Raw genomic sequence first — 57,671 nt, forward strand, 5'->3', positions numbered from 1 at the left:
GCCATGACACGAACATCGATCAGGGTCGACTACCGACGCGACTCGACAGCTGGGGCGAACACTGGATGCAGCAAGGATTGGATCTCGCAACCGAGGACTCTCTACACGATTCCGAACTGGGTGGTGATCACCGCGTTCGGAATCGTGCAGGCCCTCGTTCGGATTCCGAACCGGGGTTGAACGCCAATGATTCCGGCACCGTTCGGAATCCGAACGCCGCCTGTACTGTATTAAAAGAAAGTATTTGTACTGTACCGCGCGCGACCCCAGCGGTGGATAACCTGCTCTGGCCCGATCCGCTGCACCTGCGTCCAAGCGAGCGTCAGGCCGTCGCCGTGGCGCTGAACAAGCTCAATCCGGTAGATCGGCAGGCCGTGCTCAACGAAGCCGGTGCACGTTGTGCGGCCGGCGGTATCCGCAAGCCCGCGGCCTATCTGATGGGTCTAATCCAGCGCGCACTGAACGGCGACTTTCGACCTTGGGCAGGCCAGACAGAACCTCCACCCGTTGCAGAGCTGCCTCCAACTGCACCCTCACGTCCGTCAAGAAAGCATGGCGAACCCGCCTCCGCCCTCGCCCAAGCCTGCCTGAATGAGCTGCGCCAACTGCGCGGAAAACGCTCTGGACCTCAGTAGATTTGATGCCACTGGCATCAAATCTACTGAGGTCTAATGTGAGATCGCAAAGGGCCGAACCAGCGCAATCCGACCGGTACGGCCATCGCCCCCCATGGAATTGATGCCACCGACGTCACGCGCGAACGCCTCCGAAATTTTCCCTCTCACACCAAACCGAACAGACCGCATTCAGCTTTTGGGCTGCCCTTGACCATCATCTGTCGCAACGTTCCCGTCCAAGCTTATGCGAGGACAACACCGTGGCCGATCACTATCAACTCAACCTGGGTTCATTGCGCAGCAGCATCACCCTGACCCTGCACACTCACCACGCCGCCCGTATCTGGCAAGGCCGAACCGCACGCGAAGGCGTCCACTCGATCATGGGCATGGCCGGTTTCATCAGTGTCACCAACCTGATCAAACAAACCGCAGCCCAGGACGATCCCTACGCCGACTGGGCCATCGTGCAACTCGAAGAAAAACTGATGCTGGCCAAGGCTGGGATGCTGGAACTGACCCAGCAGCTGGATCGGATCAGGCAAGACCTGCCGACACAAATCGACATGGGCGACAACCTCAACATCCACCCCGTCACTTTGCCGTTGTACATCGGCAGCCAGCTGGGTTTTCTGGCGGTCTACCTGCTGACCGACTACGACACCCTGGTGCGCCGGACCCTATTGGCCCATCACACCGCTTTGATCGGCCGCCGGGATATGGAGGCCTGGATCGATGACGGTGCCCATCTGCTGCGCAGCCTGTTCGGCCAGGCCCAGCGCTATCGGCATGCCGGCGTCACCCGCGATGATATGGCGGCGAACAATGCCCGTGCCATTGCGGCCATCGAGAAATTTGGGTTGCCCCCCATGGACATCCTTGAGGGACATCGCCGCTCCCAGTTCGCGCCGCCGATCATTCGTCGGGGCGCTGTGACAGTGGATGACCCTGACGCGTTGGCAGAGGAAACGGGAGAGCCATCTGCGACAGTGGATGAGCCGGAGGACGAAGCATGAATCCCATGATCCCGGCTCAACCAATGTCCTCCGAAGTGTTGACACCGGATGCCTATCGACAGCTCGAACACGCCGCCTCCCTAAAAGGCCTTTTAAAGCCCTTTAAGGGTAAGGGGGAGTTGGAGCACCTGGCGCAGGTGGCGAGGGAAATCGAGGCGCAGTTATGCCATCTGATGGAGGCTGTTGTGCAGCAAGCCGGACAGCCCCCTTACTCACACTTGGATATTCGATTGGTGCTGCACAACACCAGCGCGGGCAGCACCTTTTTGCGTTGGCGCAGCCGTGACTTCGCCCGTATGGGGGTTGCGGTCTGGGAACGCCAAGTCGGCAACCAAGCCCTGCCGCAAGTCGTGCGCGAGGGATTGCACCGTTTCGAATGCGAGCGCATTGCACTGAACCTGCAGATGAGCGTGGTGCATTCGCTCTACCGCCAGGCCACGACCTGCGCGATCAAAATGGCCAGTGCCGAACAGCTGCTGCGCCAGTTCACAACCGCAGTGGAGGTATCAGGATGAGCACTTTTTTCGTCGGCGAAGGCAACATCGGCAGTGCGCCAGAGTTCCAGGAATTTCCATCAGGCAATGACGAACCACGGCGTTTGCTACGGCTGAACGTGTATTTCGACAACCCCGTGCCACGCGAAGGCAGCTATGAAGATCGAGGCGGCTATTGGGCGCCGGTTGAGCTCTGGCACCGCGAGGCTGAACACTGGAGCACGCTGTACCAGAAAGGCATGCGCGTGCTGGTCGAAGGCCGCACCGTGCGCGATGAATGGGAGGACAGTGAAGACAATGCGCGGGTGACCTTCAAGATCGAGGCCCGTCGCGTTGGCATCCTGCCTCACCGGGTGCGCAGCGTGATCATGCGGGAACGCTCCAGTGAGCCGGCGGCTTCTGCGACACCCGTCGAGAAAAGTACACAGCAGGCCGGCTCACCTGCGTCGAAACCCAAAAAACGCAGAGGGCAACCACCGTCGGACTGACAGAGTTCAGGCATAAAAATTGCGCCTCTGCGCGAAGTGGCTGGTCTGTCGTTACTCGCTGCTCGTGAAGACCCACCTGTCGTCCATACTACAAGCCGCCCTGGCCCATTTAAGCCTGCCCTCACCGACTAATATGAGGAACCTCCCATTCAGGTTTCTCATATCTCGCCACTGCTGTTTCCAACCACGCTGCTCCGAACTCAATCCGGAGCAGTTCTATGCGCCTCTTCCTCTGCGAGAAACCGTCCCAGGGTCGGGACATCGCCAAGGTACTCGGGGCCACTCGACGTGGTGACGGTTGCCTGACCGGCACACAGACAACCGTCACCTGGTGTATCGGCCACCTGCTGGAGACAGCACCGCCTGAAGCCTATGGCGTGCAGTACAAGAACTGGTCATTGGATCAGCTACCGATCATTCCCGAGCAATGGCAGGTCGAGGTCAAACCCAAGACCGCGGCACAATTCAAAGTCATCAAGCGCCTGCTCAGCGAAGCCACCACCGTCGTTATCGCCACCGACGCCGATCGCGAAGGTGAAATGATTGCCCGCGAGTTACTGGAGCGCTGCCAGTATCGAGGCCCCGTCCAACGCCTCTGGTTGTCCGCACTCAACGAGGCGTCGATTCGCAAGGCACTGTCTTCGCTGAAGTCTGGGCAGGAGACCTTTCCGCTCTACCACTCAGCCCTCGCCCGCAGCCGCGCCGACTGGCTGATCGGCATGAACCTCAGTCGCTTGTTTACCCTCCTCGGTCGGCGGGCGGGCTATGATGGCGTACTGTCAGTTGGACGCGTCCAGACACCGACTTTACGTCTGGTGGTCGATCGGGATCGTGCGATTGCCAGCTTCGTCTCGGTGCCCTACTGGGACGTGGAGGTGCACCTGTCCTCAATGGGACAACCATTCATCGCGTCGTGGCAACCATCACGCTCAGGACAAGATGAAGCCGGTCGTTGTCTGCAACAGGCGCTAGCACGTCATGCTGTCCAAACAATCGCGGACAGTAAGACCGCCACAGTACTCTCGCTGCAGACGGAGCATTTCCGCGAAGCGCCGCCCCTGCCCTTCGACCTGAGCACGTTGCAAGAAGTCTGCTCGTTCAAGCTGGGGCTCGGTGTTCAGGAAGTCCTGAACATCGCCCAAGCCCTGTATGAAACCCACAAAGCTACCACCTACCCACGCAGCGATTGCCGTTATTTGCCAGCGAATATGCTCGACGAGGTACCCGCGGTATTCGATGCCCTGCTCAAAACGGATCCCGCGCTGCGGTCCGCACTCGGAAGCCTCGATCGATCATTGCGCTCACGAGCATGGAACGACGCCAAGGTCACCGCACACCACGGAATCATTCCCACCACCGAGCCGGCGAACCTTTTGCGAATGTCTGAGCAAGAGCGCAATGTCTACGAACTGATCCGTAGCCACTACCTCGCACAATTTCTTCCGCATCATGAGTTTGATCGAACTCAGGTTGAACTGGAGTGTGGCAAAGAACGATTGACCGCGGTTGGCAAACAGATCCTGGTCCAGGGCTGGAAAGGCTTGCTCTCCGACAACACCGAGGATGATGAGTCCATTCAAAAATCCCAGGTATTGCCCGCCTTACAACAGGGAGCGCAGTGCGCAGTGGACGACGTCGAATTCAAGCCCATGCACACCACAGCGCCCAAACCGCTGACCGAGGGCGATCTGATCAAGGCGATGAAAAACGTGGCCAAACTGGTCAACGACCCGCGTCTGAAACAGAAGCTTCGGGACACCACCGGTATCGGCACCGAAGCCACGCGCGCCGGCATCATCAAGGGATTGATTGATCGCGGTTATTTGCTGAAGAAAAAACGCGCCTTAATAGCCTCCGCCGCGGCCCATACCCTGATCGAGGCGGTACCCGCGGCCATCGCGGATCCGGGTATGACCGCGATCTGGGAACAGGCTTTGGACGAAATCGAAGCGGGACGTCTGACCCTTAATGCGTTCGTCGCCAAGCAGGCGAACTGGATTGCACAATTGGTCGAACACTGTGGCGCACTCACCTTGGCGGTACCTGTCGAAGCCGGCCCGACCTGCCCCATTTGCAACGCCTCAATGCTCAGGAGAAAGGGGAAATCAGGGCCGTTCTGGTCATGCTCCCACTACCCCGACTGTAAGGGTACAGTGCCGATCAGAAAAGATACGCGTCGCCCATGACGCTCCATTGAAGATAGACAGGAGTATTGGGGGTGATGTACTGATCAGTGCATCATCAGTGGCTGCTGATCCCTCTCCAAGTCGATCAAGGGTTGTCCGATTTCACGGGCCAAGGCGATGCCTGTCGCAATCCATATCTGCCCAAGTTCGTTGAACGCTTTCAGGTGAGCAGGATTTTCGTTGAGCCAATGGACAAGGCTGTCAAAGTGCTCGGGGTTATCAGGGCAATCATGAATCCTGATGAACAGCTCCAGTGTTCGATCCCAGATCAGGTCCATGACGTCCTTGCTCTCATCTTCCATGCTCAACTGTTCCTCAGCTTGGCCCTATCAGACCGTTCACTCTCACGGATCACCTCGGACTCTGATTCCTGGAGGAATAGAAACCAAGTCGCGTCACACAGCAATTTCAGTCAATATAGCAACCCTATAGGTCGACACTCAACCGTTAAGGATGTTCATGTCAATGGGTCTTTGCTCAACCATTCGGGTTGAACTGGAGAGCTCATCACTTGGCACATAAACATCCAACCCAAGCCCAAATCGGGCGCATGATCGCGAAGCACCGGACCGAGCGTAATCTGACCCAGGAAGAGGTGGCTGAACGCTTGGGGATCGGCAGCGAAGCCATATCACGCCTGGAGCGGGGTGTGGTGGAGCTTTCGGTGGTCAAGCTGATGCAATTAGCCGATATTTTCGACTGCAGGATGGATGCACTGCTGACGGAGTCGAGCAATCGTCCCAATGACCAGGGCCAGATGATCGCGGGTCTGCTGAGCGGACTGAAAGAAAGCGACCGTGCCTTTATCTTGGCAACCGTAGAACAATTGGCTGCTCATCTCGCCAACAAGTGAGCTCATTCGCTCGCACTCGATATAGGGGCCTCTCAGGGGCGCCCTCTACCTTGACGTCGCCCCACCCTTTCTGCTGTAGTGACTCAGGATCATCGCCAACGGCGGCCAAAGACCGATTCGCTCCGGGTAGCTCGGTCGGACTCATTGAGTTCGGAGCCCTCTCTTCTGCGGAATATCATTCCCGTTTTGTGCTCGACCTGATCCTGGTGGCGGATGACCACTGTTGCCTCTGCCAGGCAATAGCGGTCATCCGCTTCAGCGATCGTATTCAGCCCCGGAGCCCGCCGGGGAAATACTGGGCACCCTTTGTGCGCGGATGCGTGCCAGTAGCTTCCGACCCAGGCCACGACAAGGGTCGGTTGGCGAATCATGGCGCAGTTAAACCAAGTTTTGCGAGGAGCTTGTCGACTGCGTAAGACCGCCAAAGATGGCTTTTCTCTTCCTCGCCTGGCACCCCGCCAGGCCCACTCTTCATTTTTTCATTCCAATGACTGCCACTGTATTCCGGCCTTAAAAAATCGGGTTGCAGCATCTTGGAGCTCCTCATCAAGGCGCTCCGTCGAGCGCCTTTTCTGCAATCCGCACAGGGGAACCATTATGGAATCCTTCTGGCTTTGCGACGACTGCCTGTTCGCTGCTGCTTACTAGGACTACAGCACGTTATCGCTCTACTGCACGACGGATGAAATCGAGAAACGCATCGCCGGTAGCCGAACCGCATATATATTGTTGTCGCATCCCTCCGTGCCCCCGACGTACCCATCGAGACATCTGCGACATCATTAGCGTAAAAATACCAGCATGGCTTTTTGGGCAGCCTGCATAGCTGAGCCCTACTCCCAGAGCGAGTCCACACCGCCGAGTCAGTGTCATATTAGAAAGTGCCTAAATGACGGTAGAAATGGTTATCTGGATATCGAGACTGGCACTCATCCTCTTCTGTCAACGGCGCTTGAGAGGGTCGCACGCCAGAGGTGGGGACTGCGGCGATCCCTGCCGTCGTCATGACAATACACTGGTGCTCGCAGAGAGCCAGAGCTGCGATTGGGCACCCCATGGGGCCTGCCATATACGCTGGCATCGTGTTGGTGAACATGCACACCATGCTCGATCCGGCGGTTCCCTTCGGAGGCAACAAATCATCGGAGGTGGGCTGAGAGTTTGGCAGCGCGTTTATTGATGATTACATCGAGCTGAAGTCGGTAATAATTTGCTACTAAAATCGAGATCATGGACTTGGTCCAACGTGCCCGTCCGTCGCCAACGAACAATCAAACGCCGCCAGTGCACTGCACCCCTACGTATATGTACTGAGACGTTGTAACCGCTCATCAAAGGCTAGATTCAGCTCTAAAAGCAATTGCCAGGGCCACTTATCACAGTGCTCCCAAGAATCGCTGCATGAAACAACGAGGGCTGTGATGCGGTAGTCAGCCTCGCTCGTTGAACTCACTGGCTCGGCGCGAAGCGGGTTTAAAAATCGAAGAACACCGTTTCACCCTCCCCCTGAATACGTATGTCAAAACGATAAGCCGCCTTCCCATCCACCTCGCAACGCTGCGCTATCAACGTTTCCCGACGCTGCGGTTGCTCTATCAGATTAAGCACCGGGCACGTCGCGTTGGCGTGTGGCTCATCAGCAAAGTACAGTCGGGTTTGCAGGTGAATATTGATCCCGCGAGCAAACAGCGACACATTGATGTGCGGCGCCATCGGCACACCGGCCGCATTCGTCACCACGCCGGGTTTGATGGTGTTGAGTGTCCACTCGCCGGCATCGAAGGTGGTGGCGGTTCGGCCGAAGCTGTTGAAGACCTTTTCCGAGTCGAAGACCGGGTCATAAACCCCTTCATGGTTGGCCTGCCAGAACTCCAGGAACGAGTCGCGCACCAAGTGACTATTGCCGTCATAGACATGACCAATCAGCAGGATCTGTTCGCCTGGCGCGCCGGGCTTGGCCATCTGGTTCCAGATTTCCTCTGGGCGGGTCGAGTTGCCGGCAGCTTCCAGAGCCAGGCCGATATGCACGTAAGGGCCGGCCGTTTGCGAAGGGGTTTCGGGTAGCAGTTCGATAGGCATGGACGGACTCCTCAGCAGTTTTCGAAGTGGGTCTTGCGCTGGCCGCGCAGCACGATGTCGAAACGATAGGCCAGGCAATCCATCGGATTGGCATTACCCATGTCGAGCCGGGCGATCAAGCTATGAACCGCATCCGGGTTGGCGATCGACTTGACGATCGGGCACAGCGGGATCAGCGGATCGCCTTCGAAATACAGCTGGGTGATCAGGCGCGTAGCAATCGATGGCCCGCTGATGGAAAAGTGAATATGCGCCGGTCGCCAGTCATTCGGACCATTGCGCCAAGGATATGGGCCAGGTTTCACGGTGCGGAAGCTGTAATAGCCATCGCGGTCGGTCAGGGCCCGGCCGACACCGCCGAAATTCGGGTCCAGTGGTGCCAGGTAGCGATCATTCTTGTGCCGGTAGCGACCGCCGGCATTGGCCTGCCACATCTCCACCAGGGTATGCGGGATTGGCTTGCCATATTGATCACAGACCCGGCCGGAAACAATGATCCGCTCCCCCACCGGCAAACCACCGTTGTTGAAGTTGAGTAGCAAGTCGTTATCGAATCGACCCATTTTCAGGTGGCAGAAATCCGGGCCACTGGTTTCGCTGGCCGACTGGGGAATGCTCACCAAGGCTTGGCCTAGAGAACGGGCGACAGAGGTTTTGTAGTCGGGGGTCAGGCCTTTGGGGTGCCAGTTTCGGTCACGGATAACGAAGCGACTGCTGTCTGCATCAGACATGTCGGTCTCCTGTTGTTTGATTTATGGAGGGGTGCCTCGCAGTTTCAAACAACAGACCCTCGGTGAATATTGAAAAACAGCCACTTAAACATAACCAAACGGTTATGGATAAAATCCTTCGCGATACGCCTGCCCGACTTCCCGCAGCACCTCGACACACCACTGGGCCGCCAGTGACAACGGCAGGCTGGAGTTACTAGAAATTCCCACCGAACCACCCGGTTCGCGCTGCCCCAGATTGATCTCAACCAGTTCGCCGCTGGCCAGATCCAGGCGCACTGCATCCAGCGGCGCGATCCAGATCGCCTTGCTGGACAACACATAACGGCGGCTCAAGGTCACGGACAAGGTTTCCAGACGTTGCCGCGACTGGCTGATGCCACATTGCACGAACAGGCTGTCGGCAAACTTGCGAATCGACGTCCCTACCAGCGGCAGCACCAGCGGAAAATCTTCCAGGGCGTGACGCTCCAGTGGCTCGGCCAGTAAGGGATGACCGGGGCGTACCACCAGGGTCATGGATTCGCTGTACAGATGCTCGAAGGTCAGCCCCTGAATCTCCGGGCTATCGGTCATACGGCCGACCACCAGGTCGACATCACCCACTCGCAACTGCGACAACAAATACGCGCTCGGCCCGGTCACCACACTTACCACCAGCGCCGAATGGCGCTCGTGCAAACGCCGCACAACCTCAGGCACCAGCAAGCTTTCCACCGTCGACAACACCCCAAGTCGCACCCTGGCCGCCGCATATTCGCCACCGCGCAAGGTATTCACCCCCTCACGCAGCGCCTGCACCGAAGGCCCGGCATAACGCAAAAAGGCGACCCCGGCCTCGGTCAGGCTCACGCCACTTTTACCGCGCATAAACAGGCTTGTCGCCAGCAGTTCCTCCAGCTCCTTGAGCGTCTTCGACATCGCAGGCTGACTCACTGCCAACACATCTGCCGCTCTCGCAAGGCTGCCCTGACGAGCCATTTCAAGAAAGCACACGAGGTGACGAAATTTGATGCGGGTGTCGATGTTCACTGCAGAGCCCCGTGAAGTAGTCTCGACAGCGTCGAAACGTTTGCAGGCGATCTTACTCTGCGCTCAATTGCCTGACGACCAGAGTTGACAACGGTTAAATGCGCTCAGTCGTTGGCAACGGAGCTTGCGGGCGGCGGACGAGGCCAGTGAGCAGAGCGAGCGCGGCGCAGACCAGGGCGAAGTCCATAATGCCGCTCCCCAATGAGCCGCTCAATGTCCGCAGAAAAATGGACCTCTAACGAGGTCCATTTTTTAATGCTTGGAGCAGAAAGTGAGACTCTATATAGCTTGCAACCATTTGATTCATAAATAGTTTTCTAATTCCCGAATCGGGACTGGACACAGCTCTGGAATTGCTCGAAAGCACGCCAAGGAGGCAGATAAAAAACTCCTGACTGGATCACAGGTATTTTCACAGCGACCAACAATAGCCCACTCAGAACTGCCCTCCCAACGGATAAAGGTGGCTCTTCTGTTCCTCGCCTGGCGACCCGTCAGGTCCACTCTTCAATTTCTTCAGTCCAGTGACTGCCACTGTATTCCGGCCGTAAAAATCGGGCTGGAGCGTCTTGACGCTCCCCAGTAACAGGCTTATACAAAGGGCGTGGTTTGCTGTCGTTGACAGCCCTGCCCAGGTAGCTTGAACCTTCAAGGCTACGCCACGCTTGTGGTGGTTTACCCAAGTGCGATCAGCGTTCGGAAGCTCGCACGGTTACCGCTTCAGCGGTGATGAATGCCCACTACCCCAGATTTGCGGACCACTACCGCAGACGTTCCTCAACTGCATCGCTATTCCCTCAGACGCAAAGTTCTGCTCGTCATCGGCTTGCCGGTGCTAAGCCCTTCATCGCTCGCCTTCACCTTACCCACCCTGACGGGGGCTCACTTCCCCGTCAGGGCCTGTGCGTCGCCGTTTCCCCTTGAAACAGGAGAAGCACCATGGCCCACGCCAACCAATCCCAAGAAGCGACCACTTACTTCAATCTGCACACCGTCGGTATCGGTTACCTCAATCGTGTTCGTGAAGTCCAAGTCCGCCGCGGCCAGCCATTCATGGCCTGCGATATCGCCGCCCTGCACGGCGCCACCGATGCGGTGGAGTACACCCGCTTCGACTGCAAAGTCGCGGGGGGTGAAGCTGAACGCTTGATTCGTCTCTATATGGACGCCGTCAAGGCCGAGAAAAAGGTCTTGCTGTCGTTCCGTATCGGCGACCTGTGGATCGATCCATTTCTCTACGAGAAAGGCGCTAAACAAGGTCAACCAGGCGCCAGTCTGAAAGGTCGTTTGCTGTTCATCGACTGGATCAAGGTCGACGGCACATTCGAGTACAAAGCGCCCGCCAGGCAGGAAGCAACAGCACCTGCTGAGCAAAGCGCCCACCAGTGAGTCATCCCCATCATTGGCTGATGCCGAAGTTGAGGAGAGTGAAAACCCAACAGAGGCTCGGGCTGAACCTAAATCTCCAGCTGCTCCCCGCACGGCCCGCCGTGATGCCACCTGTACCGTTCAGTCCGCCTGAACAGTCCACGATGTTCTTCACCAAGGCGCTCCGTCGAGCGCCTTTTCTTCAATCTGCACAGGAGAACCGACATGGAATCCTTCTGGATTTGCGATGACTGCCTGTTCGCTGTGGCGTACGAGGACTACAGCACGTTATCGCTCTACTACACGACGGATGAAATCGAGAAACGCATCGCCGGCATCCATCGTGGACTGATTCGGTTAATGCCCATCAGTGCCGACTTCGATCCCGAAACCGACCGGGGAATAAGTGCCTTTTCCTCATCGCCCTGCGACGGCTGTGGTTCACCCCTACACGGCCAGCGCCATCGATTCACTCGGCTGTAAACAGCGCGCCATCGGCTAACCCCCGCGACACTCTATCCACCTCGGGGATACCACTCCCCTCGGGCGTGTACCCCTGATTATTCCCTTCGGAGGTAGCACCATGAGCACCCAACTCACCTTGATCGAGACCTCGGATTTCGAGGCCGATCGTATCGTCCAAGAAAACCAGGTTATCGACGAGGCACTGCACATTCTAGATCGTCGGCTGTTCGCCCGCGGCCCTAACCTGACGTCGCCTGGCGCCGTGGCCTCATACCTAAAACTGCATCTTGTGCAACAAGAGCATGAAGTCTTCGGTATGATTTTTCTCGATGCCCAGCTCCGCGTGCTGGCGTTCGAAGTCCTCTTTCACGGCAGCATTGATGGCGCCAGCGTTTACCCCCGCCAAGTCGTTAAGCGCTCCCTAGCGCATAACGCTGCGGCCGCCATTTTTGTTCACAACCACCCCTCAGGGTGTACGGAACCCAGCCAGGCGGATCGCATCCTGACCGCACGGCTGAAGGAGGCCTTGGCCTTGATCGAAGTGCGCGTACTGGATCACTTCATCGTGGGTGAAGGGCATCCGCTCTCTCTTGCCGAACATGGCTGGCTTTAAGCCTCATAGGCGCCTTCGGGCGCCTTGTTCATTTTCATCCTGGAGCCCCCTCATGCACCCAACACACCAAGCCGCAGCCCTGCTGGCGGCCTCAAACCCATTTGCTCGCGGCTATGACAACCTTCATATCGAACGGCTGCTGCAGATCACCTACGAAGACGACTGCCCTCCCTGCTTTCGACCCGTACACGACTCACAAGCCCATCTGCCCAACGATGAGCTGCAGCTGTTCCCCTGTCTGTTCAATGGCGATTTCGCCTTGATCAGCGAAGGCCAATCCATTCCGGATGAGTTGGATGAACGCTGCCAGTCCACCGGGCTGGTGCGCCAAGTGATCTACGCCGTGATGGGAGAAGTGCTCAACGAGCGGCATCACGTCGGCGACCTGTACTCCCTGGAAGAAGCCCAAGCCGTGGTCCATCGCTTGAACTTCGAAACGGGACACTACAGTCGAGCCTGGGAGATCAGTACCGCCCACCTTCCCGAAGAAGCGATGCTTTATCTGGAAGAATGGGTCAGTCACTTCGTTCCGAGGCAAACTGGCCTCTTGTTCGAACTGTTCGCGTTGCCGGATTGCAACGGTATCGGATGCAAACTGATCGGCACACCATGGACGGACGAAAACGTGCTGAACATTGACGGCAAACCTTATTCAACCCTGAGACAAGAACAACTCGACGCCGGCACGCCGGAAGCCTTAGTCAACGTCCTGTATCTGGCGGCATTGGCAGATGTGCGATTGTTGATCTTCGACCCCGACGCTGCCGTCTTGGATGGGCTCGCCGTTTTTGATGAGTAACAACGCGTTCAGTTTTAACACGACCCGCCTTGAATCGACTTTCTCACTGAATCGCTCCTTCACCTCATGTCAGTTTCTGCACTGAATCTGACATGAGGTTTTTTCCATGGAGCGTTTTTTCACGCCTGTCTGCCTGCTGGGTTTGTTGAGCGCCTGCACCGCGCAAATCCCCAATACATTGCCGACCCATCCAGCGATCGACAGTGGCTCCAATCGAGCCCAGGTTTCGCGGGGCACAGCCGAAGGAAACCATCCGACAGAACTCCACTATGGCCGCTATACGCTGGTCAGCACCGAGCCCACCACGGAGCAACGCGATCTTCTCGCTCAAATCATTGACGTGAGCATCCCGTCCAGCCTGAGCCCCTCGGTGCAGGATGCGTTGCAGTACGTATTGCAGCGCTCGGGCTATTCGCTCTGTCTCGATGCCGCGGCGGTGAAGGTGCTGTTTACCCGGCCTCTGCCCGCAGCCCATTACCGGCTCGGCCCAATCCCGTTGCGCCGCGCGCTACAAGTGCTGGCTGGCCCCGCCTGGCAACTCAAAACCGATGAAGTCGGCCGTTCGGTCTGCTTCGAACAGCGAAAAACGGGGGCTGGCGTCACGCCATTCACACCCGTCTCGCCCCATCAGTCGGAGTCACGCCCATGAAAGCCTCGACGTTTCAAATCCTAATCATTGGGCTGCTGTGCCTGGCGGTCGCCGGCCTGAGCGGTGGTTTGTATAACCAGTATCAGCGCATGGCGGAGCTGCAGAGCACGAACACGCAATACCGACAAACCCTGGACACCCTGCAACGTGATTCAAACGCGCTCAAGGATGCCCAGGAAAAACTGCAGTACGCGCTGAAAGACCTGAAGCAGATGGTCGATACCGGTGAGCAACAGGCCAATACCCTCGATCCCATGCTGGATCAATGGGCGCAAGAAATACAGGAACTGCGCGACGGTCTGACAGCCCGCGCCACCGCAGCGGACATGACAGCGCTACGCGCACGCCTTGAGCAAGTCGAGCAACAACTCCTGGAGCTAACTCCACCATCGACGTCTTCCGTGGCCAAGCCGAAACAGACCGCTCACCCCAAACCCGTCCCGCTCTCGCCACCGTTTTCAGTGTTGAGTGTCGAGTCCCGCGGGGGTGAGCGCTTTCTGGCGGTCGCTCCTCATGACAGTCGCTCGCTCATGGATGTTCGGCTGCTGCATAGCGGCGAGCAGCTCGGAACTTGGTACCTGAAAGCACTGGAACCGAACTCAGCCATCTTCGCAGTGGCGGCTCAGCCAGACCAGACCGTGCACCTCCCTTGAGACGCAATCATGAACAGAGCGCAATTGCCCGCCGTCGTCTGTCTCGTTTCGCTACTGAGCACAGGAGCAGCGATGGGCAATCCCATGACGACACAGTCTCGGATCCAGGACGCGCAGTCCGCTCCCCTGGGGCGCTCTCATTCTGAACAGGCGGCAAGCTGGAGTCTGACCGAGCAGGAGTGGACGCGCTTCGAACAGATCCAAGCCGGCCCGCGCGGTTTCTGGAGCCCGAACCTCGATCCGTTGACCGCACTCGGAGTCGAGGCCGAGACCGACCAAGAGCGCCAGCGCTATGCCGAATTACAAGTTGCGCTGGAAGCCAAACGCGCCGAGCGCGAACTGGCCTACCAAAACGCTTACACCGCGGCCTGGGCCAAGCTGTTTCCCGGGCTGCTGCCGATCCAGGGCATGGCATCCCCATCCCCATCCCCTACCAGCTCAGCGGTCGTGCCGCGCCAAGCCCTGTTTGTGGAGGACCACTGCCCAGCATGCACCGCCGAAGCGCAGCGTCTGCAAAGCAGCGACACGGCATTCGACATCTACTTGGTGGGCAGCCAAGGCCAGGATGAACGCGTCCGTAGCTGGGCTCGGCAAGCGGACATCGATCCGGCCAAAGTGCAACGCCGGCAGATCACCCTGAACCATGACCGTGGTCGCTGGTTCAGCCTGGGTGCCCCAGGGCCATTGCCCGCCACATTTCAACAGGTGAACGGACAATGGCAACGCCTCGACTAAGCGGTATTGCGCTCCTGCTGACGATGCTCGCCGTCCAGGCGGACGAACTTCCGCCTCCTGCCTATCAACTGGCGGCGCATGACGCCGACATCCCTTCGACGGTGCTGTTCGCGATTGCCCTGCAGGAGAGTGGCATTCGCGTCCGAGGTCGGCTGCTGCCCTGGCCGTGGACCCTGAATATTGCCGGTACCCCTTACCGTTTCGCCACTCGCCAGGCCGCCTGTCACGCCTTGCTTCAGGCGCTAGCCCGACAAAACGCCAAGCGGGTCGACGCCGGACTCGGACAAACCAACTTGGGTTATTACGGGCAACGTTTTTCCAGCCCTTGTGAAGCCCTCGACCCCTACCGAAATCTCGCCGTGACCGCCGCGCTGTTGCGGGAGCATCACGCCGCCACCGGTGACTGGGTATTGGCTGCCGGGCGCTATCACCGCCCAGCGGGAGGTATACCTGCCGCGCGTTACCGCGCCGAATTTACCCGACAATTCGAACGGTTGCTGGTTTCCTTCAAACAGGGCACACCACCATGAAGCGAATACCTCTTGCCTATTATTGCATCCTACTCTTGGCACCTTTTACCCAGCCGCAATTGAGCGTAGCCGGGGATCAGCCTAGCGACTTCACCCGCCCCTATTTTCAAGCTGCCAGGCCGCCCATCAACAACAAGGCCCAGCCTGATCGGGCCATGCATGCGGACTTGTCCACGTTTGCCGATGAAGCCTGGATACTGCCCGTCCGCAGCTCCCTCCTAAGCCCAGGCCAGATCACGCTTCGCTCCCTGAGCATGCCTGGCTTGCAGCCATTTTTTCTGGTCGGTGACGATCCCCAATCACTGGCTTGGTTGCGTCACCGTGCGGCTGAACTGCGGGAAATAGGCGCGGCTGGCCTCGCCGTCGAAGTGGCCGATACTGAAGCCCTGGCCCGAATTCGAGCAGCCGCTCCGGGCATCACCATCCTGCCGGTCAACGGCAACGACATCGCCACCCGCCTGCAGATTGAGCACTACCCCGTCTTGATCACCGCCACCTCACTGGAACAGTGAGTCCAGATCATGGCCGAGCATGCGATGGAGTCCAAGCTCCGGCCAGCGGTGGAGCTGTACACCGTAGCGATCTGCATCGCCGCCGCAGTGCTCTGCGTGTACTCGCCCTGGGCTGTGGCCCTGTCACCCGAGATCGGTCTGGTTGCAGCGCTGGCCTATACCCTGTTCGGCCTGATCCGCCTGCGACAAGCCTGGGAGGTGCTGCGCTATCAGCGCAATATCCGTCGGCTGCCGCGTTACGAACTGACCAACCGACAGATTCCGGTCAGCCGAAAGCGTCTGTTCATGGGCCTCGGCTTTCGCTGGACCCGTCTGCACACCCAGCGCTTGGTCGAGGCCCAGGATCCAGCGGTCGCCCACTACATCGACCAACCGACCAGCTACCGCCTGGCCCGTGGGCTCGGACGACGCCTGGAGCATGCGCCGTTTCCACTCTCGATACTGGCCCGTGTCACAGCCTGGGACAGTGCCTTCAATCCGTTGCGCCCTTTGCCCCCGGTAGGTGGCTCTCCGCTGTTGCATGGGGTCGAGCCCGATGAAACGGAAGTCAGTCTGCCGCTGGGCGAACGGGTCGGACACACCCTGGTGCTCGGCACTACCCGTGTCGGCAAGACGCGACTCGCTGAGGTGTACATCACCCAGGACATTCATCGCATCGAACATGAGGTGGTCATCGTCTTCGATCCGAAGGGCGATGCCGACCTGCTCAAACGGATGTACGTCGAAGCCAAACGCGCTGGTCGGGAAAAGGAGTTTTATGTTTTCCATCTAGGCTGGCCGGAGATCTCCGCGCGCTACAACGCCGTGGGACGTTTCGGACGCATTTCGGAAGTGGCATCGCGCATCGCGGGGCAGCTCAGTGGTGAAGGCAACTCTGCGGCCTTCCGTGAGTTCGCCTGGCGTTTCGTCAACATCATCGCCCGGGCACTGATCGAGTTGGGCCGACGCCCGGACTACCTGCAGATCCAGCGACATGTGGTCAACATCGACGCGCTGTTCATCGAATACGCCCAGCAGTTTTTCGCCAAAACCGATCCGAAAGCGTGGGAAGTGATCGTCCAGCTTGAAGGCAAGCTCACCGAGAAGAACATTCCCCGGCATATGATGGGGCGCGAAAAGCGTGTGGTGGCCATCGAGCAGTATCTGGCGGTGAAGCGGGTATTTGATCCGGTAATGGACGGACTGCGTTCGGCGGTACGCTACGACCGTACTTACTTCGACAAAATCGTTGCCTCGCTACTGCCGCTGCTGGAGAAACTCACCACCGGCAAGACAGCCCAGTTACTGGCCCCCAACTACACCGATTTAGATGACCCGCGGCCAATTTTCGACTGGATGCAGATCATCCGAAAACGCGGCATCGTCTACGTCGGTCTGGATGCACTGACCGACGCCGAGGTGGCCGCCGCTGTGGGCAACTCCATGTTCGCCGACCTAGTCTCGGTCGCGGGCCACATCTATAAACATGGTATCGACCACGGCCTGCCCCCATCGGACCGAAGCGCCGACAAGCTTCCCATCAACCTGCACGCTGACGAGTTCAACGAGCTGATGGGCGATGAGTTCATTCCGCTGATCAACAAGGGCGGTGGCGCTGGTATCCAGGTGACAGCCTACACCCAGACCCTCAGCGATATTGAAGCGCGCATCGGCAACAGAGCCAAGGCAGGCCAGGTCATCGGCAACTTCAATACTCTGCAGATGCTCCGCGTGCGCGAAACCGCTACTGCTGAACTGCTAACCCAGCAGTTGCCCAAGGTCAACGTGCTGACCAAAACGCTGGTGTCGAGCGCCACCGACACCTCCGATCCAGAGGCCAGTACGGACTTCACCTCCTCCTCGCAGGACCGGGTCAGCAGCACCAGCGTGCCGTTGATTGAGCCTGCTCATATTGTCAGTTTGCCGAAGGGGCAAATGTTCTCCTTCCAGGCCGGCGGGCAGCTCTGGAAAGTGCGCATGCCTTTACCTAAATCCACCAACGACGATGCCATGCCCAAGGACTTGCTGGAACTCACTCAACGAATGCGGGCGGCCTACAACGAGCAAGCGGGGCAATGGTGGAGCGCAAGCGGTGGCGGCCCAACAATTAACTTCGATTTGGATTAGGTGGTGTAGCCCAACCTCGCCGTTTCGATTCAGCACAAAACCATTCAGAAAGCGTCGTGACGACATCAACTCTGCAGCGCGCAATGGAGCGAACAATGGCGACTTCAGCACAGAACACGTCGCCACAACCTATCCAGCACCCGGGAGTGATCGTCTCGGCGATTGGCTTGGTTTTTCGCATCATTGGTTTGCTGATCGCCTCGTTGCTGTTCTCGATCCTGATCGAGTTCGCCGGTCTACTGCTGCTCTGGGGCGATCAGGGCTGGCGGCACAGCCAGGCCATGCTGACCAGTGAACTGGGCTGGCTCAGCGAGCACTTCAAATCTTCTCTTATCTTCCAACAACCCGGACCGACAATTGTCCATCTGCTGGACTTTCTCAATCAGTGGCTGCTGGTCAAGACTGGCTTTACGGATTTTGCCCAGCAGGCGCGGGTATCGAGCATGGATGACGGCTTCTGGGGGTGGATCACCAAGTTTTACGTGAGCATTGAGGATTTCGTGCTGGCGGCGGTGTACGTCACCTTCACCTTCGCCGTGAGGCTAACCATTCTGGTCTTGGCGACACCCTTGTTTCTGCTGGCGGCGCTCACCGGTTTTGTCGATGGTTTGATGCGCCGCGACCTGCGCAAATTTGGAGCCGGGCGAGAGAGCAGTTTTGTCTATCACCGCGCTAAACGAGCCGTGATACCACTGCTGATCGTGCCCTGGGTTATCTACTTGTCCCTACCCTTTTCGCTCAATCCCATGGCTATATTTTTCCCTTGTGCGGTGATGCTCGGCATCATTACGGCAATCACGGCAACGACATTCAAGAAGTATCTCTGATTCGGAAAAACCAGTTTTTCTTTACATATCCCAATGCCAAGGTAATTATCCAGCGACCGAAAACTGACACACCATATGAGTGCAAATAAAGCTGCTAGCGGTCGTCCTCGACTCCCACTATGGGTTAGAACATCAGGTGAAACGTAGGCTTCCAAGATCTGGGGGAATATCAAGGAACTAACCACCAATTAAACTGGTGCAGGACTGGGTCAAGACTTGCACTCTGGATTTATAATTCTCACCGATAAAAAAGGGCCCTTACAGGCCCCTGATCATCAAACCAATCTTACTGAGTACGCCACGAGTCAACAACGTCTGCGCCAAACTCGACTTTCCATTCTTTCAGTTGTCGATGATTTCCTCCCTTGGTTTCGATCACCTCACCAGAGTTTGGATTCTTGTAAATCTTCACGTCGCGAGCCTTACGGACTGCCTTTACGGGAGCAGCTATTGGTGTCGAGGTACGACGGCCAGCTTCTGGATCCAGGATACCAATGATGTTCTTCAAGCTGAAGCCGTACTCGCCAAGCAACGCACGTAGTTTGCTCTCAAATTCCATTTCTTTTTTCAGGCCGACATCACTTTTCATCGACTCGAGCTCTGCGAGCTGTTCAGCCAGTTGTAGTTCAAGCTTGCGAAATTCAGCCAAACGAGACATGTGAAACTTCCTTCAGGTTAGGGAAATGAGAAGTGAACGCCCCCATGCTAAGCGATGATTGACTCTTCGTCACCCATACGCCCATCAAGCAGAAGTAAATCCACTCATTACCTTATGAGCAACACATTATTAATGGGGAAGATTGCTAGACTGGGTTCTCTTTTTCGCCCAATCGATTGCTGGCGTATGTGGGATAAAATTCTTCCGATCTCCTCCAAAAAAGCGATACATTCCATCTCGCGTTTAATACTGAGTAACACAACCGCTAACTTGATGCTGGCTCCACCTCCACATGGACCAGCATCATGTCGACTACCGTCTTTCGTTGCTTTTTACTCCTTTCACTGGCCATCGCTCATGGCAGCGGCTATGCCGCATCTGCTCATGAACAGGAACAGCTCAGCCTAGTCCAACAGCAACTCGACACTATCGAACGCCTTGCAACGCAAGCTGAGGCAGCCAGCACGGCTGAACCAGTCGAGCGCTATCGCTTCGACTATCTCCGTCTTTCCCAAGACATCCAGCGCATCCGCCACGGTGTGCAGGACTATCTGTCCCCCTCCCGTGCTCAACCTCGCGATCCCAGTGAACTAGTCGGCGAATACCGCCTCGACGCTCCATCCGCGGAGCCTTCGCCATGAGCATGACTGACGCTCAGATCGCAGCGTTCCAAAACGCCTCCGGCTTCGCACCGCAGAGCAGCTCGACGCTCTGGCTATCCCTAGTTCTGGTTCTGGCTTTGCTTTGGTGCGCCTGGGTGATGTGGACGGCTTACCGGGGTTGGGCCACCGGCAGTGTGCGCTTCGGCGCGCTTGGCGGAAGTACCGCACGCGTGCTGCTCACCTTGTTGGTCCTGATGTTCTTAACCCTGTCCTAGCCCAGGAGATCGCCACCATGCTCAAGTGCTTTGCCCCTCTGAAAAACAATCTGCGAGATCGTGCCAGCCAACGCTTGATCGGTCTGCTGCTGGTACTCGGCCCAAGCCTAGCTTTCGCCGAACTCCCCACCATGGAAGCCCCTTCGCGCGGTGAAGGATCCGGATTGATCGAGACGATCAAAAACTACGCCTACGACGGCGGCATCTTGCTCGGTCTGCTAATCGCCCTACTCGCTTTTCTCGGTGTGGCCTGGCATTCCCTGACTGTCTATGCCGACGTGCAGAACCAACGCAAGACCTGGAAAGACTTAGGTGCGGTGGTCGGTATCGGTGCTCTGTTGGTGGTGATTATTATCTGGTTCCTGACCAAGGCCGCCGCGATTTTGTGAGGTTGGCATGAACGATACTATCGAACGTCTTGCCGACGGCACCTTGGTCTTTCTGCCGGAGCGACTCAATCGTGATCCCGCCGTGTTGCGTGGGTTGACCAATGATGAGATGTGGGTGGCGCTCGGTAGCGGCGCCGTCATTGGCCTGCTGCTGGGCGTGCCGCTGGCGATCGCCACCGCTTCCATTGCCGTGGCGCCGACCAGCATGATCGCGGGTATGGCGATGGTGCTATTGGCCGGTGGCACGCTACTGCGTCGGGCCAAACGGGCCCGCCCCGAGACCTGGTTGTACCGCAAGCTTGAATGGATACTGGCTAGCCGTTGGCGCCTAGGGCGCGGCAGTTTGATTCTCCATTCCGGTGCCTGGACGGTTCGCCGTTCGCGTCGACTGCGCCCCGCCCTGTCCCGGTGGCAACCATGAGTCGTTTTCGGAACAAGGTGGATGCCCAACAGGCCCATATCTTCAGCCTGCGTCTGGCGGTAGTGATCCTCGCCCTGCTCTGTATCGGACTCTGGTATGGCTGGCGCTCGGCACCGACCGATCTGACCGTGCATGTCCCCCCGGATCTGCGCTCGGGCAGCACGCGCAAGTGGTGGGATATCCCCTCGGAGAATGTCTATGCCTTTGCCCTGTACATCTTTGGCCAGCTCAACCGCTGGCCCTCGGATGGCGAGCAGGATTATCGTCGCGCCATCTATGGCTTGCAGTCCTACCTGACACCCGGCTGCAATGCCTTCCTCGACGGTGATTATGAGTACCGCAAGGCCGCCGGCGAACTGCGCCAGCGGGTGCGTGGCGTCTACGAAATTCTGGGCCGAGGCTACAGCGAAGATCCAGAGCTCAGGGTCAAGCAACTCGACCGCGACAGCTGGCTGGTCACGCTCGACCTCAACGCCGATGAGTATTACGCCGCCGAACCGGTGAAACGGGTGGTGGTGCGTTATCCATTACGCGTGGTGCGTTTTGATCTGGATCCCGAGCGCAACAAGTGGGGGCTGGCGCTGGATTGTTATCAGGGCACCCCACAAAAAATCTCCCTGCCTGGAGGTGAACCATGAAGCGGAATTCTAGCCTGGGATTGACCGTCATGCTCATATTATGGGGAGCTGCGGCGCAGGCCGTCGAGTTGATGCACTGGGAACGCCTCCCCCTGGCGGTTCCGCTGGTGATCAATCAGGAGCGGGTGATCTTTGTCGATGAGGATGTTCGAGTTGGGGTGCCCTCAACCCTGACGGGCAAGCTGCGCATTCAATCAGCCGGCGGCACGCTGTACCTGCGCGCGTCGGAAACCATTGCCCCGACCCGACTGCAACTGCAATCAGTCGCGACGGGTGAGATCATCCTGCTGGATATCGCGACCACGCCCGGCGATCAACCGCTGGAGCCGGTGCGTATTCTCAAGAATGCTCCGGTGCAGGCTACGGAGGCTGAAACCAGCACCGCCCCTGTTTCAGAACGCACGCCGATCCCGGTCGCGTTGACGCGCTATGCCGCACAGAGCCTGTACGCGCCGCTGCGCACCGTAGAATCCCTGCCCGGTGTACGCCGCGTCCCGCTCAAGCTGCGCACCGAACTGCCAACCCTGCTGCCGACCGAAAACGTGTCCAGCACACCCATCGCCGTCTGGCGACTCGGTGATTACTGGGTGACGGCGGTGAAAGTGCGCAATCGTGGTTCAAAGACGGTGCAACTCGATCCACGTCGACTTCAGGCCAAGCTGTTCGCCGCGGCCTTCCAGCATGCTTTCCTCGGGCTTGTCGGCAGCGCTGAAGACACCACGATCGCCTACCTTGTCACCCGCGGTGCCGGCCTCGAGCAAGCCGTGCTGCTCCGGCCCGTTGCGCGAGGTGCTGACGATGAAAGCTAACGCCTTGCTCAAATGGCTGGTACCGGCTGCGCTGCTGGGCGTGGTGCTGATCATCCTGAAAACCTGGGTCCCGGGTGGCAGCACACCTTCTCCAGAGCACCCAGTTGATCAGGGCAATATTCAATTATCCGCCGAGCAAGCCAAGTCGCTCGGCATTGCGGGCGATACCCCACGCGACACGGTCGCTACCCTGGTCGGCCAGGTGAAGGCCATGCGCAGCGACATGCTCGGTTTGAAGAAACACAACGATTCGCTGCAGACAGAGAACAACCGCCTGCGTGAGCGGGAAAACAGTGTCGATTCGCGTATCCAGACCGCGCTTGGCAGCGTGACCCAGCAGGTCGACGAAGGCCGCCGACAAGCCAACGAGGCCCGGCTCAAAGCGGAACAAGACAGTCGTCAGGCTCGCGGTCTGCTGACGCAATTGCAGGACCAGTTGTCGGGGCTGACCGGCAAAGGCAAGGATATGCCAATCGGATTGGGGCTTGAGCCGGGCGACGGGGCTCAGTTCGAAGGGCAGCATTCTGCCAATGAGGCGATGCAGTGGATTGAGCCCTCGGATGCTCCGTCCACCGACGCCCGAGGCAAAACCAAGACCTCCGCCCTGAGTTTGCCTACTGCCTTTAACTCACTGGAAGGCTTGAACGATAACGCTATTGATCGCAGCCAGAAACAGCTACGTGCAGCCACCCAGGGGGAGCGTGACCTGACGCGATCCGCTGAGCGTACCGAAGGTGCGAAGTCGGTCTACACCATTCCCGAAAACGCCACGCTGATGGGCTCGGTCGCCATGACTGCGCTGATCGGCCGCGTCCCGGTGGACGGCACCGTGAATGACCCTTATCCCTTCAAGGTGCTGGTCGGTCCGGAGAACCTCACGGCCAACGGCATCGACCTGCCGGACGTCGCGGGGGCCGTGATGAGCGGCACGGCGTCCGGTGACTGGACCCTGTCTTGCGTACGCGGACAGGTCGAGTCAATCACCTTTGTGTTTACCGATGGCACCATCCGCACCGTGCCTCAGCCGAAAGCGGTCGCCAGCCGTAATGCCTCCACCACCCAGGGCTCGAACACCGACAAGATCCGTGGCGGACTCGGCTACCTGTCCGATCCGTATGGCATCCCGTGCATTGCCGGCGAGCGCCGCTCGAACGCCCAGCAGTACCTCGGCAGCCAGAGCCTGATCACTGCCGCCGGCGCGGGGGTCGCCGCTCTGCTCGGGGATGAACAGAACAACAGCAGCGTGATCAGTTCGGGTGGCAGTACCCTCGGGGTGACCAACAGCACGGGCAACAGCGCACTGAATTCAATCCTCAGTGGTGGGGTCAGCGACATCCGCGAGTGGGTCAACAAACTGTATGGCGAGGCCTTTGCGGCCGTGTACGTGCCACCCGCCGCACAGGTCGCCCTGCACCTCGACCATGAGATCACCATCGATTATGAGCCCAAGGGCCGGAGCGTTCGCCATGAAAAAGACCAAGCTTCTCTGCCTGACCTGGATTAGTTTGCTCTGCTGGGGTCTGGCGGGGTGCTCCACCGACAAGGACACGCTGCTGCCCCATGGCGAGCAAACCATGCTGGACATCTGGAACGGTGCTGGTTCGCAAGGCACTCAGCAGCAACTGCTGGAGGCTCGGCAGCAGTTACGCCGCCCGCTGGCTCAGGCAGATGCCTCCGCGGCTATCCAGGAACCCTACACGCGCACAGCGGCGAACGAGATCCGCAACCTGTTCCCGCGCCTGCCCAATCCCGATCTGGTGCTGTACGTGTATCCGCATTTAAGTGGCACCGAGCAGGCACCGGTTCCGGGGTACTCGACCGTCTTTCCGTTCTACCAACGGGTGCAGTACGCATTGCCGGGTGAACGTCAGGAAGACTTGTAGTGCGTACCGGCGATTCGGGCAACCGCACTGCCGCATGGAAAGCCTGGCGCCACCCATTACGCCCGCGCGCGACCTTGGCCGATGAAGCCGCACTGTATGCGCACAACCCCAGCTTCACCGATCACCTGCCTTGGGTCGAGTACCTCGACAGCGAGCAGTGTTTTCTGCTGGATGACAATCGCTCAGTGGGCGCGGTGTTCGAGTTGCTGCCCATCGGCACCGAAGGGCGCGAACCCGATTGGCTGATGGCGGCCCGCGATGCCCTTGAGGATGCCCTGCAGGACAGCTTTGATGAGTTGGATCAAGCGCCTTGGGTGGCGCAGTTTTTCTGCCAGGACGACAACGACTTCACCCCCTACCTATCCCGGCTCACCGATTATATTCACGACAGCGCGCGAGGCACGGTCTTCACCGAGGCGTATTTGCAGCTCAGCCGCCGCCATCTGCAGGCCATCGCCAAGCCTGGCGGCCTGTTTGAGGATAAGGTGGTGACGCGCCTGCCTTGGCGCGGCAATAACCGACGGGGGCGCCTGGTGGTCTATCGCTGGCTTGAGTCTGACGCTGAGGAGACGGGACTTACCTCGGTGCAATCCCTGCAACAGGCTTGCGAACGTATCGCTGCTTCGTTGCAAGCGTGTGGGGTGCAATCGACGCGAGTCGATGGCCGAGGTTTGTATGACTGGTTGCTGCCTTGGTTCAATCCAGCCCCCAGGCTCACCGATGAATCGCCCGAGGAGTTCTACCGCCGCGTAACCTCTCCGGAGTCGGGCGACGGTGAGTCGCTGGAACTGCCCTTCGACCATGACTTCGCCGAGCGGCTGTTCTTCAATGAACCGCGTTCGGATGTGCAGCACGGATTCTGGTTTTTCGATGATCAACCCCATCGGGTCATGGTGGTGGACAAGCTGCGCCGGGCGCCCTTGATTGGTCAACTCACCGGCGAAACCCGCAAGGGCGACGCGGTGAATGCACTGTTCGACCAGTTACCCGAAGGTACAGTCATGAGTCTAACCTTGGTGGTCAAACCGCAGGATGTACTTGAGGATCAATTGAACCGCCTGGCGCGCAAAGCCATCGGTGAAAACCTGGCCTCGACCCAGATCCGCCAAGATGTTGAAGAGGCTCGTGCAATCATCGGTCGCCAGCACAAGCTGTACCGCGGCACCCTGGCATTCTACCTGCGCGGTCACGACGAACAGCAATTGCACCAGCGCTCGGTCAGCCTGGCTAACGCACTATTGGGTGCGGGCCTACAACCGGTACGCGAAGGCGATGAAGTCGCCGCCTGCAACAGTTACCTGCGTTGGTTACCGATGGCTTACAACCCGGCCCGCGACACGCGCAACTGGTACACCCGCCTGATGTTTGCCCAGCACCTGGCGAATCTGGTTCCGGTGTGGGGCCGCAGCACCGGCACCGGCCACCCGGGCATCACCCTGTTCAATCGTGGTGGCTCGCCGTTGAGTTTTGATCCGTTGTCACGCCTGGACCGAGCCATGAATGGTCATCTGCTGTTGTTCGGCCCCACCGGCGCCGGCAAGTCGGCCACTCTGGTCACCCTGCTGATGCAGGTCATGGCGGTGTACCGCCCTCGCCTGTTTATCGTCGAGGCCGGCAACTCATTCGGCTTGCAGGGCGATTACTTCGCGACACAGGGCCTGTCGGTCAACAAGGTCCAATTGAAACCTGGCGCCTCGGTCAGTCTCGCCCCGTTCGCCGATGCTTGGCGCCTTGTCGAGCAGCCGGATCAGGTCGCGAGTCTGTCGATCGATGAGCTGGACGATGAGGTGGTAACCAGTCGCGAAGACCAGCGCGATGTGCTTGGCGAACTGGAAATCACCGCCCGCCTGATGATCACCGGCGGCGAGGCCAAGGAAGAGGCGCGCCTGAGTCGAGCCGATCGCAGCTTGATCCGCGAGTGCATTCTGGATGCGGCGCAAACGTGTGTCGCGGCGTGCCGCCAGGTACTGACCCGCAATGTGCGCGACGCCTTGCTGCGCGTCGCCGCGGACACACACTTGCCGGAAAAGCGGCGCGAGCGTGCCCAGGAAATGGGTGAGTCCATCGACCTGTTCTGCCAAGGTTTCGAGGGTGAACTGTTCGATCGCGAGGGCACGCCTTGGCCCGAGAGCGATGTGACCATTGTCGATCTCGCCACTTACGCTCGCGAAGGCTACGAGGCGCAGATGTCCATCAGCTACATCAGCCTGATGAACACCGTGAACAATCTCGCCGAGCGCGATCAGTACCTGGGCCAACCGATCATCATGATCACCGACGAGGGTCATATCATCACCAAGAACCCGTTGCTGGCGCCGTTCGTGGTCAAGGGAACGAAGATGTGGCGCAAGCTTGGCGCCTGGTTCTGGCTGGCGACGCAGAACCTTGCCGACTTTCCCACGGCTGCGCAAACCATGCTCAACATGATCGAGTGGTGGATTTGTTTGAACATGCCGCCCGCGGAAATTGAGGAGATCGCACGGTTCAAGAAGCTCACACCGGCACAGAAAGCCTTGTTGCTCTCCGCCAGCAAGGAGCCGGGCAAATACACCGAGGGGGTCGTGCTGTCGAAAAATCTCGAAACGCTGTTTCGGGCCGTGCCGCCAAGTCTTTATCTCGCCCTGGCCATGACGGAGCCCGAGGAAAAAGCCGAGCGCTGGACACTTATGCAAGAGAATGGCTGCTCAGAATTGGAAGCCGCTTACCGGGTAGCTGAACGGATCGATAGAGCGCGAGGCATAGAACCCGCATAGGGAAATCTATTCAGCTATCGCGCTCTAAAGCGAGCGACCGGTTATTGTGATGCGCCTCGAAGCCGCTGCTGAATCCTCAACAGGAATCCGGCTTCAAAAGCATCTTGGCAGTCACCAATAGGAAACGTCTTGCGTGTTTGCGCCAGCTCCCACCACAGGGGAATTTCACCGGACGTATCAAGCCAAGCCTGGGCGCATTGCACGCCACGTTCGATCATCGGAGCAAATTCGTTGCCCCAAGGTGTCAGAAGACTTGGGCAACCATCCGCCGCAGGAATTGAAATGTAGTTTTCGTCCATACACACCTAGATGTCTGATTTTATTGTTAGACGCTGGACTCAGCCTGGAAATAACGAAACAAAATGAACGTTCGGCACCAAATGCCCTAGATCAATACCAATGTAGACTATATCCCGTGGATTGAGAGTCCCTCAAGGCGCAATTTGCGCGCATGACTCAAGACTACGAACAGCTGCGTCTGCAACTGGCGGAAAACATCCGCTTGATGCGACGTATAAAGAACCTTACCCAAGAGCAGTTGGCGCTCATGGCCGAGGTCGATCGTACCTACGTCAGTCAAATCGAACGATGCACGGGCAATCCGTCGCTGATGGTCCTATGCAAACTCGCCAATATTCTCGAAATCACAACGGCTCAGCTACTCACCGAGCCAGACGCCCTTCGCCGTGCGCTGAGCATCGAATAGCCACCTCGTCGCCCTGCAAATCCTTGTAAATCGACAACGCCAGCTTCAGCTTTATCACTGACGGTGTACGTTTAATCATTGAACGTGTCCAGGCCATTAGCCCAAAGAGCCTGGATCATGCCTGTCGTATGCCCGTCAATTGCGCTTCAAAAGCTACGACCTTTGGCGCTGAGCATTCTGCTGGCATCCGGCCCAAGCATGGCGCTGGATACCGGCAGCATCACGTCCTCGGTGTTGTCGCCAAATTGCCTCGCCTACAGGGTCGTCGGCATTTGTTACTGGCTGCTCTGCACGCCCTTCGGCTGCACAGTCAAAACCTCGACCAAGGTGCGTCATTTCATTCCTGAACTCGTTGTCTCGAGCTACGCCACCACCGGCAATAACCCATGGACCGAGATGGCCTCCCTCTCCTCTCCCATCAGCGGTGCGGAAGGTGGCGGCAACCTGATCACGCCGAACACCCAGCGCAACAACCTGCCCCGTTTCAAGAACGTCGATGGCATCGGCCACCCCGGTGGCTGGGCCGCCACGCAACTGGCCTCGCAATCCGGTTACGCCTGCGCCAGCGGCGCTACTACGTTCATGCCCTACTACCTGAGCACCCTGGACTCGCTGGCCTGGCGCCATGGCATACCCGAAAGCCTTTACCCCGAGTCGCTCATGCCAGGGATCCGTGAAATCGGTCAGCAGGCCTCGGGAAACATGTGGGGCAACGTTTATCCCCGGCAGGGTTTTCTGGTACAGCCCGACGACTTCAAGGCGGCCGCAGTCATGGCGCAACGGGCCGGCGATGTGATTACCCGCAACGGGCAGCCGCATGTGTACGTACCACTCACGCCCGCCAAACGCGACGGCTACTGGCCGCCTGGCCCGATCGTTGAAAACGACGCTTCCACCCACAAATGGCAATTGCTCTACCCTCAGGTTCAGCCCACCTGCGCCATCTTCCCCAGCGATCCGGTACAGAGCACGGATGGCGGCTACGCCTGGTCGTTGTGGCGCCCCTATAGCTGCTGCAAACGTGAAGGACAGACCTTTCTGTTCAGCATCGACTTTGAAGGCGGTGCATCATGAGTCGGCTTCTCGCGCGACCATGGTTAGGCGTGATGAATCTGTTGCTCTACGGACTGCTCACCATTGCCACGCATGCTCACGCCGCCGAAGGCGATTACCGCCTGGGCACTCAAGGCGAAGTGCTCGACGACCGAGTGATGTACACCATCGGTGGCGGCTCGGCAGTCGGCTCACCGAGTTCGCTCTACCGACCCAGTGGTCTCGGTGTCGGCGGGTCCTGGCGAGCGAACATGATGTGCGGAAACATGAGCCTCACCAACACCCTTCAAAACCAGCTGAACGGCGTCACTGAAGGTTTCCAGCAGATCATGGGCAGCATCGTGCAGAACGCGACCCAAGCCGTGATGTCGCTGCCAGCGTTGATCATCCAGCGCGCCAACCCCGGCCTCTATGAGTTGTTGAGCAACGGGGTGATGCAGGGACGTATCGACTTCGACCGCTCCAAGCTGACCTGCCAGGCCATGGCCGAAAAGATGGCGGACAAGGTCGGTCAAGCCGGCTGGGGTGCGCTGGCCAAGAACCAGGAGATGCAGAGTAATCTAGAGCAAACCGGTGGTGACGCAGTGGCCACGGTGAAAAATACCGAGTCCCAAAACGGCAACAATGGGGTGTCCTGGGTCGGAGGTTCGAAGGCTGGTGGGAATGGGCAGACACCCATTCGGGTGACCTCCGACGTAGTGCGCGCGGGCTACAACTTGCTGCATAACCGGACGGTGGCTGACAGTACGTCGATCAGTAGCAGCGACTGTTTGGGTGGAGCCATTTGCCAGACCTGGGCTTCGCCCCAGGAGGAATCCGAATGGGCCGTTCGGGTGTTGGGCGAGAGCGAAGTCGCGACCTGCGACAGCTGCGAAACCCTGCGTACGACCGCTGGCAGCGGATTGACGCCGCTGATCCAGGAGGCCTACAGCGAACGCCTCAAGGCCCTGCAAGGGCTGCTGTCCGGTTCACTGTCGCCTACCCCTGACAATCTGGCTAAAGCCTCAAGCCCAATACTTCCAGTGACCCGTGGCGTGATCGAAGCCTTGCGCGACGATCCCGACCAGGATCTGCTGGCGCGACGCCTGGCCAGCGAGACGGCCCTGTCCAGCGTACTCGATAAGGCGCTCCTGCTACTACGCACCCTGCTGGCAGGCAGTCACGAACCGAACATCGCTTCAGCCGAGCCGGCCCAGACAGCCTTGACGAAAAATATCGACGCCCTGGAGCGCGAAATACGTCTGCTACAAACCGAGCTGCAGGTCCGACAGATGCTCGCAACCAATACCGCCAGCCTGGTGCTCGATCGACATGCGGGTGGTGCCGATGCTTCGCGTACCGTCGAGCAAGGCGACCCTGAGCCGGGCCGACTCAATGATGCTGACGCTAGGCGCAAGTGAGCCATGAAACGCTCACCGCTATTCACTCTGCTTTCAGGTCTGGGGATTGCCGCGGTGATGATCCTGACCGCCGCACTGGTCGCCTGGATCGGCCGCACTGCGCTGGGTAGTTTCGAGGGCTGGCAGCAGGCATTCGAATCGGCACGACCTTATCTGCGGTGGTGGCGCGCCCTGCTCTACGCCGCCCTCTTTGCGCTCTAGTGGGATCTGCTTCGGCGCTACCGACATCGACCACAGCATCGACTGCGTGTGAAACGCATTGGAGCGTTAGGGCTCGTGCTCTTTACCTGCGTCGAACTCACCCGACTGTGAGGTCACCACCATGCTCATGAGCACCAACAGCTACCTGGAGTTTTACCTCTCTCTGCTGGCCTGGATCATCAACAACGGCCTCTGGAGTGTCCTGTCCGACACCGGGCTATTCGCCGCGCCCTTTGGCGCAATAGTCTTGCAGGAATGGCTGGCAGCCCGTCAGCAAGGCGCGGATGAGGGAAACAAGGGATTGCTCTCGGTGCCGCGGATCGAGAACCGGTTGTGGCTGGCCTACATCGTCGTATTGTTCGGTTGCGCGCCGGTCTTTCCGTTGAGCCTCGCCTCAATGGCGTTCGATGATGCCGCGAGTCAGCGCTGCGGTGTGAGTGTGGCTAAGCCAGCAGAAACCGCCTGGGGGACCACTTTCAATACCATCGGCGAACGCTCTGCCAACGTGCCGATCTGGTGGTTTCTGGTGCATGCCTTGAGTAAAGGTGTGACCGCCGCGGCCACCGCCTCCATCCCCTGCGCACCGGATATCCGGCAGATGCGCATGGAGATCGACAGTTCACGCATCGACAGCCAGGTACTGCTGCAAGAAGTCGCCGACTTCACTCGCGACTGTTATGGCTACTCGCGTTCCCGGCTGTTCACCAATCGCCCGCAGTTAGACAAAGCACAAAGTCACGACGCGTCCTGGATCGGCTCAAGCTATTTTCTCGACACACCGGGCTACTACGACACGGATCGCTCACGCACACCGCGAGTCAGCTGGCCGTATGACGAAAGCCGCGATGTCTCCTTGCCTCGACTAGAAAATGGTGCGGGCTACCCCACCTGCAAGCAGTGGTGGAGTGATAGCGGTGTTGGGTTGCGCGAGCGCTTGATCCAGCAGGTCGATCCTTCGCTGCTGAATCAGTTGAAAGGTTGGTTGACTGGCCGTTCGAGCAACGAGATCGAGGATGCCACCCTGCGCGAGCTGGTCAGCCCGCGCCAGCAATCGATGTCCATGTCGCCCGGACAGGTGTACCAGGACTATGGCTCCAGCGCCCGCGGCGGCTCGATCAATCAGGGGCTCAATAACCTGGCGACCAACACCGGATTGGCACTGGGTTCCTTCAGTAATTTTCCGGCAATGAATGCGCTACGCGCCGCCCTGCCGATGGTGCAGGCTTTCCTGATCATGGGCGTCATCATCAGCTTGCCGCTGATTCTGCTGGTCAGTACCTACCAATTGAAAACTGTCATGACGGTGACGTTCGCGCTATTCACGCTGCACATGTTGAGCTTCTGGTGGGAGCTGGCGCGGTGGGTCGACTCCAGCATGCTCGATTCCTTGTACAACCAAGTGTCGGCGTCCGATCAGGTGCTGTTGTCGCTGCCCACATCCGGCTTTATGGATGGGACGGTCACCGCGCAGGTGATCGAGTACGTGATGGGGGCGATGTTCATCGTGCTGCCGATGGTTTTTCTAGCCACCATGGGTTGGGCCGGATATAGCGTAGGTTCAGGCGTAGAAGGAATGCTCAGCAGGGGAACCCACGCAGCACAGACAGCAAGCTCTAACGGAACCTCTCAGTTGATAAGCGGTGCAAGAATTGTTTCAGGTAAATCGAGCTCAAAATAACAAAGAGGCTACTTCAGAGAACCCCATTTATCGTACCGCTCAGGCCAAGACATCCTATGCATCGGATCATCGAGATCGTCAATACCTGGAGTGTCTGAATCTTGAATTGGGATAACTGCTAATACGACGATTGTGCACATCAGCACAAACAACCAGAAGCTAACAAAAAGAAATGCGCCGAGCAGAGCCAACTTGGCAGTCAGAAAACTCCCGCGAACAAGAAATTTACCTGCGGGCATACCTACCGTCTCCGCACGCTCAGCCACGCGGGACTCAAACGCTTTCAACTTGCGATACCCGCGCTTTATCGACATGCCACAGGTATATGCCCAGCGGTGGGCACGTGAACTCTGAACAGGGTTCTGAGTCGGCATGGTCTCGCCCTCTTCTGAGCGTTTTCATGGTTGAGACAGGAGTAACAGCCTACTACTGAAAACGGCCCGTGCCTGACCGTTTATCAGTTTGCCCAGCCGAAAAATCTTCACTGGAAGACAGAAGACAAACCCCTTGAAACAGCGTCTCTACAGTGATTGACCCATATAAATCGTCCGGCTAAATACAAGGTACGGATCGCTGTTATCGACAGCGCCCTGCCCAGGTAGCCAGAACCTTCAAGGCTACATCACTTCGGTGATGGTTCTCCCCAAGTGCGATTAGCGTTCGGTAGTTCGCACGGTGACCGTTTCTACGGTGATGAACGCCTATTGCTCTTCTGAGCGCCTTTCGAGCTCTGCTCGTGAAGTAAGCCCTCTTGATTTTCTTCAATCCACTGCGGGGAAATCTTTCCTCGCACGGGACAGGTTTCTTCGCGTTTTCAACGGAGACATACCATGCCCGACTCACTGACACCGGAAACACTGAACACCCTTCGGTTGCCTATCGTGTTCACCCCTGGCGCGTGGCAACGCGCAGTACTGCTCGAGCGCTCAGGTCATCCTGAGAAGCTGCAGGTCGAACGGCTGAGCCACGTATTGCGCGCAGCCTTCGAGGCTCACCTGGTCTCTCCACACGAGCCCTATGTACTGTTCGAGGTAGTCCACATTCAACCAACAGCTCACTTACACCACGATCCATTGCTGCAATTGAGTCTCAGCCTACTCCAAGAACCGGGTCAGCCTGGCGCCTTGCTGATAGCGCTTGCAGAAGAGGCCAACGCTAAACGCAGATAACCGTACCCGGCTCTCAAATCCACATTTGGACAGCAGGCAAGACCTGCACCAATCCACCAATCACCCAATCGGGGAACCCTCCCCGACGGGCAAGGCGTTCCTCCGTTTTTCTCTCGAGGAAATTGCCATGCGCGATATCTACCAAGACGTGACAGACAAGATCGTTACCGCGTTAGACCAAGGCGTTGCTCCCTGGATCAAACCCTGGTCTTCAAATGGCTCCGCCTACATCCGTCATCAACCCTATCCCATCAACGCAATCACGCGTCGTCCCTACTCGGGCATCAATTTACCGCTGCTCTGGGCCGAGGCCAGGTTGCAGGGGTTCACTCAAGACCGTTGGCTGACGTTCAACCAGGCCAAAAAGGCCGGGGGGCACATCCGTAAGGGTGAGCACAGCACTCTGGCAGTACTCTACAAGCCGATGGAGCGCGAGGAACAGACAGAGTCAGGTCTCCCCGTACTCGACGAAAATGGTCAGCCCAAGGTCGCTTACTTCGGCATTCTCAGGACGCATTTTCTGTTCAACATCGAGCAAACGGAGGGGCTCGAAATGCTAAATGAAACCCTGCTCGAAACGGAACAGACTGATCCCTTCCAGCCCAACAGCGCCGCGGAAAACCTGCTGTTAAGTTCAGGTGCACGCATCGTTCATCGACCTGCCGACGAAGCCTTTTACCATCCGATCAGGGATTTCATCCAACTGCCGACAAAAGCACAATTTCAAGATGAAGGCGGGTACTACGCCACGGCACTGCATGAGCTGACGCACTGGACCGGGCATCAAGCTCGGTTGCAGCGCGAAGGCCTGACGTCAGCCTGTACGTTCGGCTCGCCAGGCTACGCGTTTGAGGAGTTGGTCGCCGAGATGGGCGCTGCTTTTTTATGTGCCTACGCCGGTATCCAGGGCGAGCTGCGCCACGAGGGCTACATCGACTCCTGGCTAGGCCTACTCCAGGCTGACAAACGCGCGATCTTTCGCGCCAGTGGTCAGGCCCGAAGCGCCTCGGAGTATGTATTCAACCTGGAGCAGCAACTGAAGCAGGTGGTAATGGATGACTCACGATGCATGAACGATGGAGTTTGATCGTTAACTCACCATTTCAATCGCATCACAGGGCCCAACGCGATTTGGGCCCTTTTTTCTGCGCCCAGAAAACCCATGTCGCGGGACTCTGAGGCAATGGGTCAGGGATGGGCGCACAACCGCTGCCTGTCATTCCGAATCAAGGTTCTGCGCCAGAAAATCCACCAGTTCGAGCGGACTACGGCTATCGATTACCTTGTAGATCAGATCACGCTTACTGCGCGGCAACTTCTTGACCAGGCTCTTCGCCGAGGCTCTGACGGCTTCGTCTGTCCCATGGATACGTGCCGCGAGCAGCAGCACGAGCGTGGCGTCAGTGAGGTTCATGGCAAGACCCAAAAAATATGCACCGCAGTGTACCGACTCTTGTCTTTGCCGTACTAGCCCCAACAAAACGACGCCTAGCAGTATCGATATTCCGATTGCCGCACAAAGGGACACGCGCCAAAAGGACGGGTAAGGGTTGGAAGGGAATGGGCACTCAAGGGTAAGAGCGCTATCCGAAAAGGCTAAAAGGCCGCTGACCCAGCCACTTCCCGGAGGCCACGATGCTCAGTCTATTTCGCCACAAAAGGCAGAAGCCCCCTCCGCCACCGACCATCAACGTCGCCGAAGGTTACCTGTCCATCGAGTCAGCCCATACCCTCTTAGCAGTGGAGCACCGCCGTCAGTTACTCGATCGCATCTGGCAGTACACCGCCCTCTCCCACGCGCAGTTCACCCAGCTCTATTTAAATCCGATCCATCGCTACGCCGAACAGGTCCAGCAACTCCCGGCCAGCGAGATGCACCACCATGCTTATCTCGGCGGCATGCTCGACCATGGACTGGAGCTGGTCGCTTGCAGTTTGAAACTGCGTCAGTCGTATCTGCTACCCACCGGCGCCGTGCCCGAAGACCAAGCCGCCCAGACCGATGCCTGGTCGGCGGGTATTGCTTATGGCGCTTTGTTGCATGACATCGGCAAGATCGCCGTGGACCTGCTGGTCGAACGCCAGGATGGCCGTGTTTGGCATCCTTGGCAGGGCGCCTTGGATCAGCCCTACCGTTTTCGATACATCAAGGGTCGTGATTACCACTTGCACGGCGCCGCCGCAGGCTTGCTCTACACCCAAATTCTCGACCGCCCAATCCTCGATTGGCTCAGTGGATTTCCGCCACTGTGGGCCAGTCTGCTGTATGTCCTGGCGGGCCAGTACGAACGTGCCGGCGTACTCGGTGAGTTGGTGAGGCAGGCCGACCGTGTTTCCACCGCACAGAACATCGGTGGTAACCCGAGCAAGGCGCTGCAAGCGCCGATTCATTCGCTGCAACATCACTTGATCAGCGGATTGCGTCATCTGGTTCAGCACGAACTGAAACTCAACCAGCCAGGTGCCGCAGCATGGCTGACCCAGGACGCGCTGTGGCTCGTCAGCAAGACGGTCACGGACAAGCTGCGAGCCTATCTGCTGTCGCAGTCGATAGAGGGCATTCCCTCGTCCAACATTGCCGTGTTCGACGAACTGCAATCGCATGGGCTGGTCGAGTCCACACCAGAAGGCAAAGCCATCTGGACTGCGCGAGTGACACAAGAAGACTGGCACCAGAGTTTTACCTTTCTGCGCCTTCAACCGGCGTTGATTTGGGGGAACGAAGATCGGCCTGACGCTTTCAGCGGAACGGTGAACGTTGCAGCCGATGGTCACTCGAATGACGTTTCGGCATCATCACCAGTACCTAAGACTGTCAGTACAGGATCGCGTCACAGCTCTTCGCCGTCAGATCCCATGACGAAAGAAGACGACGACTATCACGGCATGCTGTTGGATACATTCGATTTGGAAGAGTCTGAGGTCAGTGACGGATCATCACCAAACACTCTCGAAATCCCGAGTCCCTCGTCGGAAGACCTAGGTCAGGCATTCCTGAATTGGGTCAAGGAAGGCATCCTGAGTCACAAGCTGATCATCAATGACAGCAAGGCCAAAATCCACACGGTAAGTGGCAGCGTATTTCTGGTCACGCCTGGTCTCTTCCAACGCTACGCGCAGGAGTTTCCTGGTCTCTCTCAGGGGACCGATCAAGAAGTTGAAGAATGGCGTTGGGTGCAGAAGCAATTTGAAAAACTGAAGGTCCACAGGAAGCGAGACAACGGCCTAAATATCTGGGCATGCCATGTCCATGGCCCTAGGAAGAAAACCATCCTGAAGGGGTATCTCATTGAAGAGCCCAAGCTTTTTTTTGAATTGACACCACCCGACAATACTTTTCTCACAATCGAAAAAGATTGAAACTCGTCGTGTTGCTGGGACGCGGAAGGTGAAGTACGAGTGACAAAGCCGCCGTCGCGTGAAGAACTCACACCTAGATCGCAAGGAGTGCAATCACAAAGTCTTGACGTTACAGTACGAACAGAATTACACCGCCATGTTAGGGGGTGTCCTCTGGGCAGCTAGGATCAATAAATACAAGGAGTTAGCACCCAAGCCAACACGGCTTTTCGCGTAAAAACCTATCTATTTGTACAGGTTTTTACATCGCCAAGTCGGAAGGCTGGCAGTTCGAACCGGCCCAAAGAAAGCCCTTATAGACAACACCCTTCTGAGAAATGGTATGAATACAGAGTTGATGGAAGATGAGATGCGCCGGGCGCTATTCGGTGATTCTGAGCCCTCTGCGCCGGCAATTCAATCAGACGTGCAGGACACAGTCCCGGATGTTGTGATCGTGCAACCGGTGAAGGCAGCGAAGAAAAAGACAGTCTCAAAAGGCTTCACACCTAGGTTGAGAGTCACGCTCCGTGTGGGAAATGAATTTGAAGGCGAGATGCACGAGATGGTACATGAGGTCGATACGCTGAGCTCCCTCGTTGCAGAACAAGAAGCTACAAAGACGGCCAGAAAAAAATTCAGGTTTGTGGAAGTGGTATCGGTCAAGTCGATGTAAGTGGGTACTCTCACCTGGCTACCCCGCCTGTCATTAAACCGCATTCGGTTACCGCGGGTCATCCAACAGGTTCGTGTCGATTGAAGCCTCAAACATTAGGGGGCGGTAGCCGTATCCCGGACTGGATTTAACACCATCACTCCATCCAACTCTCAATGTTCAACTGGTCGCTAGCCCAAGCTACATCTGAGGGTGGCGACAGGCAGAAATCGGCCGATTATATTGAAAAAGTCGGATTTTCAAATGGCCTGAACTCAGGCACGACCACCACCGGAGAACCTACTCACCACATTGAGTGGTTTTTCGGCCCTTCGGTGACCTTTGCTGCTCTGTTATTGGGTTAATTTGAGGTTTTTTGCTTGGTGCAGGCGCACCTATCCCGTGACTGGTGGCCCTTGAGATGAAAATTTGGCCAGCCGTCGCAGGTTCTGCACCGCAGCGGCAGCGTGAATTCATCCGTCGCGCCACTCATGCCACGTAGCCGCAGGCGATCCAATTTCAGGATGCGCTTGAGGTGGGCAAACAACATTTCGACCTTTTTACGTTCGTGGCGAGAGCGCTGATATGCCGGCGTTGCTGCAATGCGCCGAGCCACATCGCGAGCGGCTTCATGGACGCTGCGAGCAATCTTGCGGAACGCAGTGTTCGGGCAGCACTTGGCTTTCATCGGACACGTAGCGCAGTCGGTCTGCCGGGATCGGAAGATGATGGTGTTGGCTTTGGTGACGTGTGAACGCTCATTCTTGAAGGCTCGCCATTCGCTGCGCAATGGGTTGCCGGCCGGGCAGCGGTATTCCTCAGACTCTTCATTCCAGTGGAAATCGTTACTCGAAAAGCTGTCGTTCTTGCGCTCGGTTTTGTCCCACACCGGCACATGCGGTTCGATGTCTTTTTCCTCCACCATCCAGGCCAGCATCGGCGCTGTGCCGTAAGCGGTGTCGCCAATGAGGCGCTCTGGCTTGATGTCGAACTGCGCTTCGACCCGATCGATCATCGTCTTGGTGCTCTCGACTTCTGCGGTTCGATGAGCCGGTGTGGGTTCCACATCCATGATCACGCCGTGCTCGGTATCGATCAGATAATTCGTGGAGTAAGCGTAGAAAGCTGGGCCGCCTGGAGCAGCGGTCCAGCGGGCTTGAGGATCCGTCAGCGACAGGCGCTTCGGTAGCGTTTCGGCCAAAGCCTCTTCATCGAGGCCTTCAAGGTACTCACGCACGGCGCGGTTGCTCAGGGCCGGATCGCTCCAGTTGACCTGTTCATCACCCGGTACGCCGCGCTGCCGACTCGCATCTGCTTTGATGATGCTGGCGTCCACGGCAAATCCTTCGCCTTTAACCAGGCCTGCGTCCATGCAGCGACGCAGCACTTCATTGAACAACCAGCGAAACAGATCACTGTCCCGAAAACGGCCGTGTCGATTTTTGGAAAAGGTCGAGTGGTTGGGGACTTCATCTTCAAGGCTCAACCGGCAGAACCAGCGATACGCCAGGTTCAAATGGGTCTCTTCGCACAGCCGCCGCTCGGAGCGAATACCGTAGCAATAGCCCACGATCAGCATTCGGATCATCAGCTCAGGGTCAATCGAAGGACGTCCAATTGGGCTGTAAAAATCGGCGAGGTAATGGCGCAAGTCGCTCAGATCGAGACACCGATCAATGCTGCGCAGAAGGTGATTGGCGGGGATGTGATCTTCAAGGTTGAACGAGTAAAACAGTCGCTCCTGCCCACTCGATAACTGTCCCATCATGCTGTGTGATCCCCCTGCGGCCAATGAAGAGATTTTGCCGGAGGCCAGTCAGGGGTGCTACTTTTCCAACAGAATCGGCCAAAAGCAGACAGTCGGTGCGGCCTTGGTTTCGCCCGACAGCGAACGCACACAGCGTGCGACTTAAGACCAAAAAGCATTCTTGTTTAGGTGATAGTCTGCCTGGCAGCCAATATGGAGACGAGGGATGAGCTGCGTATTTCAAGAAGTTTGGAGGCCTTTGTCAGAGTCTCCCTAATGCCCTCATCAACCTCACCGTATCCGGTTCCAACTCACTGACAGCCTGGGCCTGCGACGACTGCTTGACGATGGCAGTAGAGGTGATGAGGTCGATGTACAGGTACTGCCCATGAATCCCGCTAGCCATGAGGGCTTGGCCATCGTCCTTGAAAACATACCACTGGCTGCGGTAAGACCCGCCGGGAGTCCACCGGGAGTAATCTGTCTGCCTGGCATAGACAGAAGCACTGCCACCTTCGGCAATATTGTCTATGACTTTCTGCGGTAGCAACTGACGGCCCTGGTATTTTCCCTGATCGGCAATCATGGTACCGAAGCGCGCCACGTCTCTGAGCGTAGCGCTGAAGCCGGCACCGGCGACGCCCCGGCCACAGGGATCGGAAATAAAATAGCCATCTCGCTCGCAACGCAGTTTGCGCCACAGTTGTTGCACTAGTTCATGAAAAGGTAGGCCACTCACCCGCTCCATGACCCATGCAAGCACTTCGGAGTTCGCCGTTACGTAGTGGAAGAACCCTCCGTGGTTGCCCTTCTTGCGCAGTGCCATCAGGTAATCGTACAGCGACTCCTGAAAGTGGATACCCTCCGGAGCGAGAAAGATTCCGCTGGCATAACCATAGAAAGCACAGTCGGATAATGGATCTTCGTAGTCCTCGCGGTAGTCCACGGCCACCGCCATATCAAGCAGATCGCGCACCGTTGCATCTGCAAAGGCGCTGCCATCGAGATCGGGGACATAGTCACGGACCTTCGCCAACTCGTTCAACTGGCTGCGGTAAAGCATCTCTTCGGCGAGCGTGCCTACCAAGGCTTGTGACATGGAAAAACACATATGACGGTCGACTGGACGTTGCCCATTGAAGTATCGCTCGTAGATGACTTCGCCCTTGCGCATCACCAAAAAGCCGTCAGTACAGCTGGCGTGCAAATGCTCGGCCAGGGTGACCTGTTCACCACAGGTAGACAGAAATCGAAAATCATCCAGGTCGACCAGACGCTCGGGTAGATAGCTAGGCTCGACTTCGCCAGCGAATACCGTGGCGGTGGGCAGCAACCTGGAAGCATGCCTGAACCCCCATTGACTGAAAGGCGGCACCGTCCAGTTCGCGCGGGTCACGCGCTCGCTTGGTCGAGGAGGAAAACCTTGCATCAGCGAGTGCTCTACCGTGGGGAGTAACAAGGCTTCCCGAGCTTGCTGATAAATGGCCGATAGCATTTGAGGTGCGACCGGTTCGTAGAGCGTCGTCATGAATTCATTCCCCTTGCACCGGAGTGCAGGCTCGTTGAGGTCCATGACATTAGGCCAGATTATCGAGCGCCTTGATGCTTAAAAGCGACTCGCTTGTCGTTGTCTGGAACGTTAAGTCGGTTAACGACGCCAATTTGTCGTTGATAGAGGCCAATTGCGTTGGAGCCCTGTGCAACAGTCGATAAACAGGAAGTTGAAGGCAATTCCGGCGATAGCAGGCTGGTCCCAAATATCACAAAGGTGTAGCGATGAAAAAATTGATAATAATGCTCGCGTGCTGTGCGGCACTAAGTAACGTCCAGGCTGCAGTAAATCCGGTCGATCAACAGAACTTCGCGAACTCGAAACTTAGTGTATTGCTAACTAATGGCACCCGTATTGCCTACGTAGAGTCAGGCAATCCGAATGGGCCGCCGATTCTTCTGATCCATGGGTATACCGACAACGCACGCTCGTGGAGTTTGATGACACCGTATCTGAATCAAAAATATCGAATTATCTCAATGGACTTGCGCGGACATGGCAAATCTTCTACACCAGAGTGCTGCTACACACTTCAAGACTTGAGCTATGACGCCAAATTACTATTAGATAAACTTGGTATAGAGAAAGCGATTGTTGTCGGGCACTCACTAGGGAGCATGGTGACCCAAGTCTTGGCAGAGCGTTTTCCTGAGCGAGTATCAAAAGTGGTGTTGATTTCCTCGACCTCGGAGACGGCCCGTGTTTCCGATGCGAACGGTTGGCTGGCGACAGAGATAGGTAAGTTGCAGCAGCCCATCGATCCGAACTCTCAGTTCATGTTGGATTGGTATACGAACCCTAATGAAGTCAATGCCGAATTTCTAGAAAAGGAGCGTAATGAAAGCGCAGCGGTCCCCGTTAATGTATGGCGTTCTATTCTGGTCGAGACGCAGACAAGTGAATTTGGGCGACAGTTGAAATATCTCTATGCTCCAGCGTTGATAATGCATGGTAGTAAAGACCCTTTGTTCGACGGACAGGATCAGGAAAATCTCAAGTTGGGACTACCGACTGCCAAATTCATTGAGTTCCCGAATCAGGGCCACAACATAATGTGGGAAGAGCCGAAAGCCGTCGCAGAGGCAATAAACGCCTTCATTTCAAACTGAACACGGTGCTCGGGGGGATTATGTTTACATTAAAAAATAATATTGCACTGGCCTCATTGCTTACCAGCTTCGTCCAGTCAGCGTTTGCATTAGAGTCATTTACTATATCCACGATAAAGTTTGAGCCTGGGCTCGAGGTCGGTGTTGGATTCATCGACAACGTGCAACAGGATTTTGGCTCCAAAACCAGTGTCTACGGATTAGATATCGATCAGAGTGGTCAGCGCTGGGAAGGGTACATCAAGCCGTCGCTGGCCTTTGAATTACCTATGGACAGCGCCGGCACTTTATATGGCAAGACCAGTGTAGTGTCATCCCTGAGCCGAGGCGACAGCGACGGCTTGGGCTATACACGCGACGACCCAACAGATACTGATTGGGACGACGGTTACCTGGGCTGGCGAAGCGGTACCACACTGCCCTGGTTGGGGACTGATGCGCTTTCAATCAGTGTGGGGCGTCAACCTTTCATAATCGGCAGCGGCTTTCTGATCGGCGAAGGGCACATCGATCAGGGACATGAGGGCACTTATTGGCTTGCACCCAGAAAGGCGTTTGACTGGACGGCCATCGCAACGCTGAACGTTGGCGAATTTCACGCCGATCTATTCCACTTGAAAACCCGACAAGATATAGATGTCGTGGATTATTCGGAAAACGTCACCGTGGACGGTATCAACAGCGAGTGGCGCAGCCCGACCTGGGGCACTTATGGCGCCACCGCTTTCTGGACCCGCGATAACGAAAGTCCGACACGGAACGGGTTGCAGGTTAAGGATGTGCGCGGTTCTTTAGTCCCTCTGCAAAATTTTCCAGAATTGAACCTCGCGGGTGAGTACGCGTGGCAGGACCACAGTGCGCAAAATCTATCCGCTCACGCGTGGTATCTGGAGACGAGTTATACGTTCAAAGATGCCCCTTGGCAGCCCGTTTTAACCTATCGCTATTCCCGATTCTCCGAAAAGTACGACTCGCTCCTGTATGGATACTCCGGAGACTATGGCTACTGGTTCCAAGGTGAAATAGTGGGCGAGAGCATGTTGTTCAACATGAATGAGCGTGTGAACATGCTCAAACTGACGGCGTACCCCTCAGCCGAACTGCGTGTCGGCGCCATCGGATACCAGTTTTCCTTCGATAAAGCGCCTGAAGGCGTCACTGATCGTGACTTCGCCAAAGAATTGGATCTTTACGCCGACTGGATGCCTAATCCCCACTGGACCGTGGGTGCGCTGTATGGCATCGCTCGGCCAGATGAGGGTGCGAAACAGTTCTTGGGCAACGACAAAACCTCCAACTTATTCGAGACCTACGTGACCTACAAATTTTAGGGGGGGAGAATAGAGAGCATATTCGACCCTCATGAACGCTCGGGAATACACCAGGACGGCAACTGGTGGCCGACGCTGTGTAAAAACGGTGAAGAACAGTTTCGAGTGTCAGAAACAGAACGAAAAAATACCGTTCCTACGCATAATTCAGGTCCTTGATTAACCCATCATCGGCAGATTTTACGTAGGGATGTAGGCGCTGATGAAGAATTGACCATCTGCCGAAAAAACGCGGACCCAAGCAACCTTTAAGGCTATGGCCGTCTGTGCTGGGCATCTACCTATCCATGTTGGGGCAGTCTTGCCCCAGCAGGGAGGGCAATTCTGCATCACCGCCAACAGTCTTCAGACATGGGCGGACTCACCTTCAGAGGCTGCCAAGACCCCATCGGCCCGCACCGCGAACTCGGCGATGCGGCTGAAGACAACGATACGCGGGTTGTCCGTCACTACCGGAAAGCGCGAGACCAGCATGTGCTGCACGGGCTCGACGTCCAGTTTCATCTTCAGAAGGTGCTCGCGATTTCGCTCCTTCATCAAGGCCCTCTCATATGCTCGCACGAGTCCGCGGTTGTAGCGGGCAAAGGCGACTGCATCCGAGTCGACGCGCTTGAGATCGACGAAGTTGTTCTTGCACTGGACATTCCAGATAATGCCATCGCGTAGCGACACTACGTCAAACTCCTGCCGACTGATGCGCACAATATCCTGGACGATGAAGCCTTGGGCTTCCAGCGCTGCCTTGACCACATCCTCAAAGATGAAGCCTGCCCTAATCTGATACCGTTTCTGGCGATCAAGTACTTGCGCCCGCCAGTTGTAGGCAAAGCGGCTCAGCAGCGTCACGGTAGATAAATAGTGGTCGCCAGACAGCACCAGCGGCGCGTAGGTCGACAAGCATTCCATATAAGTGTCGGCACCGCAGGTTAACGCCGCCGCGAGCAGCGGCGAAGCTCCTTCCTGCACGGTGATCAAGGTCAGTTCCTCGGGGGAGATGCGAATCCAGTAGTCGTCCTCTATAAATTCCTTGGATAGGCGACGTATCAATGACGCGGCGACGGCGAACTCGGTACTTGTTAGGTCAAACTCGGCGTAGACCGCTTCACATAGGAGAATGTCGTTTCTCAGCTCTGCGGCCGAAAATAGTCGATCGGCCCGAACCTGCTCCATGGCCTCCAGTATCTGCCAACCCTCTGGCGAGTTGGGCATCTCGAAAATTGGAGCGCGCTCTGGCTCTAGGAATAGTCCATTCAACATGGCCGTCTCGGCGTTGGCATCATCCGGGATGCCCAGTCGCTCCTGTGCAAGCTTTACCATCAGAGCATATTGAGCCCCCATCATCGGGGCTCCGCTGAACTCCACAACAGGCAGGAAAACGTTGAGCGCATCCTCATGCCTGATGAACTTCGTTCCTCTGCACGCCTTAGGAATGAAGTGCAGCAATCCCACCAGATGTCGCCGCCGGGACTGTAGGTAGCCAATCATTGCCGCCAAAGTCTGAAAGCCACTTGCCGCCTCAATAACGCCATGACGCTTAAAAGCCACACCGATGCCCGATCCCTGGACGATCAACAAAGTAAGTCTCTCGACGAGGGGTTGTTCCAATCGCGTAGCCAAACGCTTGCGGATACGCGTGAGTAGGAGCAAGTCCTCAGCGCTCCGCATGACGGGGAACCCAAAAAGTTGCTGCTCGAATTCATCGTCATCCCAATCAACCGTGTGCAGGTTGATCAGTTCCTCCACAGCCCGCAGCGTGTCCAGCAGGCAGCGCGTGGCCGATCTCGCTTCAAAGGAGGCCAGCGCGGCGCCGACGCGCGCCTGCAGTTCAGCGAGTCTGCCTTCGATTTCGCCGCGAGAAAATGACTCGGCCATGACAACTCCCCCCGCTTTCAAAAGCGTAACATTTGCTGCTGTGCCGCCGTGTCTGCACGCTCGGCGTCGGCAACCCAAGATTGGGCAATACGCTGAAGCATTGCGCTGGTACGTACAAACTCCGAGGACACATCTGCCCACTCACGAGATTGACGGGCCAGGGCATGCTCTTGGTCACCGCCCTCCCCGATCTGCTTACTGAATACACCCCGCATATTGATCCTTTCGATGCTGATGCCACGCTCAATCTCCGCGGATGCCAATGACTCAATGACACTACGCACGGCCTCATGAGGCCATGCCTCGTCCTTTGGACTCAACGGAGCATGAGCCAATACCTGACCGATTAATTGATCAGCAATGGCCTGACGATTTTGCTCTTTAGCCAATCGTCGAACGTCTAAGCACCATCCCAGCAGCGCAGGCTCGTCCACCTCTTGATCGGTCTGTCCTGGCAGCGTCTTAAGGCTCTTGAGCAAGCGATAAGCGTTAGTAGCGTATTTTCGATCATGCTCGGAGACTTCCCTTGGCTCCTCATCTTTCGCCCTGAAAACCTTACAGACCATTTCCATAAAGAAACTGGGTTGTTCAAGCAGCAGTCTATGCAAGGCTCGCGGATCGTTACGAAGCGCAGGAAGGTAGATGAACTCCAAGCCCGCCAATTGCTGAAGCGTGACATCCGATCGCTCGGACAAATCGCTGATGACTTTCTCAATGTCAAAGAAGCTAGACGCCATCTGAGCTCCTGGGCTGGCATTTCGCTCTGCAACGCCATCAGCCAGTAGAGACACGACATCATTTGTTGGGATTTCACTGAGCCGACGCGATACAGCACTCAATGCAGCAGTAGAGCGTTCCACAGCGCGGTATTTTTCGACGGCAAACAGAAGCTCTTTTGTACCAGCAGCAATGGGGTACGGTGTTTTTTGCGTCCAATAGGCACGTTCAATCTCCTCGCCAAATGACGCTACGTACAGCCAAGTTTGCATCTGCTCCGGCAAAGACTCAAACACTCGCCCGATACGATCGGTACTTAGTACGCCGCTCTGTAGAGCCGCACGTGCGGCCTTTTCCCATCTCTGCCCATAGCGAGCTATTCCATCCGCCATCGCCGAACCCGCCGCTAGTTCTAGTTCTTGAACAGAGCTGCTGATAAGGCTGCTGAACAGTTCGAAGAGCTGGTCATAGGGCAGCTCAAGACCTCGGGCTGAATAGATAACCAGCCGCGGAACCTTCACGCACTCCATCAACTCCAGGAATCCCTGGACTCCCAGCGACTCGTGGATTTCCCTCAAAGCACTCAGGCGAGCGCAGTCAACAACCTTGATAGGATCAGCATCCTCGTCATCAACCCCTTCAACAGGTGGCATGAAATCATCGAAGAGCCAACTGTAGGTTTCTACCAGCGTTGTGGGCATGTGCTTGTCGATCAGGTGCACCAGCCTTTCCACTCGCTCCTGGGGCATCGCCCAGTCGAAGCTAGAATATTTTTGGTGACGCTTAACCTCTCGATGCAAGGCCTTCCAGATTATCGTTCGGGGTTCCCCCTCCAAAGCGCTCAGCACCTCGCCGAGACGGTCGACAACCGCTTTAAACGGATCATTTTGAAGGTTGGGCAACGCGTCAATTAGCGTGCTCCAACGCTCCGCACTCAGCTCCGCTTCATCGATCGCCAGTGCCACGATTTTAGCTTCACTTTGCCAGACCAAACCGTAAGTCAGGGTTTCACCGTAATCCTGCTCGTACTCCCTAAACTTTGGTTTTGCTGTAGGTGAACTGTTGTCGTTAGATTGTGGAAGCAGCATAGCGAGCAGCGGCCAAGCGATACTCGGAACCGCTTTTAAAGTTGCCTGCAAGACAGCCAACCGGCGCTTTGTTTTAACCGCGGTACCCGGTACCCACGAAAGGAAAATGGCTCGCAAACTATTGATAGGCCGATTGCTGAGCTTGCCACCCGGGTCAATTGCAGCAAGCTTCGCAAGGCAGAGCACTGCTCGATCAAGCAATACGGAATCCCAAGCAAGCACCTCCAACGCCCATAGCAGACCGGAGTGATACGTGACAGGGGTGAGCATCCCAGGATGCTCGTCAAAAATGGGCCGGATCGAAGGCGTCGCGCCCTCAAGCTGACGCTCAAGGGCCTCTAGAAAAAAAGTAGGAGATGCTTCCGCCAGCAACGCCAAATCCTGGCCCAAGCTCGCCATTAGCCGGTGATCGGATGATAAACCCGGGAGCGATCGAATCAGATCATCTACAAAGGCTTGAGGGTTACCACCTGAAATTGTGAAACCAGCTGGCTCGTGCAGTACAGCCATGTGAAGCAGTGTGGTCATCAAACCATTTCTTAGATGTTCACTGTGTGAGGTCTCGCGCTCACGCTTATCATGGAACACGAACGGCTCATCCGCACTGGGGGGCTTGTGCGACTGTGCTGCTTTGTCAAAGACAATGGTCACGGCATCTTTAAAAAGCTGAAGGTGTTTGCGCCCGATCAGGGGGCCAAGGTGTAGGAATGCATCAACTGACGCCTTCGTTGCCCACAAGTTGCCTACGCACTCAATGGGAGAGTCCTGCATGACCAGGTACTTGCGCAGTTCGTCCTCTGCTTCGTCGTAGTCCTTTTGACTCAGCGAGCTGAAAATAGACTCATCAAGTTCGCTACCGGACACCCATGCCCCCGCGAGCATTGCCGGAATTAGCGGTTTTGCATCTTCGAGCCACTTAGGTCTTTCAGCGGTACCACCAGGGCACTGACGTGCCAGCACCGCCAAACTTCGCCCACACTTGCGTGCAGCTTCATACCCCTCATCGTCCGACATGCCCATCTTGACGAACGCTTTGCCAAGTTCACGGCTAGTCGGCCGACGCAGTTCAACGTGATCGTGCTTTTTTTCGTCCGCGCCGGCACTTATAACCGTAGGCCCATAAGACTTGAGCTGCCCTGCACAGCTGCGCGCAGCATTTCGAGGTAAATAGATGAGATTTGATGTGCTAATCAGAAATCTCGCAGCGTCCTCTGTCTCCACAATCACGGTACGTGCTTCGAGTGGTCTGCGTACCGACTCGGGAGCCATGCGTATAGCGGCGACGGTGAAAGCAATAACCTCATCGGGGGTGTCAGCAGCAAATGCGAGCCGCCCGCCCTCTTGGGTCAGATTCTGTAGCAGTTCCTCGGCTTGAGTTTCCCGTCCGGCGAGCAACACATCTTCCACGAGTGGAGGTGCGAAGCGACTGGAGAAGGACTGCCAAAACTCCTCCGTACTGAGAACACCATTTTGAGGCGCGATTCTGAGCTCGCAACTCGCCCACCGAGAAGACACGGCCGGGCATTTGGCAAGCCAATCCTCAAGCAAAGGGCCATCAAGATAAACAACGCTCTTCCAATCCTTCAGACCGTTTTTCTCAGTGAGCCAGTCCTCAACTTTCTCGGTTGGAGTATTCCACGTCCTAGGTGTAACGATAACCAGTGTGCACTTGGCCCTAGTTTCCTCGTCGACCTCTTCAGTACGCTTCTTGTAATCCGATTCAGCCTTGGATTTTCCGGCGCCACTGGTTCCAAACTCCCAGATAGACAACCCATTAGGCACGAAGGGAGAAATGGAGTCGACGTCAAGATAACCGTCAAAACCACGAACTTGGCCTTTATCGCCCTGCAGAAACCTCAGCCTCCTTACCTTCGAAGCGGAAGCCCAAATCAACTCGGACACAAGGCCTGGCATTTTATCCTTAGCTTGGAGCGTATCAGCCCACTGCTCCAGTTCGAGCGCTTTGATCCACTTCAACGTCAATCTCCTTTGAATGTCACAGCGGTGCTAGCTGAGTAGAAAACGCCTCCGGATGGCAGAAAGCCACTTTACTCTACGTCGGAACGGAACTGCCACCACCGAAGAGATTAGTCATGGGGCCGGCCAGCCCATTGCCGCCGTGTGCGCCCCCTGCGCCGACGGACTATCTACCTCGGCGTCTTGTGCGATGCAGGCAGCTGCGGACTGCCTCCGGGCAGTTACCTAACTGAGCATATGACCGACCCTATCGAGCAGACTTACAAGGAATTGATTGGCGAGTGCAATCCGAATCATGTGGTCGCCTCAGCGATGTTTCGCCATTTTCACCAACGTTTCCTTTACCGAACTCCAAGCCACCCGAGTGTTTACGCCGTAGGTACCTGGGACCAGTGGAAAGCAGCGTGAAAAAATTTACCACCAGGTGCGCCAGCGCCGACTACAGACATGGCTGGATCTACCGGCCCACAGAATTGACGAGTCAGACCACGGCCAAGAGCAACGCGGAGATTCAGAGGACAAGCGCGCCAAGGAGAAAATCCTGGTGGAACGGATTGGCGCCGAGAAGCACAAGATGATTGCCTCAAAGGCACTTACTGTGCGCTTTAAATGCTGGGCTAACGCCACGACTTCGAGGAGCGCCAAGAGACGGTACCGACCTTTTTGATCAATCTTGCCGCAGCGCCCGCCAAAGAGTCCGACCGCTTCGCGATGATGTCGCGACATAAAATCGTGGTAAGCAAAAAGTGGTTACGACGCCTTGAAAAATAACAAACGCAGTCAGAATCCCCAATCTCAATCACTCGTGCATCACGTGTAAATGGGGGCAAGATTGGGGGTAAACCAAGAAACTATCGGCCCGAAAACACTGATCTAAAGCCTAGTAAAATGTTTTTCGGCTTGCCTGAGAGTCTTTTATCAGTGCACGAAACCACCTGAGCACGACCTCCATTCGAATCCAGGAAATGCAGGCACGAGCCGACCTCAACTACCTCCGCCTCGCGCCGGAAGCACTGCCGATGGTGTTCTCCAAAACGTAAGAATATCAGTTGGGCTCGATTTAACATTCGGCTGATACCTCCTACAATCGCCGGGTAGCTGTACCATGCATTGATTAAGTGGGTGAGCCATAAGGAGTTAGCTTCTAGCCATGTCCAAAGATGAAATGGGCGACGTACGTTACGGATCAAGTCCGGTGGGGCGGGGAAGCGCGGGCACTTACATTGAGGGGGAAATCGGAGCGTTCTACCTCATGGCTCTCTTGGCCAATGCTGAACCTCGCGGACTACCTGGCTCATGTATTAAGAGTGTTGGTTTCCAAGGTTCTGAGCGAGGTTACGCTCTCGACGACCTATTCGTGCATGGCGCATCGACATTGGGCGAGACTCTTTTGGAAATCCAATCAAAGCGCACGATCACCTTTGCGCCCAAGGATCCCATTTTCAAAGAAGTTTGCAAACAGATAGCAGGTACGACTGGAAACGATATTCCCGAAGAGCGCCACCGCGTCTCGATCGCGACACAAAGGACTAGCAAGGCCATCTCAGGTCCTTACCAAGATGTTCTTGAGTGGGCTCGAGTAGCCGTGAATGGCGCAGAATTCTTTAGCCGCCTGAGTAGCAAGGGCGTAGCCGGTGCTGATATGCGGCAATTTGGGGAGACCTTTCGCGCCAACCTTATCGCAGCGGGCATAGCCGATGACGATGAAGCGATTTGGAGAATATTTAAACGTTTTTTAATCTTAGAGTTCGATTTCGGCTCCGGTGCACCACTCGCGCGCACATACAGTTTGCTAATCGCCAAGCAAATACTTGCGCCCGAGGACGGAACCAGGACTGATGCACTTTGGGATAATTTGATCGCAATCTCTGTGGAGGCAGCGAAAGTAGGCCGAATCATAGACCGCCCAACTCTTCGAGACGAACTTGCCAATCGAGGCTTTCATTTTACAGGGGATAAAAAATTCTATCTATCTAGGGAGAGACTTGCTGAAGTTTCCCGACACGCCCTTGCAGATATAGGCAACACCATTGCAGGGACTCAACTTCCCCGACTCGAAGCATTAGCAGCACTCAATAAAGCTTTGCGCCAGAATCGCTTCGTCGAAATTAGAGGCGGGCCAGGTGTAGGAAAGTCTGCCGTTCTTCGACATGTTGCTGAACGTATATCTACCCATGCGCATGTTCTCGTACTCGATCCCATGAATACCCCTGAGGGAGGCTGGGCGGCGCTATCACAAGTACTGAATGTATCCTCAACGCTGAAGGAGTTTCTCACTGATCTTGCCTTTAGCGGAGGGGGCGTCCTGTTTATTGATAGCCCCGAAATGTTCGAATCGCCAGCACGCCGCCGAACAATCAAAGACCTGCTCCGAGAAGTTGTTGCGATCGAAGGATTTTCAGTCGTCGTCACAGCACGAGAGAAAACTGGCAATCAGCAGGAAACTTGGCTTGCAGACGAGGTTATTGCGGTACTAGGGCCACCACAAGAAATCATTGTGAGAGAGCTACAGGAAGAAGAAATCGAGATACTCAGCAAGCATGCGCCCGAAGTAAGATTGCTTCTCGCTAAATCACACCCTGCTTCCGGCATCGCGCGCAACTTATATCGACTTTCGCGACTACTCAAAGTGCCCTCATCCGCAACCATCCAATCAGAAGTCATATTAGCAAATCACTGGTGGAGTACAGCAGACAATGCGGAAGCGCCCGAGCGACGTGCAGCTCAAAGGTTGATCGCAAGTATCGCGGACGCTGCGTTGTCCGGACGCGACTGGGTCGAAGTACGCGAAGATTCGCTGGCTCGCGCACACCTGCTGCGCTCCCAGAGTTTGCTAGAGTCCAAACGCGACCACTTGCACTTTTATCACGACGTACTGCGGGACTGGGCAGTGGGCTCTCGTATTCATGAAGACCCAGATACAATTACCAAGCTTGATCTGACGGCCCCTGCGTCAGCGAAACTAATCAGGGGAATCGAATTCGCAGGGCGGTTTGCGCTAGCGCTCAGTTCTGAATGTGGTGCGTGGCTCAAATTGCTTTCCAGATTATCTCCCGCCGGGGCTCACAGCTCGTGGCGGCGAGAGGCGCTGATGGCAATTGTGCGTTCAGAACCATCATCGCAAGAGTTGGAGCGCTGCAGTGAGGAGCTTTTCGCGAACAACGGTTCTCTTCTCATTGAGCTATGTATGACCACCGCGACGGTAGAGGCAATATCACCCATCGTATTTGCACACGGCTGCTCTGACGATATAGTCGCTTGGGCCGCTTCAATGCCTAAAGAAATGCGAATTGCCTTCTCACCTGCAGCACATATTTTATGGTTGTGGTGTGTGCGCCACGCAGAACAAATCCCGATCCAAGCGCTCACATCCATCATCGCTCTGCTGGGAACTGTCTTTCCTTTATTGTCAAGGTTGCCTGAAGTTGCAAATGCTAGTGCTCCTATACTGTTCGGCTGGCTACAGCAGCTTGATCAACGAAGGGATGAGATCAGGATGCCTGGCGCAAAAGACGTTATGCACGACAACGAGTACCACCATATGAGGGACAACCTAAGGCATATGTCTTTAGCCCTAGCCCACTATGCGCCGGACGATACTAAGGCCTATTTAAAGTCATTGACAGCGGTTGATCACGCCCTCAAGTTCGGCGATATACGTAGAATGAGTGAAATCCTTGCTCCCGTAGCGCCGAAAGAGCTCGCGGACTTGGTCACAGCCAGTTTGATAGTGCCCAGTAATACTAATACCGCTTTCGACACTCATCGCATTCGTGACTTAGCCAGCTACAGCGACCACTGGTACAGTCCAGCCTCTCCGGCACAACCGCCATTTCTCAGCCTTCTAGATAACTCCAAGACCATCGGGCTTCAACTTATACAAAGGTTGGTTAACGAGTCCATTACGTCCGAATTTGGCAGCGAGCATCCTGCAGCAAAGGGAATCACGCTCACCTTTGAGGACGATTCGAGATTTTTCCCTTGGGTCAAGACGTACCTCTGGTCGCGCGGTCTGGCGCCCAGTTACGCGACAGCATCAGCACTTATGGCACTCGAAGCCTGGGGGCACGACCGTATTCAAAGGGACGAGCCGATAAGTACTGTTATCGCTGACGTTCTTGGCCCTGTGGGGAGTTGCGCAGCATATCTTCTGGTAGCAGTCGACCTCCTCCTCTCATACTGGCCTTATACTCGAGACTTGCTAGTGCCTTTTCTCGCGTCACCAGAACTCCTATCGGCCGATAACAATAGACTATTGTGTGAAACTTCATTGACGCCGGCGGCTGAAAATGAACCTGCAGGGAAGGTGCAACTCTCGGACCTGCAGTTGAAACCGTCCCGAACTAGTTCTCTAGTAGATTATCTGCATAACTACTGCACCGAAGCTGAGACGTGTCAACAGGTCCGCTCACTGCTCAGCAGTGCATTGGCTAGGTTAGGCCCTTACGGAGAGCGCTCCGGCCTTGAAGATCCGGCATTCATGGGCACCCACGCGCTGAACATCCTTGACTCTAATAACTGGGTCCCAGAGGACGGCAAGCTTCGGTACCAACCTCCAACGATAGAAGTGACACACCTTGAGGATCGAAGCAGGCTTCTTCGCTCAGCTGAAATTGAGGCACGGATAAATATTGCAGTACTCGATGCCGCTCAGGGCTCGGTCGAGCTTGCTCGCGAGGCCGCTGAACTTATGAGTGGCGAGCTACCGGAGGCTCCGGTTTCCAATGTTCTAGATGCTAGGTCAACTAGGTTTGCGGCCGTAGTGATGCTTGTATCTCGCGACGGAGATGATGACCTATTGAGGAGACACGAATCGTGGATGCGTGAAGTGATCGCAAAGCTATTGACAGCGGGTGATAAACGTTTCTGCAACTCAGTTAAAACGCTTGAGCATAACAGTCAAGCTCTGGCTACGCTTGCTCAAGTACATTTATGGTGTCGCCTTCAGTATGAGGACGATCGAAATGCGTTGCTAAGGTGTGCGACACGGCAGGACTGCTGCGCGGCGCTTGCATTTTCAGTTACTTTGAACAGCCTCAATGAAAGCGACCCGCGGTTACTCAAGTCAGCCATTCGGTTAGCGTTCACTACCATCTGCGGAACATTGCACTCTGAGCATGAGGCCAACCAAAGTCTTCAGTTGGACCACCAACAAAGGATGTTGCAGGACCGTAGCGCGGTTGAAGCAGAAATTGCGTGGTTGAATGGCTTCGCCGAGCCCGTGTGGCCTTGCTTCTCGAGCGTCGACGCAGGCGAACCAACACTAGATGACGTACTGCAGAACGATAATCGCCTTGAACGTGAACGCAGTTATTTCGATATCTGGGCTGCAGCGTGTTGGCTCGGACTTGTTACCCGTACAACCTCTCCTCCCCCCTGGCGTTCAGAAATTGTCGATACCTATGGCCAATGGTCAGCGATTATAAATGGTCTTGGACGCCCATCTGAAACTACTACTTTTAGGGTGCCTGAGGCATGGAATAATGAATTCTACGCCTTAGCTGCCAACGTGGTCTTGGACGCTGATGACGAACAATTCGAAGCCCAGTTGAAACTAATTGAAAAGCTTCCAGATCGCTCCTTTGGCGATATCACAGCGATGTTCATTCGTGCTGCTGACAAATGGTATTTGAGCGTCGACGATCAAGTCCTCTCTCGGCCTTTGGAACTGCGCAAACGGATTGTGAGCCGAGTGCTGTCCATGCGCGGTTGGACTGATCAACCTGTACCCGGGCAGATAACCATTGATAGAGAATCTAGCCGTTTAATAGCTACGCTTTTCATGAATAGTCTGAATTCGCACGGTAGACCTGATAGCTACCTGTCTGCATCCAGTCTTCGCCGAGGGGAGCCGCTACTCGACGTCCTTCGGCCATTGATAGCAGGGGGGCAGACCCCGTTTCTGGCACAATGTGCCCTCAACACACTCTCGGTAGCGCCCCAAGAGCAATACTTGGATTTTTTGATTTCGGGAGCCGAAGCCTGGCTTGAACGGCTCCCTAACGACACCTCATTATGGGTCGGATATGGATTTGGCCGAAGAATAGTCCATTGGTTGATCGCAGTGTCAGCCGAACAGCCATCCATCCTCAAGCAAACTCATGTATCACGCAACAGAATGGACATGGTCATAGGAAAACTCATTTGTCTCGGCGTTTCCGAGGCATACGAACTCGAAAGTAGCATTGAGGATAATCGATGAACGTTTTGATTAGATCTCCGTATTTCAAACGCTGAGGCATTTCCCATGAAAGCGCATGACCAATGCTTAAACAAACGGACCAGTCCGCTCCTGAGTTCTTCGACAATCAAAACAGGCACTTGCAGTCTCCAGCGGGTGATCTGTCGATGCTGTATGCGCCGTTTGGGATAGTGAGCATTGTCGGCCCAATCTAGGAAACACGGCACCATAAGGATCCTGCAAATGCTCATCGCTGATGGGTAGCGGTCAGCGCAGGAAGCTAAGCCACTGCTGCGCGTCACTGATCCTAAGCTGTTTGTCGAAGTGCACCTGCACGCACGCATCCATTTGCTCTTCTACCTGATGCTTGCGCTTGATGAACGAAGCAACCTGGTCTTCATCGACCGCCCCCTGCAGATACGGATAGTGAATGCTCCCTGACCGCTGCGGCTGCTGATTAACGCAGCCAAACAGGCGATCTAACCTGCCGATTCGCTGCTCATTGTCACCGGGTGAGCCGGCGAGTCCGTAACGATGGATCTGGTGACACTGCAAATGCAGGTTGACCCCTTCCTGGAGTACCGAAGTAGACACCAGCACGTTGTGATAGACCGGCTATTGAAGCCCAGGATGAGGCGCGAGCGCCCTTCGCTGTTGTCGCCACTGGCATACCAGCATGGGCTGGTGAGGCGCTTGAGGCTGCGCCATCCCTCGTCCCACTGCTGGTCGGTGATCTTGCCGCTAGCATGACGATCGTCTCCAACGCAGCGATGAGATAGCGCAGCATCATCGAGTCATAGACAAGTGCGCTTGCCCCTTAGCCAACCCCAGTTTAGGCGTAAACTCAAAGCCACCCAGAGCCATACTGGATTTCGTCAGGAATCGCCATTCGTGATCGCTCATGTAAGGCGTCTGAGTGGGGGCAAAATTGGGGGCATATTAAGATTTTTTCAAACTGAAACTACCGTGCTAGAGCCCAGTCAAAATGTTCTTTGGCGACCCTGAGAGTCTATAGGCGTCGCCGGGCAGGCTGTTTGGCTGATCATTTCTGCCTTTCCACAAACCACGAAGTTCCATTCACTTCCAGTGGATCGCTACATTGGGGGCACATCTGAGGGCATGCTTTGGATGGTTTGAAAAGGATGCCCCCAGCCTGAGGTCCAACAGTTCCCTTCTAGAAATGTGACCCTTTGTTGTTCCCACACACCGCGGTCATTTGCCCTCCGGCTCTACCGCATTCTGTAGAGCCACCTTCCTCAGCAACTGATCTACGTGCTCCCTCTCCGCTCGAAGCGCCGAACGTAACTCCTTGTTCTCTGTCTCATGAATCCGCGCCCAACGCAGGCTCGCACGGCAATTGACGACCACCGTCCACACCTTCTGCAGTTTCAAGTAGTGGGCCAACAGCAGCACAGCAATCGCCACCATCATCACCAGCGCCGCTGTCGAAATCACATCCGTCTTAGTCATGCTCAATCCTTTCGCTAGGTCATTTGTTCCAAAGACAGCCAAAGGATATGTAGTGATTTTTTACACGTATAGATTGTAGACTTGTACAGGTAAACAAATCACGCACATGGACGGCCCATGAAACGCACTCAGCAGATCAATCAGGTTCGCTGGGACCTGGCACTTCGCTATCGCTTGATCGAGACCGTGGCCTGGTGGGAGGGCCGCCTGACCACGGGCCATCTGATGCAGAGCTTCGGCATCAGTCGCCAGCAAGCATCCAAGGATATCAACACCTACATCACCGAGCATGCGCCTAAGAATCTTACATATGACAAACAACTGAAGGGCTATGTGCCGAGCAAGCACTTCAAGCCGCTGTTCATCGACGACAGTGCCAATGCCTATCTGCAACTGTTGAACCAGACCCACTCGCGGGCACCGCATGTGGAGGGGCTGGCACTCGCCTATGCACACACCAAGGTGCTGGAGGTGCCGAACCGCACAATACGCCCAGAGGTACTGAGGCCACTGCTCAAGGCATGCCGCAATGGCGAGGTGATTGCCATTGAATACGTGTCGTTAGCCAACCCAGTACCGGAGACGCGACTGATCTCGCCGCATACCTTGATCTACACAGGCATGCGCTGGCATGTACGGGCCTACTGCGAGAAGAACCGCAAGTATCGGGATTTCGTGTTGAGCAGATTCCGTGGGGAGCCGGAGTTCGAGCGAACGAGCGAGAACCTGATCGGCGATGACGAGGAATGGAACACCCTCATCGATGTGATAATCGAGCCGGATTCGCGGCTGAAACCTGACCAGAAGGCGATCATCGAAGTCGACTTCGGTATGGACGATGGCGAACTGGTCATCCCGACGCGGTGTGCGCTCGTGGGTTACGTACTGCAGCGCTACCAGATCGATCCGAAAAAGCTTGAGCCCAAGGCCCCGGCGCAACAGATCGTGGTGAAGAACCTGGAGGCGTTGACCCCTTGGCTCTATGTATAAGCCCTGTTACAGGAGAGATGGCGTTGAATCGTGGCCAGTGTGCAGACATATGTAAAGTTTGCGACGCACCCAAGGTGCTTGGGATGTGCGTGCACTTCAACGCCCATTGATTCACTTGCAAAAGCTTCACTTGCAGTGGCCCAGGGGCCAAGCGCCCATTCCTCCGAGCCCCGGATTCGAACGTCCTCCTCTCGAACTGCAAGCCCCTTTCCAACTATGCCAAGTGTTCATCCATGACTTCGCCCCCCGAACCTG

General features: G+C 56.4%; 51 protein-coding genes and 4 pseudogenes (1 of these 55 running past the window's edge). 40 read left to right on the top strand and 15 right to left on the bottom strand.

The genetic code is table 11. The features are described 5' to 3' along the window. The 5 genes from AC4PS7_RS08415 to AC4PS7_RS08435 form a co-directional block, all read left to right on the top strand. Positions 1-635, top strand: the 3' portion of a protein-coding gene (locus AC4PS7_RS08415) for an STY4528 family pathogenicity island replication protein (protein ID WP_492179281.1). It extends 556 nt beyond the left edge of the window; only the last 635 of its 1,191 coding nucleotides appear in the window; its start codon lies beyond the left edge, outside the window; it ends in the stop codon at positions 633-635. Between the two features lie 242 nt (positions 636-877). Continuing rightward, positions 878-1,633: a PFL_4669 family integrating conjugative element protein gene (locus AC4PS7_RS08420; protein ID WP_492179282.1), complete on the top strand. Its 756-nt coding sequence runs from the start codon at positions 878-880 to the stop codon at positions 1,631-1,633. After that, positions 1,630-2,148 carry a DUF3158 family protein gene (locus AC4PS7_RS08425; protein ID WP_492179283.1) on the top strand — a complete coding sequence of 173 codons (519 nt, stop codon included), beginning with the start codon at positions 1,630-1,632 and terminating at the stop codon, positions 2,146-2,148. The genes AC4PS7_RS08420 and AC4PS7_RS08425 overlap by 4 nt, the downstream gene beginning before the upstream one ends. Continuing rightward, complete coding sequence (locus AC4PS7_RS08430) at positions 2,145-2,615, top strand: single-stranded DNA-binding protein (RefSeq protein WP_492179284.1); 471 nt, start codon at positions 2,145-2,147, stop codon at positions 2,613-2,615. Before AC4PS7_RS08425 ends, AC4PS7_RS08430 begins: the two co-directional genes overlap by 4 nt. A 218-nt stretch (positions 2,616-2,833) precedes the next feature. Then, positions 2,834-4,801 (top strand): DNA topoisomerase III, encoded by a 1,968-nt coding sequence (locus AC4PS7_RS08435; protein ID WP_492179285.1) that lies wholly within the window; start codon positions 2,834-2,836, stop codon positions 4,799-4,801. 44 nt (positions 4,802-4,845) lie between these two features. Here the strand turns inward: AC4PS7_RS08435 and AC4PS7_RS08440 are convergent, their stop codons facing one another. Next, positions 4,846-5,103, bottom strand: coding sequence for a hypothetical protein (locus tag AC4PS7_RS08440; RefSeq protein WP_492179286.1), 258 nt, complete (start codon positions 5,101-5,103; stop codon positions 4,846-4,848). 209 nt (positions 5,104-5,312) lie between these two features. Between AC4PS7_RS08440 and AC4PS7_RS08445 the strand changes: the two genes are divergently transcribed. Further along, complete coding sequence (locus tag AC4PS7_RS08445; protein ID WP_492179287.1) at positions 5,313-5,654, top strand: helix-turn-helix domain-containing protein; 342 nt, start codon at positions 5,313-5,315, stop codon at positions 5,652-5,654. A gap of 367 nt (positions 5,655-6,021) precedes the next feature. Here the strand turns inward: AC4PS7_RS08445 and AC4PS7_RS08450 are convergent, their stop codons facing one another. Next, positions 6,022-6,186, bottom strand: coding sequence for a hypothetical protein (locus AC4PS7_RS08450; RefSeq protein ID WP_492179288.1), 165 nt, complete (start codon positions 6,184-6,186; stop codon positions 6,022-6,024). A gap of 523 nt (positions 6,187-6,709) precedes the next feature. Here AC4PS7_RS08450 and AC4PS7_RS08455 point away from each other — a divergent pair. Next, a pseudogene (locus AC4PS7_RS08455) lies at positions 6,710-6,874 on the top strand (aldehyde dehydrogenase family protein); the annotation flags it as partial. Positions 6,875-7,127: 253 nt separating this feature from the next. Here the strand turns inward: AC4PS7_RS08455 and pcaG are convergent. From pcaG to pcaQ, 3 genes are all read right to left on the bottom strand, one after another. Beyond that, positions 7,128-7,733, bottom strand: coding sequence for a protocatechuate 3,4-dioxygenase subunit alpha (gene pcaG / locus AC4PS7_RS08460; RefSeq protein WP_492179289.1), 606 nt, complete (start codon positions 7,731-7,733; stop codon positions 7,128-7,130). Positions 7,734-7,744: 11 nt separating this feature from the next. After that, entirely contained in the window at positions 7,745-8,464 is a 720-nt protein-coding gene (gene pcaH, locus AC4PS7_RS08465; RefSeq protein ID WP_492179290.1) for a protocatechuate 3,4-dioxygenase subunit beta, read from the bottom strand. Positions 8,465-8,566: 102 nt separating this feature from the next. After that, positions 8,567-9,496, bottom strand: a complete 930-nt coding sequence (pcaQ, locus tag AC4PS7_RS08470) for a pca operon transcription factor PcaQ (RefSeq protein WP_492179291.1) — start codon at positions 9,494-9,496, stop codon at positions 8,567-8,569. A gap of 939 nt (positions 9,497-10,435) precedes the next feature. Between pcaQ and AC4PS7_RS08475 the strand changes: the two are divergent. The 11 genes and pseudogenes from AC4PS7_RS08475 (at position 10,436) to AC4PS7_RS08525 (ending at position 18,753) form a co-directional block, all read left to right on the top strand. Continuing rightward, a pseudogene (locus AC4PS7_RS08475) lies at positions 10,436-11,018 on the top strand (STY4534 family ICE replication protein). A 71-nt stretch (positions 11,019-11,089) separates the two neighbouring features. After that, positions 11,090-11,347, top strand: a complete 258-nt coding sequence (locus AC4PS7_RS08480; protein ID WP_492179292.1) for a hypothetical protein — start codon at positions 11,090-11,092, stop codon at positions 11,345-11,347. Positions 11,348-11,447: 100 nt separating this feature from the next. After that, the gene (locus AC4PS7_RS08485) at positions 11,448-11,942 is read left to right on the top strand and encodes a JAB domain-containing protein (protein WP_492179293.1); all 495 of its coding nucleotides are present in this window, start codon (positions 11,448-11,450) and stop codon (positions 11,940-11,942) included. A gap of 52 nt (positions 11,943-11,994) precedes the next feature. Continuing rightward, positions 11,995-12,741, top strand: a complete 747-nt coding sequence (locus AC4PS7_RS08490) for a DUF5983 family protein (RefSeq protein ID WP_492179294.1) — start codon at positions 11,995-11,997, stop codon at positions 12,739-12,741. Positions 12,742-12,847: 106 nt separating this feature from the next. Continuing rightward, a complete protein-coding gene (gene pilL2, locus AC4PS7_RS08495; RefSeq protein ID WP_492179295.1) occupies positions 12,848-13,390 on the top strand; it encodes a PFGI-1 class ICE element type IV pilus protein PilL2 in 543 nt (180 codons plus the stop codon). Continuing rightward, a complete protein-coding gene (locus AC4PS7_RS08500; RefSeq protein ID WP_492179296.1) occupies positions 13,387-14,043 on the top strand; it encodes a chemotaxis protein in 657 nt (218 codons plus the stop codon). The genes pilL2 and AC4PS7_RS08500 overlap by 4 nt, the downstream gene beginning before the upstream one ends. Positions 14,044-14,052: 9 nt before the next feature. Then, a complete protein-coding gene (locus AC4PS7_RS08505) occupies positions 14,053-14,778 on the top strand; it encodes a TIGR03759 family integrating conjugative element protein (protein ID WP_492179297.1) in 726 nt (241 codons plus the stop codon). Continuing rightward, a complete protein-coding gene (locus AC4PS7_RS08510) occupies positions 14,760-15,308 on the top strand; it encodes a lysozyme family protein (RefSeq protein ID WP_492179298.1) in 549 nt (182 codons plus the stop codon). The genes AC4PS7_RS08505 and AC4PS7_RS08510 overlap by 19 nt, the downstream gene beginning before the upstream one ends. Continuing rightward, positions 15,305-15,820 carry an integrating conjugative element protein gene (locus AC4PS7_RS08515; protein ID WP_492179299.1) on the top strand — a complete coding sequence of 172 codons (516 nt, stop codon included), beginning with the start codon at positions 15,305-15,307 and terminating at the stop codon, positions 15,818-15,820. Before AC4PS7_RS08510 ends, AC4PS7_RS08515 begins: the two co-directional genes overlap by 4 nt. A 9-nt stretch (positions 15,821-15,829) precedes the next feature. Then, positions 15,830-17,926, top strand: coding sequence for a type IV conjugative transfer system coupling protein TraD (gene traD / locus AC4PS7_RS08520; protein ID WP_492179300.1), 2,097 nt, complete (start codon positions 15,830-15,832; stop codon positions 17,924-17,926). A gap of 95 nt (positions 17,927-18,021) precedes the next feature. After that, positions 18,022-18,753: a TIGR03747 family integrating conjugative element membrane protein gene (locus AC4PS7_RS08525; RefSeq protein WP_492179301.1), complete on the top strand. Its 732-nt coding sequence runs from the start codon at positions 18,022-18,024 to the stop codon at positions 18,751-18,753. 286 nt (positions 18,754-19,039) lie between these two features. Here the strand turns inward: AC4PS7_RS08525 and AC4PS7_RS08530 are convergent, their stop codons facing one another. Then, positions 19,040-19,411: a histone-like nucleoid-structuring protein, MvaT/MvaU family gene (locus AC4PS7_RS08530; RefSeq protein ID WP_492179302.1), complete on the bottom strand. Its 372-nt coding sequence runs from the start codon at positions 19,409-19,411 to the stop codon at positions 19,040-19,042. A 305-nt stretch (positions 19,412-19,716) separates the two neighbouring features. On the opposite strand from AC4PS7_RS08530, the gene AC4PS7_RS08535 reads away from it, so the two are divergent. From AC4PS7_RS08535 to AC4PS7_RS08575, 9 genes are read left to right on the top strand one after another with little or no spacing between them, the layout of a single operon-like run. Then, a complete protein-coding gene (locus AC4PS7_RS08535; protein WP_492179303.1) occupies positions 19,717-20,052 on the top strand; it encodes an integrative conjugative element protein, RAQPRD family in 336 nt (111 codons plus the stop codon). Next, a complete protein-coding gene (locus AC4PS7_RS08540; RefSeq protein WP_492179304.1) occupies positions 20,049-20,288 on the top strand; it encodes a TIGR03758 family integrating conjugative element protein in 240 nt (79 codons plus the stop codon). The genes AC4PS7_RS08535 and AC4PS7_RS08540 overlap by 4 nt, the downstream gene beginning before the upstream one ends. A 17-nt stretch (positions 20,289-20,305) precedes the next feature. Further along, complete coding sequence (locus AC4PS7_RS08545; RefSeq protein ID WP_046509162.1) at positions 20,306-20,677, top strand: TIGR03745 family integrating conjugative element membrane protein; 372 nt, start codon at positions 20,306-20,308, stop codon at positions 20,675-20,677. A gap of 7 nt (positions 20,678-20,684) precedes the next feature. Continuing rightward, positions 20,685-21,098, top strand: coding sequence for a TIGR03750 family conjugal transfer protein (locus tag AC4PS7_RS08550; RefSeq protein ID WP_492179305.1), 414 nt, complete (start codon positions 20,685-20,687; stop codon positions 21,096-21,098). Continuing rightward, a complete protein-coding gene (locus AC4PS7_RS08555; RefSeq protein ID WP_492179306.1) occupies positions 21,095-21,736 on the top strand; it encodes a PFL_4703 family integrating conjugative element protein in 642 nt (213 codons plus the stop codon). Before AC4PS7_RS08550 ends, AC4PS7_RS08555 begins: the two co-directional genes overlap by 4 nt. Then, complete coding sequence (locus AC4PS7_RS08560; RefSeq protein ID WP_492179307.1) at positions 21,733-22,545, top strand: TIGR03749 family integrating conjugative element protein; 813 nt, start codon at positions 21,733-21,735, stop codon at positions 22,543-22,545. The genes AC4PS7_RS08555 and AC4PS7_RS08560 overlap by 4 nt, the downstream gene beginning before the upstream one ends. After that, positions 22,535-24,049 (top strand): TIGR03752 family integrating conjugative element protein, encoded by a 1,515-nt coding sequence (locus AC4PS7_RS08565; protein WP_492179308.1) that lies wholly within the window; start codon positions 22,535-22,537, stop codon positions 24,047-24,049. The genes AC4PS7_RS08560 and AC4PS7_RS08565 overlap by 11 nt, the downstream gene beginning before the upstream one ends. Then, a complete protein-coding gene (locus AC4PS7_RS08570) occupies positions 24,012-24,428 on the top strand; it encodes a TIGR03751 family conjugal transfer lipoprotein (protein WP_256453139.1) in 417 nt (138 codons plus the stop codon). The genes AC4PS7_RS08565 and AC4PS7_RS08570 overlap by 38 nt, the downstream gene beginning before the upstream one ends. Beyond that, positions 24,428-27,181 (top strand): conjugative transfer ATPase, encoded by a 2,754-nt coding sequence (locus AC4PS7_RS08575; RefSeq protein WP_492179309.1) that lies wholly within the window; start codon positions 24,428-24,430, stop codon positions 27,179-27,181. Before AC4PS7_RS08570 ends, AC4PS7_RS08575 begins: the two co-directional genes overlap by 1 nt. Before the next feature lie 41 nt (positions 27,182-27,222). On the opposite strand, the gene AC4PS7_RS08580 is transcribed toward AC4PS7_RS08575, so the two are convergent. Further along, positions 27,223-27,480 (bottom strand): LasR-specific antiactivator QslA, encoded by a 258-nt coding sequence (locus AC4PS7_RS08580; RefSeq protein ID WP_492179310.1) that lies wholly within the window; start codon positions 27,478-27,480, stop codon positions 27,223-27,225. 152 nt (positions 27,481-27,632) lie between these two features. On the opposite strand from AC4PS7_RS08580, the gene AC4PS7_RS08585 reads away from it, so the two are divergent. From AC4PS7_RS08585 to AC4PS7_RS08605, 5 genes and pseudogenes are all read left to right on the top strand, one after another. After that, positions 27,633-27,887: a helix-turn-helix domain-containing protein gene (locus AC4PS7_RS08585; protein ID WP_103408630.1), complete on the top strand. Its 255-nt coding sequence runs from the start codon at positions 27,633-27,635 to the stop codon at positions 27,885-27,887. 117 nt (positions 27,888-28,004) lie between these two features. Continuing rightward, positions 28,005-28,961: a TIGR03756 family integrating conjugative element protein gene (locus AC4PS7_RS08590; protein ID WP_492179311.1), complete on the top strand. Its 957-nt coding sequence runs from the start codon at positions 28,005-28,007 to the stop codon at positions 28,959-28,961. Then, a complete protein-coding gene (locus AC4PS7_RS08595; protein WP_492179312.1) occupies positions 28,958-30,340 on the top strand; it encodes an integrating conjugative element protein in 1,383 nt (460 codons plus the stop codon). The genes AC4PS7_RS08590 and AC4PS7_RS08595 overlap by 4 nt, the downstream gene beginning before the upstream one ends. Before the next feature lie 3 nt (positions 30,341-30,343). After that, positions 30,344-30,652 (top strand): annotated as a pseudogene (locus tag AC4PS7_RS08600) (hypothetical protein). Positions 30,653-30,662: 10 nt separating this feature from the next. Next, positions 30,663-32,219: a conjugal transfer protein TraG N-terminal domain-containing protein gene (locus AC4PS7_RS08605; protein ID WP_492179313.1), complete on the top strand. Its 1,557-nt coding sequence runs from the start codon at positions 30,663-30,665 to the stop codon at positions 32,217-32,219. Between the two features lie 8 nt (positions 32,220-32,227). On the opposite strand, the gene AC4PS7_RS08610 is transcribed toward AC4PS7_RS08605, so the two are convergent. Then, positions 32,228-32,593, bottom strand: a complete 366-nt coding sequence (locus AC4PS7_RS08610; RefSeq protein WP_492179314.1) for a DUF3742 family protein — start codon at positions 32,591-32,593, stop codon at positions 32,228-32,230. A gap of 456 nt (positions 32,594-33,049) precedes the next feature. On the opposite strand from AC4PS7_RS08610, the gene AC4PS7_RS08615 reads away from it, so the two are divergent. Together AC4PS7_RS08615 and AC4PS7_RS08620 are read left to right on the top strand one after the other, a co-directional pair. Beyond that, on the top strand, positions 33,050-33,388 hold the full coding sequence (locus AC4PS7_RS08615; RefSeq protein ID WP_492179315.1) for a hypothetical protein: 339 nt from the start codon (positions 33,050-33,052) through the stop codon (positions 33,386-33,388). A 127-nt stretch (positions 33,389-33,515) separates the two neighbouring features. Further along, positions 33,516-34,475 (top strand): ArdC family protein, encoded by a 960-nt coding sequence (locus tag AC4PS7_RS08620; protein ID WP_492179316.1) that lies wholly within the window; start codon positions 33,516-33,518, stop codon positions 34,473-34,475. Between the two features lie 129 nt (positions 34,476-34,604). On the opposite strand, the gene AC4PS7_RS08625 is transcribed toward AC4PS7_RS08620, so the two are convergent. Beyond that, positions 34,605-34,802, bottom strand: a complete 198-nt coding sequence (locus AC4PS7_RS08625) for a DUF7740 domain-containing protein (RefSeq protein ID WP_061449399.1) — start codon at positions 34,800-34,802, stop codon at positions 34,605-34,607. 221 nt (positions 34,803-35,023) lie between these two features. On the opposite strand from AC4PS7_RS08625, the gene mobH reads away from it, so the two are divergent. Both mobH and AC4PS7_RS08635 read left to right on the top strand, forming a co-directional pair. Continuing rightward, a complete protein-coding gene (gene mobH / locus AC4PS7_RS08630) occupies positions 35,024-36,748 on the top strand; it encodes a MobH family relaxase (RefSeq protein WP_492179317.1) in 1,725 nt (574 codons plus the stop codon). A 322-nt stretch (positions 36,749-37,070) separates the two neighbouring features. Next, complete coding sequence (locus tag AC4PS7_RS08635) at positions 37,071-37,403, top strand: hypothetical protein (RefSeq protein ID WP_492179318.1); 333 nt, start codon at positions 37,071-37,073, stop codon at positions 37,401-37,403. 374 nt (positions 37,404-37,777) lie between these two features. On the opposite strand, the pseudogene AC4PS7_RS08640 reads toward AC4PS7_RS08635, so the two are convergent. Next, positions 37,778-39,150 (bottom strand): annotated as a pseudogene (locus tag AC4PS7_RS08640) (transposase). A gap of 241 nt (positions 39,151-39,391) precedes the next feature. Beyond that, complete coding sequence (locus tag AC4PS7_RS08645) at positions 39,392-40,657, bottom strand: serine hydrolase domain-containing protein (protein WP_492179319.1); 1,266 nt, start codon at positions 40,655-40,657, stop codon at positions 39,392-39,394. A 248-nt stretch (positions 40,658-40,905) separates the two neighbouring features. Between AC4PS7_RS08645 and AC4PS7_RS08650 the strand changes: the two genes are divergently transcribed. After that, complete coding sequence (locus AC4PS7_RS08650; RefSeq protein ID WP_492179320.1) at positions 40,906-41,790, top strand: alpha/beta fold hydrolase; 885 nt, start codon at positions 40,906-40,908, stop codon at positions 41,788-41,790. Between the two features lie 20 nt (positions 41,791-41,810). Beyond that, positions 41,811-43,121, top strand: a complete 1,311-nt coding sequence (locus AC4PS7_RS08655; protein ID WP_492179321.1) for an alginate export family protein — start codon at positions 41,811-41,813, stop codon at positions 43,119-43,121. 345 nt (positions 43,122-43,466) lie between these two features. Here AC4PS7_RS08655 and AC4PS7_RS08660 read toward each other — a convergent pair whose 3' ends face one another. After that, positions 43,467-44,993, bottom strand: coding sequence for a hypothetical protein (locus tag AC4PS7_RS08660; RefSeq protein WP_492179322.1), 1,527 nt, complete (start codon positions 44,991-44,993; stop codon positions 43,467-43,469). Between the two features lie 17 nt (positions 44,994-45,010). Continuing rightward, positions 45,011-48,775: a hypothetical protein gene (locus AC4PS7_RS08665; protein WP_492179323.1), complete on the bottom strand. Its 3,765-nt coding sequence runs from the start codon at positions 48,773-48,775 to the stop codon at positions 45,011-45,013. Between the two features lie 1,150 nt (positions 48,776-49,925). Here AC4PS7_RS08665 and AC4PS7_RS08670 point away from each other — a divergent pair. Beyond that, positions 49,926-54,977, top strand: coding sequence for a hypothetical protein (locus tag AC4PS7_RS08670; RefSeq protein WP_492179324.1), 5,052 nt, complete (start codon positions 49,926-49,928; stop codon positions 54,975-54,977). 246 nt (positions 54,978-55,223) lie between these two features. Here AC4PS7_RS08670 and AC4PS7_RS08675 read toward each other — a convergent pair whose 3' ends face one another. Together AC4PS7_RS08675 and AC4PS7_RS08680 are read right to left on the bottom strand one after the other, a co-directional pair. Next, positions 55,224-55,556: a hypothetical protein gene (locus tag AC4PS7_RS08675; protein ID WP_492179325.1), complete on the bottom strand. Its 333-nt coding sequence runs from the start codon at positions 55,554-55,556 to the stop codon at positions 55,224-55,226. 612 nt (positions 55,557-56,168) lie between these two features. Continuing rightward, positions 56,169-56,426: a hypothetical protein gene (locus AC4PS7_RS08680; RefSeq protein ID WP_047597201.1), complete on the bottom strand. Its 258-nt coding sequence runs from the start codon at positions 56,424-56,426 to the stop codon at positions 56,169-56,171. A gap of 117 nt (positions 56,427-56,543) precedes the next feature. On the opposite strand from AC4PS7_RS08680, the gene AC4PS7_RS08685 reads away from it, so the two are divergent. Then, the gene (locus tag AC4PS7_RS08685; protein WP_027605750.1) at positions 56,544-57,416 is read left to right on the top strand and encodes a helix-turn-helix transcriptional regulator; all 873 of its coding nucleotides are present in this window, start codon (positions 56,544-56,546) and stop codon (positions 57,414-57,416) included. Positions 57,417-57,671 lie beyond the last annotated feature (255 nt).

The organism is Pseudomonas sp. DW-iso3 (genome assembly GCF_058725305.1).

Bases quoted from the DNA above. Each gene is read 5' to 3' on its own strand.
- AC4PS7_RS08450 (WP_492179288.1), bottom strand. From the start codon at position 6,186: ATGCTGCAACCCGATTTTTTAAGGCCGGAATACAGTGGCAGTCATTGG.
- AC4PS7_RS08540 (WP_492179304.1), top strand. From the start codon at position 20,049: ATGAGCATGACTGACGCTCAGATCGCAGCGTTCCAAAACGCCTCCGGC.
- AC4PS7_RS08440 (WP_492179286.1), bottom strand. From the start codon at position 5,103: ATGGAAGATGAGAGCAAGGACGTCATGGACCTGATCTGGGATCGAACA.
- AC4PS7_RS08510 (WP_492179298.1), top strand. From the start codon at position 14,760: ATGGCAACGCCTCGACTAAGCGGTATTGCGCTCCTGCTGACGATGCTC.
- traD (WP_492179300.1), top strand. From the start codon at position 15,830: ATGGCCGAGCATGCGATGGAGTCCAAGCTCCGGCCAGCGGTGGAGCTG.
- AC4PS7_RS08605 (WP_492179313.1), top strand. From the start codon at position 30,663: ATGCTCATGAGCACCAACAGCTACCTGGAGTTTTACCTCTCTCTGCTG.
- AC4PS7_RS08650 (WP_492179320.1), top strand. From the start codon at position 40,906: ATGAAAAAATTGATAATAATGCTCGCGTGCTGTGCGGCACTAAGTAAC.
- pcaH (WP_492179290.1), bottom strand. From the start codon at position 8,464: ATGTCTGATGCAGACAGCAGTCGCTTCGTTATCCGTGACCGAAACTGG.
- AC4PS7_RS08430 (WP_492179284.1), top strand. From the start codon at position 2,145: ATGAGCACTTTTTTCGTCGGCGAAGGCAACATCGGCAGTGCGCCAGAG.
- AC4PS7_RS08590 (WP_492179311.1), top strand. From the start codon at position 28,005: ATGCCTGTCGTATGCCCGTCAATTGCGCTTCAAAAGCTACGACCTTTG.
- AC4PS7_RS08670 (WP_492179324.1), top strand. From the start codon at position 49,926: ATGTCCAAAGATGAAATGGGCGACGTACGTTACGGATCAAGTCCGGTG.
- AC4PS7_RS08680 (WP_047597201.1), bottom strand. From the start codon at position 56,426: ATGACTAAGACGGATGTGATTTCGACAGCGGCGCTGGTGATGATGGTG.
- AC4PS7_RS08530 (WP_492179302.1), bottom strand. From the start codon at position 19,411: ATGTCTCGTTTGGCTGAATTTCGCAAGCTTGAACTACAACTGGCTGAA.
- AC4PS7_RS08625 (WP_061449399.1), bottom strand. From the start codon at position 34,802: ATGAACCTCACTGACGCCACGCTCGTGCTGCTGCTCGCGGCACGTATC.
- AC4PS7_RS08655 (WP_492179321.1), top strand. From the start codon at position 41,811: ATGTTTACATTAAAAAATAATATTGCACTGGCCTCATTGCTTACCAGC.
- AC4PS7_RS08500 (WP_492179296.1), top strand. From the start codon at position 13,387: ATGAAAGCCTCGACGTTTCAAATCCTAATCATTGGGCTGCTGTGCCTG.
- AC4PS7_RS08660 (WP_492179322.1), bottom strand. From the start codon at position 44,993: ATGGCCGAGTCATTTTCTCGCGGCGAAATCGAAGGCAGACTCGCTGAA.
- AC4PS7_RS08635 (WP_492179318.1), top strand. From the start codon at position 37,071: ATGAATACAGAGTTGATGGAAGATGAGATGCGCCGGGCGCTATTCGGT.
- AC4PS7_RS08595 (WP_492179312.1), top strand. From the start codon at position 28,958: ATGAGTCGGCTTCTCGCGCGACCATGGTTAGGCGTGATGAATCTGTTG.
- pilL2 (WP_492179295.1), top strand. From the start codon at position 12,848: ATGGAGCGTTTTTTCACGCCTGTCTGCCTGCTGGGTTTGTTGAGCGCC.
- mobH (WP_492179317.1), top strand. From the start codon at position 35,024: ATGCTCAGTCTATTTCGCCACAAAAGGCAGAAGCCCCCTCCGCCACCG.
- AC4PS7_RS08505 (WP_492179297.1), top strand. From the start codon at position 14,053: ATGAACAGAGCGCAATTGCCCGCCGTCGTCTGTCTCGTTTCGCTACTG.
- AC4PS7_RS08555 (WP_492179306.1), top strand. From the start codon at position 21,095: ATGAGTCGTTTTCGGAACAAGGTGGATGCCCAACAGGCCCATATCTTC.
- AC4PS7_RS08515 (WP_492179299.1), top strand. From the start codon at position 15,305: ATGAAGCGAATACCTCTTGCCTATTATTGCATCCTACTCTTGGCACCT.
- AC4PS7_RS08425 (WP_492179283.1), top strand. From the start codon at position 1,630: ATGAATCCCATGATCCCGGCTCAACCAATGTCCTCCGAAGTGTTGACA.
- AC4PS7_RS08525 (WP_492179301.1), top strand. From the start codon at position 18,022: ATGGCGACTTCAGCACAGAACACGTCGCCACAACCTATCCAGCACCCG.
- AC4PS7_RS08490 (WP_492179294.1), top strand. From the start codon at position 11,995: ATGCACCCAACACACCAAGCCGCAGCCCTGCTGGCGGCCTCAAACCCA.
- AC4PS7_RS08615 (WP_492179315.1), top strand. From the start codon at position 33,050: ATGCCCGACTCACTGACACCGGAAACACTGAACACCCTTCGGTTGCCT.
- AC4PS7_RS08545 (WP_046509162.1), top strand. From the start codon at position 20,306: ATGCTCAAGTGCTTTGCCCCTCTGAAAAACAATCTGCGAGATCGTGCC.
- AC4PS7_RS08570 (WP_256453139.1), top strand. From the start codon at position 24,012: ATGAAAAAGACCAAGCTTCTCTGCCTGACCTGGATTAGTTTGCTCTGC.
- AC4PS7_RS08620 (WP_492179316.1), top strand. From the start codon at position 33,516: ATGCGCGATATCTACCAAGACGTGACAGACAAGATCGTTACCGCGTTA.
- AC4PS7_RS08550 (WP_492179305.1), top strand. From the start codon at position 20,685: ATGAACGATACTATCGAACGTCTTGCCGACGGCACCTTGGTCTTTCTG.
- pcaG (WP_492179289.1), bottom strand. From the start codon at position 7,733: ATGCCTATCGAACTGCTACCCGAAACCCCTTCGCAAACGGCCGGCCCT.
- AC4PS7_RS08565 (WP_492179308.1), top strand. From the start codon at position 22,535: ATGAAAGCTAACGCCTTGCTCAAATGGCTGGTACCGGCTGCGCTGCTG.
- AC4PS7_RS08685 (WP_027605750.1), top strand. From the start codon at position 56,544: ATGAAACGCACTCAGCAGATCAATCAGGTTCGCTGGGACCTGGCACTT.
- AC4PS7_RS08480 (WP_492179292.1), top strand. From the start codon at position 11,090: ATGGAATCCTTCTGGATTTGCGATGACTGCCTGTTCGCTGTGGCGTAC.
- AC4PS7_RS08435 (WP_492179285.1), top strand. From the start codon at position 2,834: ATGCGCCTCTTCCTCTGCGAGAAACCGTCCCAGGGTCGGGACATCGCC.
- AC4PS7_RS08580 (WP_492179310.1), bottom strand. From the start codon at position 27,480: ATGGACGAAAACTACATTTCAATTCCTGCGGCGGATGGTTGCCCAAGT.
- AC4PS7_RS08535 (WP_492179303.1), top strand. From the start codon at position 19,717: ATGTCGACTACCGTCTTTCGTTGCTTTTTACTCCTTTCACTGGCCATC.
- AC4PS7_RS08610 (WP_492179314.1), bottom strand. From the start codon at position 32,593: ATGCCGACTCAGAACCCTGTTCAGAGTTCACGTGCCCACCGCTGGGCA.
- AC4PS7_RS08585 (WP_103408630.1), top strand. From the start codon at position 27,633: ATGACTCAAGACTACGAACAGCTGCGTCTGCAACTGGCGGAAAACATC.
- AC4PS7_RS08645 (WP_492179319.1), bottom strand. From the start codon at position 40,657: ATGACGACGCTCTACGAACCGGTCGCACCTCAAATGCTATCGGCCATT.
- AC4PS7_RS08560 (WP_492179307.1), top strand. From the start codon at position 21,733: ATGAAGCGGAATTCTAGCCTGGGATTGACCGTCATGCTCATATTATGG.
- AC4PS7_RS08485 (WP_492179293.1), top strand. From the start codon at position 11,448: ATGAGCACCCAACTCACCTTGATCGAGACCTCGGATTTCGAGGCCGAT.